The following is a 57,671-nucleotide window of genomic DNA, read 5'->3' as shown; positions in this document are numbered from 1 at the left end:
CGCTGCTGCCCGCCGGCGTGGAGAGCCTGCCGGTCACGGTGTCGCACGAACTCGACGCCGAACTGCCCGCGCTCGACGCGGTCATGATGCTGCGGGTCCAGGCCGAACGCATGCACGGGGGCTTTTTCCCGAGCGCGCGCGAGTACTCGATCGCCTACGGCCTCAACGAACGGCGGATGAAGCTCCTGCCCGAGCACGCCGTCGTCCTGCACCCCGGCCCGATGCTGCGCGGGATGGAGATCGCCTCGGCGGTCGCCGACTCCCCGGCCTCGGCCATCACCGAACAGGTCCGCAACGGCGTCCACGTGCGCATGGCGGTCCTCTACCACCTGCTCGCCAGCGAAGGAGCCGCCGCGTGACCACCGTCCTGATCAAGGGCGCCCGCCCCTACGGCGAGGGCGATCCGGTCGACGTGCTCGTCGAGGACGGGGTCATCACCGACATCGGTTCCCTCGACGTTCCTGACGACGCCGAAGTGATCGAAGCGGGCGGCCAGGTGCTGCTCCCCGGTTTCGTCGACCTGCACACCCACCTGCGCGAACCCGGCCGTGAGGACACCGAGACCATCGCCACCGGTTCGGCCGCGGCCGCGCTCGGCGGCTACACCGCGGTGTTCGCCATGGCCAACACCGATCCGGTGGCCGACAACGCGGTGATCGTCGACCACGTGTGGCGGCGCGGCCAGGAGGCCGGGCTGGTCGACGTGCACCCGGTCGGCGCGGTCACCGTGGGTCTCAAGGGCGAGAAACTCGCCGAACTGGGCACCATGGCGAAGTCCGAGGCCCGGGTGAAGGTCTTCTCCGACGACGGCCTCTGCGTCGCGGACCCGCTGCTCATGCGCCGCGCGCTGGAGTACTCGACGGCGCTCGGCGTGGTCATCGCCCAGCACGCCGAGGAACCGCGGCTGACCGTCGGCGCGCAGGCGCACGAAGGCGAGCAGGCCGCGCGCCTGGGCTACACCGGCTGGCCCGCCTCGGCCGAGGAGTCGATCGTCGCCCGCGACTGCCTGCTCGCCGAGCACGCGAACGCGCGGCTGCACGTCTGCCACGTCTCGACCTCGGGCACCGCGGACATCCTGAAGTGGGCCAAGGACCGCGGTACCAAGGTCTCGGCCGAGGTCACCCCGCACCATCTGCTGCTGACCGACGAGCGACTCGCCACCTACGACCCGGTCAACAAGGTCAACCCGCCGCTGCGCACGGAATCCGACGCCGAGAAGCTGCGCGCCGCATTGGCCGAGGGCGTCATCGACTGCGTCGCGACCGACCACGCGCCGCACGCGGTCCAGGACAAGGACTGCGAGTGGAGTTCGGCCCGCCCCGGCATGCTCGGGCTGCAGACCGCGCTGTCGATCGTGGTCGAGACCATGGTCCGCACCGGCCTGCTGGACTGGCGGGGCGTCGCCAGGGTGATGAGCGAGCGGCCCGCCGAGATCGGGAACCTGACCGACCACGGCCGCCCGATCGAGGTCGGCGAACCCGCCAACCTGACGCTGGTGGACCCGGACGCCGAGTGGACCGTGCGAGGCGCCGAGTTCGCGAGTATCGCGGCCAACACCCCGTACGAAGGAATGCGGCTCCCCGGCGTGGTGACGGCGACGTTGCTGCGCGGGCGGATCACCGCGCGGGAAGGGAAGATCGCGCAATGAGTGACCGGATCCTGCTGACCCTGGCGGTCTTCGCCTTCTTCCTCTTCTGCGTGTTCCTGATGTGGCGCGGCTGGCGGCGGAAGTCCCGGGCGCAGAGCGTCCAGGTCCCGCCGTTCGCCGAGATCCCCGCCGAACCCGGCGAGGTGTCGCTCGAATCGACCGGCCTCTACGTCAGCACGACCACCGCCGGGCACTGGCAGGACCGCGTCGTCACGCGCGGCGCCGGTCTGCGCACCGGCGCGGTCTGGCGCCTGCACGAAGACGGGATCGCCATCGAACGCGGCGGTGCCCCGGACTTCTGGATCCCGCGCGCCTCGGTCACCGGCGTCCGCAAGGACAAGGGGATGGCCGGGAAGGTGATGGGCATCGACGCCCTGCTCGTCATCACCTGGCTGGCCGGCGACGTCGAGCTGGACACCGGCTTCCGCGGCGACGACGTCGACGACTATCCACAGTGGATCGAAGCTTTGCAAGACATTCCCAACGACATCAAGGGAGGTGCCTGATGAGCACCGCGAACGGCATTAGGACCCCCGCGGCACTGGTCCTCGAAGACGGCAGGGTGTTCCGCGGTTCCGCGTACGGCGCCCGCGGCCGCAGCCTGGGTGAGGCGGTGTTCTGCACCGGGATGACCGGCTACCAGGAGACGCTGACCGACCCCTCCTACCACCGGCAGATCGTGGTCCAGACCGCGCCGCAGATCGGCAACACCGGCTGGAACGACGAGGACGACGAGTCCTCGCGCATCTGGGTCTCCGGCTACGTCGTCCGCGACCCCGCGCGCACCCCGTCCAACTGGCGCTCGAAGCGCACTCTGGACGAGGAACTGGAACGCCAGGGCGTCGTCGGGATCTCCGAAGTGGACACCCGCACGCTGACCCGGCACCTGCGCGAGCAGGGCGCCATGCGGTCCGGCGTCTTTTCGGGCGACGCGCTGGGCTCCGACGAGGAGATGCTCGCGCAGGTGCAGGCGAGCCCGCAGATGAAGGGTGCCGACCTCGCCGGTGAGGTCACCACCAAGCAGGCGTACGTCGTCGAAGCGCAGGGCGAGCGTAAGTTCCGCGTGGCCGCGCTGGACCTGGGCATCAAGTCCAACACCCCGCGCCTGATGGCCGCGCGCGGCATCGAGGTGCACGTGCTGCCCTCGTCGTCCACTGTGGACGATCTGCTCGCGGTCGAGGCGGACGGCGTGTTCCTGTCCAACGGTCCCGGCGACCCGGCGACCACCGCGCACGCCACCGAGCTGACGAAATCGGTGCTGCAGCGGGAGATCCCGCTGTTCGGCATCTGCTTCGGCAACCAGATCCTCGGCCGTGCGCTGGGGCTGGGCACGTACAAGATGCGCTACGGCCACCGCGGGATCAACATCCCGGTGATCGACGTGGCCACCAAACGGGTCGCGATCACCGCGCAGAACCATGGTTTCGCCCTCGAAGGCGAGCCGGGCCAGCGGTTCGAGACGCCGTTCGGCGCCGCGCAGATCTCGCACTACTGCCCGAACGACGACACCGTCGAAGGTGTCCGCGCGTTCGACGTCCCCGCGTTCTCGGTGCAGTACCACCCCGAGGCCGCCGCCGGCCCGCACGACGCGGCCCCCCTGTTCGATGAGTTCGTGAGCTTGATGGAGAAGGCCAAGTAATGCCGAAGAGGACAGACATCCAGCACGTGCTGGTGATCGGCTCCGGGCCGATCGTGATCGGCCAGGCGGCGGAGTTCGACTACTCCGGCACCCAGGCCTGCCGCGTACTCCGCGAAGAGGGACTGCGCGTCTCGCTGGTGAACTCGAACCCGGCGACCATCATGACCGACCCCGAGTTCGCCGACTCGACCTACATCGAGCCGGTCACCCCGGAATTCGTCGAGAAGGTCATCGCCGAGGAGCGCCCCGACGCGATCCTCGCGACCCTCGGCGGGCAGACGGCGCTGAACTGCGCCGTCGCCCTGCACGACCGGGGTGTCCTGGAGAAGTACGGCGTCGAGCTGATCGGCGCCGACGTCGATGCCATCCAGCGCGGCGAGGACCGGCAGAAGTTCAAGGACATCGTCCGCACGATCGGCGCCGAGGTGCCGCGTTCGCGGGTCTGCCACGACATGGACGAGGTCCGCGCGACCGTCGCCGAGGTCGGCCTCCCGGTGGTCATCCGGCCGTCGTTCACCATGGGCGGGCTCGGCTCGGGCATGGCGCACACCGACGAGGAGCTGGAGCGGCTCGCCTCCACCGGCCTCGACGAGTCGCCGGTCACCGAGGTGCTCATCGAGGAGAGCGTCCTCGGCTGGAAGGAGTTCGAACTCGAGCTCATGCGCGACCGGCACGACAACGTGGTGGTCGTCTGCTCGATCGAGAACATCGACGCGATGGGCGTGCACACCGGCGACTCGGTCACCGTGGCGCCCGCGATGACCCTGACCGACCGCGAGTACCAGCACATGCGTGACGTCGGCATCGCGGTGCTGCGCGAGGTCGGCGTCGACACCGGCGGCTGCAACATCCAGTTCGCGATCAACCCCGAGGACGGCCGCATGGTCGTCATCGAGATGAACCCGCGCGTGTCCCGCTCCAGCGCGCTGGCGTCGAAGGCGACCGGGTTCCCGATCGCCAAGATCGCCGCGAAACTGGCCATCGGCTACACGCTCGACGAGATCCGCAACGACATCACCGGCGAGACCCCGGCGGCCTTCGAGCCGACGCTGGACTACGTCGTGGTGAAGGTGCCGCGGTTCGCCTTCGAGAAGTTCCCGGGCGCCGACCCGACGCTGACCACGACGATGAAGAGCGTCGGCGAGGCGATGTCGTTCGGCCGCAGCTTCCCCGAGGCGCTCGGCAAGGCGCTGCGGTCCATCGACACCAAGGCCACCGGCTTCTGGACCCGCCCCGACCCCGAGGGCGCGACGCTGGAATCCGTGCTGGAGGCACTGCGCACCCCGCACGACGGGCGTCTCTACGAGGTGGAGCGCGCGCTGCGGTTCGGCGCCACCGTCCAGCAGGTGCACGAGGCATCGGGCATCGACCCTTGGTTCATCGACCAGATCGCCCTCATCGGCGAGGTCGGCGCCGAGGTCCGCGACGCCCAGGTGCTCGACGAGCCGCTGCTGCGCCGCGCCAAGCGGATCGGCCTCTCCGACCGCCAGATCGCCTCGCTGCGGCCGGAACTGGCCGGGGAGGACGGCGTCCGCGCGCTGCGCCGCCGTCTCGGGGTGCGGCCGGTGTACAAGACCGTCGACACCTGCGCGGCCGAGTTCGCGGCCAAGACGCCGTACCACTACTCGGCCTACGAGACCGACCCCGCGGCGCAGTCGGAGATCACCGCGCAGACCGAGAAGCCGAAGGTGCTGATCCTCGGCTCCGGGCCGAACCGCATCGGGCAGGGCATCGAGTTCGACTACTCGTGCGTGCACGCCGCGATCGCCTTGCGCGAGGCCGGTTTCGAGGCCGTCATGGTCAACTGCAACCCCGAGACCGTCTCCACCGACTACGACACCTCGGACCGGCTCTACTTCGAGCCGCTGTCGTTCGAGGACGTCCTCGAGGTCGTCAACGCCGAGCAGGAGTCGGGCACCGTCGCCGGCGTCATCGTGCAGCTGGGCGGCCAGACGCCGCTCTCGCTCGCGAAGCGTCTCGCCGACGCCGGTGTGCCGGTGATCGGCACCTCCCCGGACGCGATCCACCTCGCCGAGGACCGCGGCGCGTTCGGCGAGGTCCTCACCGACGCCGGGCTGCCCGCGCCGAAGTACGGCACGGCGACCTCGTTCGAGGGCGCGAAGCGGATCGCCGACCAGATCGGCTACCCGGTCCTCGTGCGGCCGTCCTACGTGCTCGGCGGGCGCGGCATGGAGATCGTCTACGACGAGGAGTCCCTCGCCGGCTACATCCACCGCGCCACCGAGGTCACCCCGGAACACCCGGTGCTGGTGGACCGGTTCCTCGACGACGCCATCGAGATCGACGTCGACGCGCTGTTCGACGGCGACGAGCTCTTCCTCGGCGGCGTCATGGAGCACATCGAGGAGGCCGGGATCCACTCCGGCGACTCCTCGTGCGCGCTGCCGCCGATCACGCTGGGCCGGACCGACATCGAGACGGTGCGCCGTTCGACCGAGGCCATCGCACGCGGCGTCGGCGTCCGCGGGCTTCTGAACGTCCAGTACGCGCTCAAGGACGACGTCCTGTACGTCCTGGAGGCCAACCCGCGCGCGTCGCGGACGGTGCCGTTCGTGTCGAAGGCGACCGCGGTGCCGCTGGCGAAGGCCGCGGCGCTGATCATGACCGGCTCGTCGATCAAGGATCTGCGCGAGTCCGGCGTCCTCCCGGCCGAGGGTGACGGCGGCCACATGCCCGCCGATTCGCCGGTCGCGGTCAAGGAGGCGGTCCTGCCGTTCCACCGCTTCCGCACCCCCGAGGGCCACGGCGTCGACTCGCTGCTCGGCCCGGAGATGAAGTCCACCGGCGAGGTCATGGGCGTGGACGTCTCCTTCGGCAAGGCGTTCGCCAAGTCGCAGGCCGGTGCCTACGGTTCGCTGCCGACTTCCGGCAAGGTGTTCGTCTCCGTCGCCAACCGCGACAAGCGTTCGCTGGTCTTCCCGGTGAAGCGGCTGGCGGATCTCGGGTTCGAGATCCTCGCCACCTCGGGTACCGCGGAAGTGTTGCGGCGCAACGGGATCGGCTGCACCGTCGTGCGCAAGCACTACGAAGGTTCGGCCGAGGGGGAGCAGAACGTCGTCGACGTCATCCTCAGCGGCGAGGTACAGATGGTGATCAACACCCCGTACGGCAACAGCGGTCCGCGTATCGACGGCTACGAGATCCGCACCGCCGCGGTGTCGCGTGATATCCCCTGCATCACCACGGTGCAGGGCGCGGCGGCGGCCGTGCACGGGATAGAGGCCGTCATCAAGGGCGACATCGGCGTGCGGTCGCTGCAGAGCCTGCAGGCGGCGCTGAAGGCCAAGGCATGAGCGAGCGGTTCGGGGCGAGGCTGGCGCGGGCGGTCGCGGAAAAGGGGCCGCTGTGCGCCGGTATCGACCCCCATCCCGGGTTGCTCGAAGCGTGGGGTCTCCCGGCGGACGCGGGCGGACTGGAGAAGTTCGCCCTCACGGCCGCTGAGACGCTCGCGCCCGAGGTCGCGGTGATCAAGCCCCAGTCGGCCTTTTTCGAGGCCTACGGGCCTCCTGGGGTCGCCGTTCTGGCCAAGACGATGAAGGTGTGCCGGGAAGCGGGTGCGCTCGTCCTGCTGGACGTCAAACGCGGCGACATCGGTTCGACGATGGCGGCGTACACGGCGGCGTTCCTGCCCGGCGGCGCGGAACTCGAGGCGGACGCCATCACGGTGTCGCCGTACCTCGGTTTCGGTTCGCTGGCGCCCGCGCTGGAGGTCGCGCAGGCGCAGGGCAAGGGCCTGTTCGTCCTCGCGCGCACCTCCAACCCGGAGGCGCAGGGATTGCAGAACGCCTTGCTTCCCAACGGAAAGACCGTCGCGCAGGACATCGTCGACACGGCGGCCGGGTACAACGCGGGCGTCGGCCCCCTGGGGGACATCGGTGTCGTCGTCGGCGCCACCATCGCGCCGGGACAGCTCGATCTGAGCGGGTTGAACGGTCCCGTCCTGGCACCCGGTTTCGGGGCCCAGGGGGCCACTCCGGCCGATCTGCGGGCCCTTTTCGGCCCGGGACTGCCGGGTGTGCTCCCGGCGTCGTCCCGCGACGTCCTCAGGCACGGGCCGGACCCCGAAGCGTTGCGTGCGGCCGTTCGGCGGACCCGGGATTCCCTCGGTCCCCTGGAAAAAGGCCAATAGCAGGCCCGGGAATCCGTCATGACCGGCCACCCCCGCATTGTGGGCCGAGGTAACGGGTGGGTACCGTCGCCACACCCACCCAGATTTGAGAACTACCGGAGGAAAACGTGGCACTTCCCCAGCTGACAGAGGAACAGCGCGCTGCGGCGCTGGAGAAGGCCGCCGCCGCCCGCCGCATCCGTGCTGAGCTGAAGGAGCGGCTGAAGCGGGGCGGTACCACTCTGGTCGACGTGTTGAAGCAGGCCGAGGAGAACGAAGTCCTCGGCAAGATGAAGGTCTCGGCTCTGCTCGAGGCTCTTCCGGGCGTCGGCAAGGTCCGTGCCCAGCAGACCATGGAACGACTGGAGATCGCACCCAGCCGTCGTCTTCGCGGCCTCGGCGACCGGCAGCGCAAGGCGCTGCTGGCCGAATTCAGCGGCGAGTGAGCGGCACCGGTCAGGACCACCCGGTGAACCCGGGCGCTGACCGCGGCGGTGAGCCGGTGGCGGGAGTCGAATCCCGGCACCGGCTCACGGTCGTCTCAGGGCCTTCGGGGGTCGGGAAGTCGAGCGTGGCGGGGGAGCTGCGCAAGCTGGATCCGAAGATCTATTTCAGCGTCTCGGTGACCACCAGGAAGCCGAGGCCGGGTGAGGTGGACGGCGAGCACTACCACTTCATCGACCGGGCCGAGTTCGACCGCATGGTCGCCGAGGGCGAACTGCTCGAACACGCCGAGTTCGCGGGCAACTGCTACGGCACTCCGCGCGGGCCCGTGGAGCGGGTGCTGGCCGAGGGCCGCAACGCGATCCTGGAGATCGAACTCCAGGGCGCGCGGCAGGTCCGCAAGGCGATGCCGGAAGCCCGGCTGGTGATGCTGATGCCGCCGTCATGGGACGAACTGGTCGGCAGGCTGACCGGCCGCGGCACCGAGAACGAGGCCGCCGTGAAGGCCAGGCTGGCCGAGGCGGAACGCGAACTCGCCGCCGCCGGGGAGTTCGACGAGCGCGTCGTCAACGCCGACGTGCGAGAGGCCGCCGAGCAGTTGCTAAACTTGATAACCGGCGACAAGTAAACCGAAGATTCGGAGCACCACGAGTGACGACTCAGGCCACGCTGCACGAAGAGCTCGAAGGCATCACCAACCCGCCCATCGACGACCTCCTCGAGAAGGTCAGCTCGAAGTACGCGCTGGTGATCTACTCGGCCAAGCGCGCTCGCCAGATCAACGACTACTACGCCCAGCTGGGCGAGGGTCTCCTGGAGTACGTCGGCCCGCTGGTCGAGCCGGGCCCGCGCGAGAAGCCGCTGTCCATCGCCCTGCGCGAGATCCACGGCGGTCTGCTCGAGCACACCGAGGGTGAGTAAACCCAAGGTCGTTCTGGGCGTGGGTGGCGGGATCGCCGCCTACAAGGCCTGTGAGGTCCTGCGCGGGCTGACCGAATCCGGTCACGACGTCCGCGTGGTCCCCACCGAAGCCGCGCTGAACTTCGTCGGCGCGGCCACCTTCGAGGCACTTTCCGGGAACCCGGTGCACACCGGCGTGTTCACCGAAGTGCCCGAGGTCCAGCACGTCCGCGTCGGCAAGGAAGCCGACCTGGTGATCGTCGTCCCCGCTACGGCGAACCTGCTCGCCAAGGCCGCGCACGGCATCGCGGACGATCTGCTGACGAACACCCTGCTCACCGCCCGGTGCCCGGTCGCCTTCTTCCCGGCGATGCACACCGAGATGTGGGAGCACCCGGCCACCCGCGACAACGTGGCGCTGCTGCGGTCGCGTGGCCTGGGCGTCGCCGAACCCGCCGCCGGCAGGCTGACCGGCAAGGACACCGGCAAGGGACGGCTCGCCGACCCGGCCGAGATCGTCGACCTCGCCCGGCTCCTGCTCGCCGTGCCGAAGGCCCTCACGCGTGACCTCGAAGGCGTGCGCGTGGCCATTTCGGCGGGCGGCACCCGTGAGCCGCTGGACCCGGTCCGGTATCTGGGCAACCGTTCGTCGGGCAAGCAGGGTTACGCGCTGGCCCGCGTCGCCGCCCAGCGTGGCGCCGAGGTCACCCTGGTCACCGCGCACACCGTCGCGCTGCCGGAGCCCGCGGGCGCGAAGGTCGTCCACGTGTCGACCGCCGAGGAGATGCGCCGGGCCATGCACGCCGAGGCCGCCTCCGCCGACGTCCTCGTGATGGCCGCCGCCGTCGCCGACTTCCGGCCTTCGAACCGGGCCGATCACAAGATCAAGAAGTCCGACGACGCGCCGGATCCCGTCGTCGAACTCGCGCGCAACGCGGACATCCTGGCCGAACTGGTGCGGAATCGGACCCCTGGCCAGGTGGTCGTCGGGTTCGCCGCCGAAACAGGGGACGATAAGGGTGGCGTCCTCGACCACGCCAGGGTCAAACTCAAGCGCAAGGGCGCGGATCTGCTGGTGGTGAACGCCGTCGGTGAAGGGAAGGCCTTCGGCACCGAGGACAACTCGGGCTGGCTGCTCGGGGCCGACGGCACCGAAATCCCGATCCCGCTCGGCGCCAAGGCCGAACTCGCGTCCACATTGTGGGATGCTGTTGTGACCTTGATGAAGCGTTGAGAGCCCCCAAAGCGATAGTCAGTAGGCTTGAGTTCAAGCTGAGGGGTGCCTAACTTTCTAGGCATCAGACGTCTAGGTGAGGGAGTGACGGGCACCGTGACCGCGTCCACGAGCAGACTGTTCACATCGGAATCGGTGACTGAAGGTCATCCCGACAAAATTTGCGATGCCATCAGCGACTCGATCCTGGACGGCCTGCTGGCCAAGGACCCGCGCAGCCGGGTGGCGGTCGAAACCCTCATCACCACTGGGCAGGTGCACGTCGCCGGCGAGGTGACCACCGAGGCCTACGCGGACATCCCGACCATCGTCCGCGACGTGATCCTGAAGATCGGCTACGACTCTTCGGCCAAGGGCTTCGACGGCAACTCCTGCGGCGTCAACGTCGCGATCGGCTCCCAGTCGCCGGACATCGCGCAGGGTGTCGACACCGCGTACGAGTCCCGCGTGGAATCCGACGAGGACGAGATCAACCGCCAGGGCGCCGGCGACCAGGGCCTGATGTTCGGCTACGCCTGCTCGGACACCCCCGAGCTGATGCCGCTGCCGATCGCGCTGGCGCACCGGCTCTCGCAGCGGCTGACCCGGGTCCGCAAGGAAGGCGTGCTGCCGTACCTGCGCCCGGACGGCAAGACCCAGGTCACCATCGAGTACGCCGGCGACCAGCCGGTGCGGCTCGACACGGTGGTCGTGTCCACCCAGCACGCGGACGGCATCGACCTGGAGCAGATGCTCGGCGTCGACGTCCGTGAGCACGTGGTCGCCCCGGAGATCGCCGAGCTCGGGCTCGACACCTCCGACGTGCGGCTGCTGGTCAACCCGACCGGCCGCTTCGTCATCGGCGGCCCGATGGGTGACGCGGGCCTGACCGGCCGCAAGATCATCGTCGACACCTACGGCGGCATGGCCCGTCACGGTGGCGGCGCGTTCTCGGGCAAGGACCCCTCCAAGGTGGACCGCTCGGCCGCGTACGCGATGCGCTGGGTGGCGAAGAACGTCGTCGCGGCCGGGCTCGCTTCCCGCGCCGAGGTCCAGGTCGCGTACGCGATCGGCAAGGCGGCCCCGGTGGGCCTCTTCGTCGAGACCTTCGGCACCGAGACGGTCGACCCGTCGAAGATCCAGGCCGCCATCACGGAGGTCTTCGACCTGCGTCCGGCCGCGATCATCCGCGACCTCGACCTGCTTCGCCCGATCTACGCGCCGACGGCCGCGTACGGCCACTTCGGCCGTCCCGAGCTGGCGCTCCCGTGGGAGAACACGGCGCGGGCCGCGGACCTGAAGTCGGCCGCGGGCGCCTGATCCGTCGTTGCATTCCGTTCCGTGAAGGCCTCCTTGCCTACCTTGAGGGTAGGGAAGGAGGCCTTCACGGCGTTTGGGGTCGGAGCCTGGTTGCGCGTGTGTCGTCCATCCAGTCACGCGTGTCGTCCGCCGGATCACGCGTGTCGTCCGTTCGATCACGCGAGGCTGCCAGGTTGAGACCCCGGCCTGCGTGGTGCTGGCGCGTCGCTGCTTGCCGGAGGTACATGAAGGGGTCCTTCCTGTACCTAGGCGCAAGGAAGGGGGCCTTCATGTACTCGGGAGGCCTTCACAGCACTCCACCGCGAGATGGCTCCAGCAGCCGTGCAATGAAAGGTCCTTTCCTTGCAAATTTCGCAAGCAACGGACCGTTCATTGCACGCGGTGGCGGGCACTGGCGACAGTGTCTGGTAGAGATCACCGGGTGAGCAGCAGTCCCGAACCGACCCCTCTGTGGGACCTTCCGGAGCCGAAGGCCGAGCCGGCGCGGAAGGCCAAGCCGTCGCGCGCGAAAACGGCCAGCCGTCGCGGGGCGCAGAACCCCGCGCCCGAGAACCCGGTCGCGCGGATCGTCGTGGACATCCCGCTCACCCATCTCGACCGCACCTTCGACTACCGGATCCCCGAGAAACTGCACGAAACCGCCGTCCCCGGCTGCCGGGTGCGGGTCCGGTTCGCGGGTCAGCTCGTCGACGGGTACCTGGTCGAGCGCGCCGACACCACGGAGTTCACCGGGAAGCTCGCCTACATCGACAGGGTGACCTCCAGCGAGCCCGTGCTGCCCCCGGCGCTGCTCACGCTCTGCCGGTCCGTCGCGGACCGCTACGGCGGCACACTCAGCGACGTCCTGCGGCTCGCGATCCCGTCCCGGCACGCGAAGGCCGAGGGTGAACCGCCCGCCGAACCCGCGCCGACGCCGGAGCCGCCCGAAACCACCGCCTGGGAGAAGTACCAGAGCGGTCCGGCGTTCCTGGAGGCCGTCGCGGAACGGCGTCCGGCCAACGCGGTCTGGCAGGCGCTGCCGGGGGAGGACTGGCCGCGTCGCCTCGCCGAAGCGGCCGCCGTCGCGGCTTCCGCGGGCCGGGGTGTGGTCATGGTCGTACCCGACCATCGTGACCTGACCCGGCTGCACGACGCGTGCGTTTCCTTGCTGGGCGCCGATTCCGTGGTCGCGTTGATCGCGGGGCTCGGCCCCGCCGAGCGGTATCGCCGTTGGCTCGCGGTGCTGCGCGGCGCGGTGCGCGTCGTCGTCGGCACGCGCGCGGCGATGTTCGCGCCGGTCGCCGATCCCGGCCTGTTCGTGGTGTGGGACGACGGCGACGACGTCCACCTCGACCAGCACGCGCCGTATCCACACGTCCGTGACGTGCTGATGGACCGCGCGCACGCCGCGAAGGGCTCCATGCTCGTCGCCGGTTTCGCGCGCACCGCCGAAGCGCAGTTCCTGGTGGAATCTGGCTGGGCGCAGCCTCTCGTGGCCGCCCGGCCGGAACTTCGGGCGGCGGCGCCGAGGGTCACGCCGGTCGGCGAGGACTTCGACGTCGCGCGGGACGAAGCGGCCAAGGCCGCGCGGCTCCCGTCGGTCGCCTTCGAGGCGGCGCGGCAGTCGCTGGCGGGCGGATTCCCCGTGCTGGTGCAGGTTCCACGTCGCGGGTACGTCCCGGGGCTCGCGTGCGGCAACTGCCGGACGTCAGCGCACTGCCGTCGGTGCGCCGGCCCGCTTTCCTTGCCGGGCGGGCTGATCGACGGCGCGCCGAGGCCGCCGGCCTGCCGGTGGTGCGGCGTCCCCGAGACGAACTTCCATTGCGCCGCATGCGGTTCGGTGCGGCTGCGGGCGGTCGTCGTCGGGTCGAAGCGCACCGCGGAGGAACTGGGCCGCGCGTTCTCCGGATTCCCCGTGCGGACCTCGGGCGCGACGGAGGTTTTGGCTTCGGTGCCCGGAAAACCGGCGCTGGTCGTGTGCACGCCGGGCGCCGAGCCGGTCGCGGAAGGCGGTTACGGCGCGGCGCTGCTGCTGGACGGCTGGGCGCTGCTGGGGCGGCAGGACCTGCGCGCGGGGGAGGAGACCCTGCGGCGCTGGATGGCGGCGGCGGCCCTGGTGCGGCCGGGAACCGAAGGCGGTCGCGTGTTCGTCGGCGCGGAAGCGGGCCTTTCCGTGGTGCAGGCGCTGGTGCGCTGGGACCCGGGCTGGCACGCGAGCCTCGAACTGGCCGAGCGGCGCGAACTCGGTTTCCCGCCCGCGATGCGGATGGCGAGTATCGAAGGCACGCCGGACGCGGTCGCCGGACTGCTCGACGACCTCGCCCTCCCGGAGAGCGGCGAGGTGCTGGGCCCGGTGCCGCTCGGCGAGGTCGACGAGGACGGCAACGCCGAACGGGAGCGGGCCCTGGTGCGCGTCGCGCGTCCGGACGGGAAGGCGCTCGCCGCCGCCGTCCACGCCGCGGCCGCGCGCCGGGACGCGCGCAAGGCGTCCGAGCCCATCCGGATCCAGCTGGACCCGCTGGAACTCATCTAACGCCCCCGCGTTTCGTCCTCTGAATGCGGTAGTTCGACAGCGAACCATCGCATCCAGAGGACGAAATGCGTGGGGTCAGAGGGTCGTGCCGGGGGTCGCGAGGACGTCGGCGCGGGCCGAGGCGCCCGGAGCGGGCGAAGCGGCCTTCGTGGCGGAGCCGCCCAGAGCGGCGGTGAGCAGCGTGACGATCTGCGATGAGATCGCCGCCCGCCGCGCCTCGAAATCGGCGTCGGTCAGGGCCGAAGGATCGGTGGGCGTGCCGAGGACGGGGGTGTGCAGGTGCCCGCCCGCGATCCCGGTCAGACCGAGGCCCGTCCGGAGCCGGTTGCTGCGATACATGGACTCGTTGCTCAGGTAGTTGCCGCCGCCACCGGAAGCGGCGACCTCACCGGGCTTCGGCGCGTCCGTCCGGCACACCGCGGTCCCCGTCCCCGGTTTCGTGCTGTCCGGCCAGACGCAGAACGCCTCGTTGTACAGCACCTGATACGCCCCGGCGGGCGCGGCGAGCATCTTTTCGTACGGCAGCGTGGTTTCGATGAACTGGACGTCCGGCTGCGGCCAGCCGTCGGCGGGCGGGACCTGGCCGCGGACGGGCTCGTCGAGGTTGTCCGGCGAACCGCCGCGCCACGCGCCGGCCCACCGCTCGATGTCAAAGCGGCCGGGACGACCCTGACTGATCGTCATGATCAGCTCCGGACGGCGGAACCGGTCCTTGAACGCCTGGCCGTAGGCGGCCTCGACGATTCCGGCGTCGAAGTAGCGCCACACCACCGGGAACGACACGGCCTGCACCAGCGCGGGCCCGGTCGGCGTCTGGATGGTCTTGCCGTCGAGATGCAGCGCCGCCGCGCCCGACGGGTTCGCGATGCGGACGCCCGCGCCGTTGAGGGTGAACGGATCGAACCCGCTCACCAGCACCCGCCGCAGCTTCGGACCGGCGGGGAAGCGGGAATCGTCGAGTCCCCGCGCGCCGAAGTCGAACGTCTTCAGCAGCTCCGCCCGGGCGGGCGCGGACAGCGGGAAACGCGGCGTCCACTGCCGCAACGCCTTGCTCATCTGGAGGCGGGCCCAGTAGAGCGGCCGGTCGTCGGCCTTGTCGATGCTGCCGAGATCCGGACGGCGGCCCTGCGCGCGGTCGACCGCGGTGCGCCAGAGCCCCTCACCGGCGGTCTCGGCGAGCTTCTCGGCCCGCAAAGCGGTCTTCGTGGCGCAGAGGCGCGCCGTGAAGTCGGAGACGAGCTTGTCGAATCCGGCGAGCCGGACGAGTTCCGGGCCGACCGCCGGACCACCCGAAGGCATGGTCGCGGTGAGCCGCTTCTCCTCGACGGTGATCGCGGCGGAGTCGTCGAAGCAGGCGCTCGCGCCTTCTGCCTGCGCGACACCGGGGACAGCGAGGACGGGAAGTGCGATGAGCAGCGGGAGGAAGGCGCCCCACCGCCTGCCGGGAGTCTTCATGGCCCGCATTCTGCTCATCCCGCCACGGCCGCACCACCGACGAACGCAGGTCTCGGCGGGTCTTGTCCGGGGTGGACAGGCGGGGCAGACTCGCGCCATGGCCGCGCACAGAAGCACTCCGGTACGCATCACCGCAGTCACCGCGATCGCCGTCCTGGTCGGCGCCGCCGCGCCGGGGATGGCGGCGGCAGCGCCACCGACACCCAAATCGCCCACCGCCGTCGGCTATCTGGGCGCGGTGTCGAGTATCGACGCGGACGCGACCGCGATCGGCACGAAGATCCTGCGCGAGGGTGGCAACGCCGTCGACGCCGCCGTCGCGACCGCCGCCGCCCTCGGCGTCACCGACCCGTTTTCCGCCGGATTCGGCGGTGGCGGCTTCTTCGTCTACTACGACGCGCGCTCCGGCAAGGTGCACACCCTCGACGGCCGCGAGACCGCCCCGTCGACCGCGAACGAGAACCTCTTCGTCGAGAACGGCAAGGCGATCCCGTTCGCCGAGGCCGTCACCAGCGGACTGGGCGTCGGCGTCCCCGGTACGCCCGCCACCTGGCAGGAAGCCCTGCGCAAGTGGGGGACCAAGTCGCTGGCGAAGGCGGTCAAACCCGCCGAAGACCTCGCCCGCAAGGGTTTCACCGTCGACCAGACCTTCAACACCCAGATCGCGAACAACGCCGCCCGGTTCTCGGCGTTCCCGTCCACCCGGTCGCTGTACCTGCCCGGCGGCGCGCCGCCCGCGGTCGGCACGACGTTCAAGAACCCGGACCTCGCGGGCACGTACGCGCAGCTCGCCGCGAAGGGCACCGACGTGCTCTACCGCGGCCCGATCGGCGCGGACGTCGTCGACACCGTGCGGAAGCCGCCGGTCGACCCCGCGTCGACGCTGAAGGTGCGCCCCGGTGACATGACCGCGGCCGACCTCGCGAAGTACCGCGTCGTCGAGCGGAAGCCGACGAAGACCCAGTACCGCGGTCTCGACGTCTACGGCATGCCCGCGCCCTCGTCCGGCGGGCTGACCGTCGGCGAGGCACTGAACATCCTCGAGAACACGAAGCTCTCGAAGCTGGAGAAGGCCGACTACCTGCACTACTTCCTGGAGTCGACCCGGTACGCCTTCGCCGACCGCAACCGGTGGATCGGCGACCCGGCCTTCGTCGACGTCCCGGCGAAGGAGCTGATCAGCCAGAAGTTCGCCGACAGCCGCGCGTGCCTGATCGACGCCGCGAAGGCCGGGACCAGTCCGGTCGCGCCGGCGGACCCGCGCAAGCCCACCCCGTGCGTGGCCGGGGCGAACCCCGCGCCGACCCCGTACGAGGGCGAGAACACCACGCATCTCACGGTCGCCGACCGGTGGGGCAACGTCGTCGCCTACACGCTGACCATCGAGCAGGAGGGCGGGAGCGGCATCGTCGTCCCGGGCCGCGGCTTCCTGCTCAACAACGAACTGACCGACTTCTCCTTCACCCCGGTGACGCCGGGCGTGCCCGACCCGAACCTGCCGGGCCCGGCGAAGCGGCCGCGTTCGTCGATGGCGCCGACCATCGTGCTCGACCATGGCAAGCCGTTCCTCGCCGTCGGCTCGCCCGGTGGCGCGTCGATCATCACCACGGTGCTGCAGATCCTCACCGGCCGGATCGATCGCGGGCTGAAACTGGTCGACGCGATCGCCGAACCGCGCGCCTCGCAGCGGAACTCCGCGGCCGCGCAGGTCGAGCAGGCGTTCCTGGATCAGACCGAGGTGCTCAAGGTGCTGAAGGCCAAGGGGCAGGGCTTCTCGACGACGCCCGCGGAGATCGGGGCGGCGACCGGCGTCGAACGGCTGCGGGACGGCCGGTGGCTCGCCGCGGCCGAACCCACGCGCCGGGGAGGCGGCTCGGCGGCCGTCGTGCTGCCCTGGCCGCCGCGTTAGGACGCCTCGCTCGCGAAGGCCTCTTCGGCCCTTTCGCGCGCTAGGAACGGTCCTTTCCTTGCAAATTTCGCAAGGAAAGGACCGTTCCTAGCATCCGCCGCATCGCAGAGGGAGAGCGAGCGCGCCGGGGTGGTGAGCTCCTTCTAGACTGAGCGGCGATGTTCGCCCAGTCAGAGGTACCCGTCCCCCCGGCGGAGGTGCGTTGATGCGCCTCGTCTTCGCCGGCACCCCCGAACCCGCGGTCCCGTCGCTGCGCGCGTTCCTCGCGTCCGAGCAGCACGAGGTCGTCGCCGTCGTGACCCGTCCGGACGCCCAGGCAGGCCGCGGCCGCCGCGTCGTCCGATCGCCGATCGGCGCGCTGGCCGACGAGCACGGGATCGAGGTGCTGACCCCGCCGAAGGCGAGCGACCCCGCGTTCCTCGCCCGGCTCGCGGAGATCGCGCCCGACGCGTGCCCCGTGGTCGCGTACGGGGCGTTGCTGCCTCAGGCCGCGCTGGACATCCCGGCGCACGGCTGGGTCAACCTGCACTTCTCGCTGCTGCCCGCGTGGCGCGGCGCCGCGCCGGTCCAGGCCGCGATCCGCGCCGGGGACGAGATCACCGGCGCCTCGACGTTCCGCATCGTCAAGGAACTCGACGCGGGCCCGGTCTACGGCGTGGTCACCGAGCAGATCGCCGCCACCGACACCGCGGGCGAACTGCTCGGCAGGCTGGCGGAGTCCGGGGCGAAACTGCTCGTGTCCACGATGGACGGAATCGCCGACGGTTCGCTGCGCGCGGTCGAGCAGACCGGCGACGGCGTGAGCTACGCGCCCAAGGTGACCGTCGAGGACGCGCGCGTGTCGTTCGCCGACCCGGCCGCCGCGGTCGACCGGCAGATCCGCGCGGTCACGCCGGAGCCGGGCGCGTGGGCGGAGTTCCGGGGCGAGCGGCTGAAACTCGGCCCGGTGACGGTCGTGGACGAGCCGGGGCCCCCGCCCGGCGAACTCGTCGTGGAGCGCAAGCGGGTGCTGGTCGGCACGGCGTCGAAGCCGGTGCGGCTGGGCGAGGTGCAGGCGCAGGGGAAGAAGCGGATGGCGGCCACCGACTGGGCGCGCGGTACGAGGATCGAACAAGGAGAGCGCCTGCAGTGAACGAGCGTAGGGAACGCCGGCCGTCGAGGCCGCAGCGAGGCCGCCCGGCCCCGCGCAAGGAAGGGCCCAGCCGCCCGCCGCAGATCGACCCGGCCCGGCAGGTCGCCTTCGACGTCCTGCGCGCGGTCCGCGAAGACGACGCGTACGCGAACCTGGTGCTGCCGCAACTGCTGCGCAACCGCCGGATCTCCGGCCGCGACGCGGCGCTGGCCACCGAACTGACCTACGGCACCTGCCGCGCGGTCGGCATGCTGGACGCCGTCATCGCGGCCTGCCTGGACCGTCCGCTGGAGAAGGTCGACGCCATCGTGCTGGACGGCCTCCGGCTCGGCGCGTACCAGCTGCTGCGCACTCGCATCCCCCAGCACGCCGCTGTCGGGTCCACTGTGGACCTCGTCCGCGCCGAAGTCGGTTCCTGGATCGCGGGTTTCGTGAACGCCGTGCTGCGCTCGGTGTCCGAAAAGGACGAAGAGACCTGGCTGAACGAGCTGGCCCCCGACGAGGCCGCCGACCCGATCGGCGCCTACGCCCTGCGGACGGCGCATCCGCGCTGGGTAGCGCGGTCGTTCGCGGAAGCCTTGGGGGACAAGGGCGCGGAGCTGAAGGCGGCACTGGAGGCCGACGACGACCGCCCCGACGTCCACCTGGTCGCCCGGCCCGGCGAGATCAGCGCCGAGGAGCTGGCCGCCATCACCGGTGGCGACGTCGCGCCGTACTCGCCCTATGGCGTCCGGCTGCCCGCGGGCTCCGGTGACCCCGGCGACCTCGAGCCGATCAAGGAAAAGCTGGCCGCGGTCCAGGACGAGGGCAGCCAGCTGTGCGCCTACGCCGTCACGAGGGTCCCGGTCTCCGGCACCGACGTGCGGTGGCTGGACCTGTGCGCCGGTCCGGGCGGCAAGGCGGCGCTGCTCGGCGCGCTCGCGGTGGCCGCGGGCGCGACCGTCGACGCCGTCGAAAAGGCCCCGCACCGCGCGAAGCTGATCGAGAAGGCCGTCCAGGACCTGCCGGTGACCGTGCACGTCGCCGACGGCCGCGAGACCGGTCTCGAACCGGGCTACGACCGCGTCCTCGTCGACGCGCCGTGCAGCGGTCTCGGCTCACTGCGGCGCCGCCCCGAGGCACGCTGGCGCCGCCAGCCCAGCGACATCGCGGACCTGACGAAACTGCAGGGCCAGCTGATCACCGCGGCACTGGACCTGGTCCGGCCCGGCGGCATCGTCACCTACGTCGTCTGCTCGCCGCATCTGGCCGAGACCGAAGGCGTCGTGGGGGAGACCGCGCGCCGCGCCGGTGCCCAGATCGTCGACGCGCGGGAGTTCTTCCCCGGCGTCCCGCAGCTCGGCAACGGCCCGTACGTCCAGCTGTGGCCGCACCGCCACGGCACGGACGCGATGTTCTGCGCCGTGCTGCGGAAGCCGGACACCGCCGGGTGAGCAGGGTCCTCGGCCTGGTCGCGAGCTCGTGCGGCGGACTGGACACCCGGTTCGCCGCGCAGCTCGCGAAACCGGCCGCGGACCGCGGCTGGGAGCTCGCGATCACGCTGACCCCCACCGCGGCCCGCTGGCTGGAGACGACCGGCGGGCTCGGTGACCTGGAAAAGTGCACCGAGCTGCCGGTCCGCAGCACCTCCCGGCTACCGGGCGAACCCCGCCCGCATCCGGATCCGGAGGTGTTCCTGTTCGCGCCCGCCTCCGCCAACTCCGTGGCGAAACTGGCGCTGGGCATCGCCGACAACCAGGCGCTGACCCTGCTCGGCGACGTCCTCGGCACGCCGGGCATCACGATCGTGCTGGGCTACCAGATCCAGGACACCCGGGTGCACCATCCGGCGTGGCGGCGCCATCTCGACACGCTCGCCTCCGCCGGGGTCACGACCACGAGGCTCACCCCGGAAACCGCGTGGACCTCGGTGCTGGACCTGCTCCCGGCGATCTAGCGGGCGCAGAACGCCGTGTCGACCGCGGCCACGAGATGCGCCGACGCCCCGTCCGGCAGCGGGTCCTGGTTGACCACGACGTTCACCTTCTTCCCGTGCGGGACCGCCCCCGAGATGTTCGCGAAGCCGCGGAGGTTGCCGCCGTGGCCCCAGAACCTCCCGCCGCAGGACAGCGGCACCGACGCGATCCCGAGCCCGTATTCCGCGCCGGGGATGCCCAGACCCGCCGGCACGGTCCGCTGCATCTCCGCCAGCTGTGCCCGGTGCAGGAGACGGCCGTCGACGAGCTCCCCGTAGAAGCGGTTCAGCTCCGCGCCGGTCGAAACGATCCCGCCGGAGGCTCCGGCGAGCGAGGGATCCAGTTCGGTGTAGTCGACGAGACCCGGCGCGTAGCCCCTGGCGTGCGGAAGCGGCAGGCGCTCGTCGCCGCGCGACGGCAGGTAGGTGTGGCGCAGGCCGAGCGGCTCGGCGATCCTCTTCCGGATCTCGGTGGAGACCGAGCGGCCGGTGAGCTTCTCGATGAGCATGCCCGCGATGACGTAGTTCGTGTTGGAGTACTTCCAGTTCGTGCCCGGCGCGAAGTCCGGCGGATGCGCCAGACCGACCGCCAGCAGCTCCCCGGGTTCGGCGCCGCGATGCCGCCACTCGTCGATGTCGAGATCGCGGACGTAGTTGTACAGCCCGCTCGTGTGCTGCAGCAGCTGCCGGACGGTGATCTTGGTGCCGTCGTTGCCGTTCCCGTGGACGAGACCGGGCAGGTAGCGGTCGATCGGCGCGTCCAGCCGCACCTTCCCCTCGGCGACCAGCTGCAGGACCACGACCGCGACGAAGGTCTTGGTGATGCTGGCCGCCCGGAACTTCGAGTCGTGCGGGAACGGTGTCCCGGTCTCGGCGTTCCCGACGCCCTCACGCTCCGACCACGACCGCCCGGAAGGGCTCGTCACGGTCGCCTGCGCGCCGGGGACGCCGTCCTGCACCAGTGTTTTCAGCGCTTTGTCGACTTCGTCCCGCGGGTGGGTCACGGCCAAAGCCGGGGTGGCGGTCGTCGCGGCGAGCAGCGCGACCAGTGAACCGACGGCGACGATCTTCTTGCCTGGCAAGGATTTTCGCATGGGTTCCACGCTAGGGAGGCTCGGACGCGGTGGCCATGGGGTGAACCCCCACGCCTTACTGGGGTTTGCCCCACCATGCCGCTCAGCGCAGGCTGTGCCCCGGCGCGACGACGCCGGTCTCGTAGGCGAACACCACGGCCTGGCTCCGGTTGGCCGCGCCCAGTTTCCCGAAGATGTTGCCCACATGGGTCTTGACGGTTTCGAGGCTGATGACCAGCTCGGCCGCGATGTCCACATTGGACTTCCCGGTGGCGATGAGCCGCAGCACCTCGGTCTCCCGTTTCGTCAGCGACGACGGGCGGGGAGCGAGGCCGGACGGCGCCGGGCGCGCGGTGACCATCCGGCGGATCGCGTCGGGGAACAGCAGCGTCTCCCCGGCGGCGATCGTCCGGATGGCGTGCGCGAACTCCTCCTTGCGCGCCCGCTTCAGCAGGAATCCGCTGGCCCCGGCCAGCAGGGCGTCGTAGACGTAGTCGTCGTTGTCGAACGTCGTGATCACGAGGACCTTCGGCGGGTCCGGGATTTCGGCGAGCACCCGCCGGGTCGCCTCGATCCCGTCCACCCCGGGCATGCGCACGTCCATCAGGACCACGTCGGGATGTGTCCGCCGCACCAGATCGACCACCTCGCCGCCGTCGCCCGCCTCGCCGACCACGGTCAGATCCGGCTGGTTGTCCAGCAGGGAACGCAAACCGGCTCGCAGCAAGGGTTCGTCGTCGACGATCAGGACGCGCAGTGTCATGAGCGCGACCGTAGCGGGATCGTGGTCACCAGCCGCCACAACGGTTCCCCGTCGACGGCGGGGCCCGCGACGAGCTCCCCGCGCAGGGCCTCGACGCGTTCGGTGAGCCCCGGCAGCCCGTTGCCGCCGCGGCCGGAGGCGGCCGCGTGCTCCATGAGCGGGTTCACGATCTCGATCCGCAGCGCGTCGGCGAGTACCGCGACCCGCACGCTCACCGGGCCGGGATGGGCGTGCCGCAACGCGTTCGTCAGTCCTTCTTGGACGATCCGGTACGCCTCCCGCGAAAGGGTCGCGGGCAGTTCGGCGGCGGGGCCGGTGAGCTCGTAGTCGATCTCAGCGCCGCCCGCGCGGGCCCGTTCGGCCAGTGTCCCGGCCTCGATGAGCCGCCGTTCGGGCTCTCGGGACGACCGGTCGTCCCGCAGCAGGCCGAGTACGTGGTCGAGGTCTTCGAGCGCCGCCCTCGAAGACTCCTCGATGGTGCCCAGTGCCCGGCGCACCAGCTGTGGTTCGGAATCGACCAGTTCGGCGGCCGCGGCGGCCTGGATGGTCGACGTCGTCAGCGTGTGGCCGATCGAGTCGTGCAGTTCGCGGGCCAGCCGGTTGCGCTGCTCGAAGTGGTTCGCCCGGACTTCCGCCGCGGCGACGCGTTCGGCGGCGGACGGGCCAAGCAGGGCGACCGCGGCGTACTGGAACAGCTTGCTGAAACCGGCGAGGACGTAGGCGATGACGACGAGCGTGACCAGCGCGATCGGCAGCGTCCACAGCCCGCCGGTGCCCGATTCGATCGTCACCCGTTCCCCGAAGAACTCGATGGGGCTGCCGCCGCCTCCCGCCCACACGATGGCGAACACGAAGCCGAGCATCAGGAAACAGCCGAGGCCGAACAGCACCCAGCCGAGCGCGGTGTGCACGAGCAGCCAGGCCGCCGAGCGCCAGCGCTCCGACCAGGCGACCTTCGTGTGCTGCGGAGGCTGCGCGATCCGGGCGTCCAGCATCTGGTTGGAGAACCAGATACCGACCCGGCGCATCGGTCCGGGCAAACCGGCCAGCACGACCAGCACGCCCATGGCGAGCACGCCGTAGGCCATCTTCGCCCACACGTCGCCCGGGAGGAGGACGGCGGGAATGAGCGCGATGGGGAACGGGATCGCCGTCATCGCCATGCCGAGGAGTCCGAACGGGACGCTGCGGTAGCTGCCGATCCGCACGAGGGGCTTGAGTGGGTTGACCATGAGGGGAACGCTATTCGGCGGCGCGTGCGCGCACCTCCCACTGCGGTGCCATTTCGCGTCATACTCCAGACCGGGTCGACGGTCACAGCCGGTTAGCGGGCGTTAGCGGCGTCCTCCTACACTCGGGCGCGTGGCTCACCGACCTTTGATCGCACCCAGCATCCTCTCCGCGGACTTCGCCCGGCTCGGCGACGAGATCCGTGCCGTCGCGGGGGAGGGCGACACCCGCGCGGACTGGGTCCACGTCGACGTCATGGACGCGCACTTCGTGCCGAACCTGACCCTGGGCCTGCCCGTGGTGCAGTCGCTGCTCAAGGCCACCGACGTCCCCATCGACTGCCACCTGATGATCGAGAACCCCGACAAGTGGGCCATCGGGTACGCCGAAGCGGGCGCTTACAACGTCACCGTGCACGTCGAGGCCGCGCACGACCCGATCGCGCTGGCGAAGAACCTGCGCGCCGCCGGGGCGAAGGCCGGCCTGTCGATCAAGCCGAACACGCCGATCGAGGACCACCTCGAGACCCTCAAGCACTACGACACGCTCCTGGTGATGTCGGTCGAGCCCGGTTTCGGCGGTCAGTCGTTCATCGAGGGCGTCCTCGACAAGGTCCGCACCGCGCGGCGCCTGGTCGACACCGGCCACCTCAAACTCGTCGTCGAGATCGACGGCGGGATCAACGCCGACACCATCGAGCAGGCCGCCGAAGCCGGAGTGGACTGCTTCGTCGCCGGTTCCGCCGTCTACGGCGCCGAAGACCCTGGTAAGGCCGTCGCGGCGCTTCGTGAGCAGGCGGCCCGCGTCCGCGGCTGATCCCGCCTCGTGATCCGCCGTCGGGTCAGGAGAAGGAATCGGCCGCGAGGGGTGTTGGATGAGGGGAGCACCGTTCCCAGCGGCGGTGCGAGCCAGGAGGAGGGCAGCAGGAGTGTTCACCGGCATTGTCGAGGAACTCGGCGAGGTCACCGCGGTCGAGCAGGTCCCGAACGCCGCGAGACTGACCGTTCGGGGGCCGCTGGTGACCAGCGACGCCGGGCACGGCGACTCCATCGCGGTGAGTGGCGTGTGCCTCACCGTGGTCGCGGTGGCGGGCGGTGAGTTTACCGTCGATGTCGTGCACGAGACCCTGCAGCGCTCCAGCCTCGCGAAGGTGCAGGTCGGCGACGTCGTCAACCTCGAACGCGCGACGCCGGCGGGCGGCAGGCTCGGCGGGCACATCATGCAAGGCCATGTCGACGGCACCGGCGTCTTCCTCAAACGCGACGAGCAGGGACTCACCACGTTCGCGCTGCCGAAGAAGCTGTCCCGGTACGTCGTCGAGAAGGGGTCGATCGCGGTCGACGGCGTCTCCCTCACGGTCGCTTCGGTGACCGACGAGGAGTTCTCCGTCGCCCTGATCCCGACCACGCTCGAACTCACCACGCTCGGCCGGAACACCCCGGGTGACCTGGTGAATCTCGAGGTGGACGTGGTCGCCAAGTACGTCGAGAAGCTGGCCATGCCGCACCTGCGCGCGCAGGGGGACAATGGCGGTACGGAGGAGCGGGCGTGAGCGAGACGAGTGCGATTCCGGGGTCGGCCGATCTGACCCCCTGTGCGGGCGGGGTGGTGGCAGTGAACGCCGATGCCATCGAGGCGGCGATCGCCGACATCAAGGCGGGCCGTCCGGTCGTCGTGGTGGACGACGAGGACCGCGAGAACGAGGGCGACCTGATCTTCGCGGCGGAGAAGGCCACGCCGGAACTGATGGCCTTCATGGTGCGCTACACCTCGGGTTACGTCTGCGTGGCGCTGACCGAGGCCGAGGCGGACCGGCTCGACCTGCCGCCGATGTACCACACGAACCAGGACCAGCGCGGCACCGCGTACAGCGTCACGGTCGACGCCGCCGAGGGCATCACCACCGGCATCTCCGCGGCCGACCGGTCGCATACCGTCCGGCTGCTCGCCGACCCGGCGTCCAAGGCGTCGGACTTCCGGCGGCCCGGCCACGTGGTCCCGCTGCGCGCCAAGCAGGGCGGCGTCCTGCGGCGCCCGGGGCACACCGAAGCCTCCGTCGACCTGGCCCGGCTGGCCGGCCTTTCGCCGTCCGGGGTGCTCTGCGAGATCGTGTCGCAGAAGGACGAGGGCGACATGGCCCGCCGCGACGAACTCGAGGTCTTCGCCGCGGACCACGACCTCAAGATGATCACCATCGCCGACCTGATCGCGTACCGGCGGCGCACCGAGAAGCAGGTCGAGCGGGTGGCCGAGGCGCGGATCCCGCTTTCGGCGGGCACGTTCCGCGCGGTCGGGTACGACAGCCTGCTGGACGGCATCGAGCACATCGCGTTCGTCTACGGCGAGATCGGCGACGGCGAGGACATCCTGGTCCGCGTGCACTCCGAGTGCCTGACCGGTGACGTCTTCGGCTCGCTGCGCTGCGACTGCGGCCCGCAGCTGGAGGCCGCGCTGGAAGCGGTGGCCAAGGAAGGCCGCGGCGTCGTGCTCTACATCCGCGGCCACGAGGGCCGCGGCATCGGGCTGCTGCACAAACTGCAGGCCTACCAGCTGCAGGACGCCGGCGCGGACACCGTCGACGCGAACCTGCAGCTCGGCGTCCCCGCCGACGCGCGGGACTACGGCACCGGCGCGCAGATCCTGTGCGACCTCGGCGTCCGCTCGATGCGGCTGCTGACGAACAACCCGGCCAAACGTGTCGGGCTGGAGGGCTACGGCCTGCGGGTCACCGGGCGGGTCGCGCTGCCGATCTCGCCGAACCCGGAGAACCTGCGCTACCTCAAGACCAAACGGGACCGGATGGGGCACGACCTGTCCCAGCTGGAGCATTTCGACCAGGTCGGCGCCGAGGTCGACCAGGGCAACGGAGGTGGCACGCGGTGAGCGGCGAAGGCCGTCCGGACGTCGAACTCGACCTGTCCGACTGTAAGAACATCCGGCTCGGGATCGTGGCCACACGCTGGCACACGAAGATCACGAGCGCCCTGCTGGACCGCGCCCTCGAGGCGGCCAAGGCCGCCGACCTGGAAGAGGAGCCGACGGTCGTGCGCGTCGCGGGCGCCGTCGAACTGCCCGTCGCCGCGCAGGCGCTGGCCCGCACCCACGACGCGGTGGTCGCGCTGGGCGTGGTCATCCGGGGCGGGACGCCGCATTTCGAGTACGTCTGCGACGCGGTCACCGCGGGCCTGACCAGGGTCGCGCTCGACGAGAGCACCCCGGTCGGCAACGGCGTCCTCACCTGCGACACCGAGCAGCAGGCCCTCGACCGGTCGGGTCTGCCCGGCTCCGTCGAGGACAAGGGCTACGAAGCGACGGTCGCCGCGCTGGACGCCGCGCACGCGCTGCGGAACCTGCGCCAGCCGTGGACCGAGCGGGGATTCGTGTGAGCGTCGAGGCGGATGTGATGACGGAGTCCGAGGTCGTGGTGGTGCGGCCCCGCCGCGCCCTGGTGATGTGCTCCGTGCTGGCGGTGATCCTGCTGGCGACGTTCGTGGTCGTCGCGGTGCTGCTGCGCGGCTCGGACACCGGCGTGATCTTCCAGCCGTCCGACCAGGCGGCGATGATCGGCATCGGCGTCCTGCTCGCCGCGGGCACGATGCTGTTCGCGACCGCGCGCGTGAAGGCCGACGCGGACGGCATCGAGGTCCGGAACGTGCTGATGACCAAGAAGTTCGCGTGGAGCGAGGTGCTCTCGGTGAGCTTCCCGGACGGCGCCTCATGGGCCCGGCTGGAGCTGCCGGAGGACGAGTACTACTCGGTCATGGCCGTGCAGGCCGTTGATCGGGAACGCGCGGTGGCGGCGGTGCGGGCGTTGCGGCGGCTGCACAAGGCGGCCTGGGAGGGCTGACGCTCGCCTTTTCCCGACCGACCGCGTTTCGTCCTCTGAATGCGATCCTTAGGTGTGGCAAGTACGTGAAGGCCCCCTTCCTTGCGTCTAGCGCAAGGAAGGGGGCCTTCATGTACTTGGGAAGGTGTGAAGGACTCCTTTCCTCGGCTGAGCCGAGGGAAGGGCCCCTTCACGCGCGGCCGCTGTGACTGCTGGTGCAGGTGGGGCGCATGTGGCGCCTCCCAAGTCCGTGAAGGCCTCCTTGAGGGACCCAGAGTCCCTCAAGGAGGCCTTCACGGACTTGGGCCAAGGGAGGCTGACGCCGCTCTCCGGCTCCTTCAGGTGCTAGGAACGGTCCTTTCCTGGCAAAATTTGCCAGGAAAGGACCGTTCCTGGCATCCGGGGCAGGCGGCGTTCGCCGGGCTCACTCAAGTGTCATGAAAGGGTCGTTCGGGACGAAAAACGTCCTGAACGACCCTTTCATGACATCCGGCACCCGAAAACGCGCGTTCAGAGCGAAAGATCCACCACGATCGGCGCGTGGTCCGAAGGCCCCTTCCCCTTCCGCGCCTCACGGTCCACATAGGAATCCGTCACCGCGCCGGCCACGACGGCGTCGGCGTACACGAGGTCGATCCGCATTCCCTTGTTGTTCGGGAAGTTCCCGGCCCGGTAGTCCCAGTACGTGAACGGGTGGTCGTACTTCAGCGGCCGAGGGAACACGTCGGACAGTCCGAGGTCCCGCAGCGCGGCGAGCGCCTTCCGCTCCGGTTCGGTCACGTGCGTCGATTCGGCGAACACGCCGATGTCCCAGACGTCCGCGTCGGTCGGCGCGATGTTGAAGTCACCGAGCACCGCGAACGGCAGGCCGCGCGCCTGCTCCTCCCGCACCGTCGCCTCCAGCGCGGAGAGCCAGGCGAGTTTGTAGCCGTAGTGCGGGTTCTCCAGGTCGCGCCCGTTGGGCACGTACACCGACCACAGCCGCAGCCCGCCGCAGGTGGCGCCGATGGCCCGCGCGTCGGTCTTGTCCTCGAAGGTGGGCTCGCCGGTCAGCCCGCGTGTCACGTCTTCCAGCCCGACGCGCGACAGGATCGCGACGCCGTTCCAGCGTCCGATGCCGTACGCCGCCGTCTCATAGCCCAGTTCCTTCACCGCGTCGAAGGGGAAGGCGTCGGTGCCGCATTTGAGTTCCTGCAGGCACAGCACGTCCGGCTGGGCCGAACCGAGCCACTCCAGCACCCTCGGCAGCCGGGGCCCGATCGAGTTCACGTTCCAGGTCGCGATCCGCATGCCCGCGAGCGTCCCACACCCCACCGACACTCCGACGTGAAAGGGGCCCCTGCCGCGACGGGTCACGTCGCGGCAGGGGCCCCGGCCGGGGTGGAGGTCAGACCCCGGTGGTCGAGCGGATCCAGGAGCGGGCCGAAGCGACGCTGCCGTAGTTGTTGGTGCCGCGGATGTTCGAGCCGCTCTGGTTCTGCACGGTCGAAGCGACACCGACCTGGACGCCGTTGGAGACCTGGGGGCCGCCCGAGTCGCCCTTCCACGCGGAGCCGTTGATGCCGACGCTCTGGATGGCCGGGCCACCGTAGGCGTCGGTCGAGCTGCCGCTGACGCGCACGTTGGCGACCTTCAGCGCCGAGGCGGGCGGGCCGGTCGGGGTCTCGCGGCCCCAGCCGTAGAGCTGGTTGGTGCTGCCGACCGACGGGTTCGAGCTCGCCAGGGTGATCGGCGTGACGCCGGCGTCGGAGGCCAGGTGCAGCAGCGAGATGTCGGAGCCGGCGGGCGAGGACACCTTGCGGTCGACGGCGATCTCACGGCCGCCCTGGAGCTGGTTGCTGCCGACGCGGACCCGCATGCCGGTGCCGTCGGAGTCGAGGCAGTGCTTGGCGGTCAGGACCCAGCGCTGGGCGATGACGCTGCCGGAGCAGTTGAACCCGTCCCACTGACGGCCCGGGGTGTTGACGTAGACCTGGGCGCCCCAGCTCACGGTGGGGGCGGTGCCGCCGCCCACGATGTTGGGCTGGACACCGGTGGGGGTGCCCGCGGAGGCGACGGCGCCCGCGGTCATGGTGAGGGCTGCGGCGGCGAGGGTGGCGGCGCCCAGCGTACGAAGACGGCTCACGGTGCAGGAGTCCTTTCGAGCGTCATCTGACGAAGAACCGAATGAAGTGGAACTGGGACGGAAAGTAATCAACCGATTCACCCGCTAGGAACCAACGAACGTCGGTTACGGCGGAAGACCCGACTTAGGTCGGTATGCGTGGTGAAAGATGGACCGGATGGTGGGAATGGCCACTCGAAGGGTTGACCGGACCGCGCGTAAGGACGGGGCCTCGTAAGACTGTCGGTGGTGCCCCATAGGCTTGTCGACGTGGCTGACCCGACCACCTACCGTCCCTCGCCGGGGAGCATCCCGGACGCCCCTGGCGTGTACAAATTTCGTGACGCCACGAAGAGGGTCATCTATGTCGGCAAGGCGAAAAGCCTCCGAAGCAGGCTGAACTCGTACTTCGCCGACATCACGGGCTTGCACCCGCGCACCCGCCAGATGGTGACGACGGCGGCGAGCGTCGAGTGGACCGTCGTGGGCACCGAGGTCGAGGCGCTCCAGCTCGAATACAACTGGATCAAGGAGTTCGACCCGCGGTTCAACGTCCGGTACCGCGACGACAAGAGCTACCCGGTCCTCGCCGTCACGATGAACGAGGAGTACCCGCGCCTGCACGTCTATCGCGGCGCGCGCAAGAAGGGCGTGCGGTACTTCGGGCCGTACGCGCACGCCTGGGCCATCCGCGAAACGCTCGATCTGCTGCTCCGGGTCTTCCCGGCGCGCACCTGCTCGGCGGGCGTCTTCAAACGGCACGGCCAGATCGGCAGGCCGTGCCTGCTCGGCTACATCGGGAAATGCTCCGCGCCGTGCGTCGGCAAGGTCTCCGCCGACGAGCACCGCGAGATCGTCGAGGACTTCTGCGACTTCCTCGCCGGCCGCACCGACGCGCTGATCCGCCGTCTGGAACAGGAAATGGCGGCAGCGTCCGAAGAGCTGGAGTTCGAGCGAGCCGCGCGGCTGCGTGACGATCTCGGCGCGCTGCGGCGCGCGATGGAGAAGCAGGCGGTCGTGCTCGGCGACGGCACCGACGCGGACGTCGTCGCCTTCGCCCACGACGAGCTCGAAGCCGCCGTCCAGGTCTTCCACGTGCGCGGCGGACGGGTCCGCGGGCAGCGCGGCTGGGTGATCGACAAGGCCGAAGAGATGGACGTCAAGGATCTCGTCGACCACTTCATCACGCAGTTCTACGGCGAACAGGCCGAACGCGCGGACGATCCCGACGGCGGCTCGCCGGTGCCGCGCGAGGTGCTCGTCCCCGAGTTGCCCGCCGACGCGGAAGCCCTGGGCGAATGGCTTTCCGGGCTGCGAGGGTCTCGGGTGAGCCTGCGGGTGCCGCAGCGCGGCGACAAACGCGCGCTCGCCGAAACCGTGACACGCAACGCAGGAGAGGCGTTCACCCAGCACAAACTGCGCCGCGCGGGCGACCTCACCGCGCGCTCGGCCGCGTTGGCGGAACTGCAGGACTACCTGGCGCTGGAAACCGCGCCGCTGCGTATCGAATGCGTCGACATCAGCCATATCCAGGGCAGCGACGTGGTCGCCTCGCTCGTGGTGTTCGAGGACGGTATCCCGCGCAAGTCCGAGTACCGGCGCTTCGCCTTGCGTGAGGCCGCGGAGGAAGGCGACGTCGCGTCGATCGCCGAAGTCGTCCGCCGCCGGTTTTCCCGGTATCTCAAGGAAAACGCCGAAGGAGTCGATCCGGACCGGCCGGGCATCGACCCGGAGACCGGCAAACCGCGCAAGTTCGCCTACGCGCCGAACCTGCTCGTCGTCGACGGCGCGGGCCCGCAGGCCACCGCCGCCGCGGACGTGCTCTCCGAACTGGGCGTCACCGACATCGCCGTGGTCGGCTTGGCGAAGCGGCTGGAGGAGGTGTGGCTCCCGGGCGATCCCGATCCGGTGATCCTGCCGCGCACCTCCGACGCGTTGTATCTGTTGCAGCGGCTGCGCGACGAGGCGCACCGCTTCGCCATCCGGTACCACCGCGAGAAGCGCTCCAAGCGGATGCAGGTGTCCGCATTGGACGGTGTGCCGGGGCTGGGGCAGGCTCGTCGTACCGCGCTGATCAAGCATTTCGGCTCGGTGAAGAAACTCCGCGAAGCGCGGATAGAGGAGATCGAGGCGGTGCCCGGCTTCGGCAGGCGCACCGCCGAAGCGGTCGTCGCGGCACTCGCAGGGGAGACAGCCGCGGCGGCGGGGGAGTCCAGTACGTGATCGGTGAAGGGACCATTGTGAGTGCGCAAGAAGAAGGCCGCGGTTCCGGGATGGAGGTCGCGGTCGTTTCCGGTCTGTCCGGCGCCGGCCGCAGCACCGCCGCGAAATGCCTGGAGGACCTGGGCTGGTTCGTGGTGGACAACCTGCCGCCCGAGCTGATCGCGACCATGGTCGAGCTCGGCGCGCAGGCGCGGGGCGCGATCACCAAGGTCGCCGTGGTGATGGACGTGCGTTCGCGCGCGTTCACCGACGACCTGGCTTCGGTCATCAAGGACCTCGACGCCCGCGGGTACAAGCCGCGTGTCCTGTTCCTGGAGGCCACCGACGCGGTGCTGGTGCGCCGGTTCGAGGCCGTCCGCCGCGGCCACCCGATGCAGGGCGACGGCAGGCTCGCCGACGGCATCACCGCCGAGCGCACGCTGCTGGAGCCGCTGCGGGAAGAGGCCGACCTCGTGCTCGACACGTCGTCGCTTTCGGTGCACGATCTGCGCGCCAAGATCGAGGACGCCTTCGGTTCCGAGGCGAGCACGCAGACCAGGGTCACCGTGCTGTCGTTCGGCTACAAGTACGGCCTGCCGATGGACGCCGACCTGGTGATGGACGTCCGCTTCCTGCCGAACCCGTTCTGGATCCCGGAACTGCGCGACCACACCGGTCTCGAGGGCGAGGTCCGCAACTACGTGCTCAGCCAGGAAGGCGCGGACGAGTTCCTCGACCGCTACCACCAGTTGCTGCGCCTGATCGGCGCGGGCTACAAACGCGAGGGCAAGCGGTATCTGACGCTGGCCGTCGGCTGCACCGGCGGGAAGCACCGCAGCGTCGCCATCTCCGAGGAGCTCGCCCAGCGTCTGTCCAATGAGGACGGTATGGCCGTGAAGGTGGTGCACCGCGACCTTGGCCGCGAGTAGCGCACCGCGCGCGGTGGCACTGGGCGGCGGGCACGGCCTGCACGCCACCCTCACCGCCTTGCGCCGGGTGACCTCGCAGGTCACCGCCGTGGTCACCGTCGCGGACGACGGGGGCTCGTCCGGCAGGCTGCGCCGGGAACTGGGGCTGCTGCCGCCGGGCGACCTGCGGCAGGCCTTCGCCGCGTTCGCCGCCGAAGACGGCGGGACGTTGTGGGCGGAGGTGTTCCAGCACCGCTTCGGCGGTGACGGCGCGCTCGCCGGGCACGCGGTCGGGAACCTGTTGCTGGCCGGGTTGTTCGAGGTGCTCGGCGACCCGGTCGCCGCGCTCGACGAGGCGAGCAGGCTCATGGGCATCTCCGGCCGGGTTCTGCCGATGTCACCCGAACCGCTGGAGATCCAGGGCGAGGTTTCGGGGCTGGACGCCGAGAATCCCGAGGCGTTGCGGCGGATCCGCGGCCAGGTGGCGGTGGCGACGACCCCGGGGCAGGTGCACCGGATCAGTCTTCACCCGACCGGGCAGGCCGACCGCCCACCGCGTGGCTGTGCCGAGGCGATCGAGGCCGTGCTCGACGCGGACGTGGTGTTCCTCGGTCCGGGTTCGTGGTTCACGAGTGTGCTGCCGCATCTGCTGGTGCCGGATCTGCACGACGCGTTGCTCCGAACGGACGCCACGAAGGTTGTGATCCTCAACCTGATCCCCCAACCGGGGGAGACGGCGGGGTTCTCGCCGGAGAAGCATTTGGACGTACTCTTCGAACACGCCCCGGAATTACGGGTGGACGCGGTCATCGCGGACCGGGACTCGGTGCCCTCACCAGCCCGGTTGCGGGACGCGGCCGGGAGACTGGGCGCGCGGGCGTTGCTGGGGGCGGTGGCTGACCCGGTCGTGACGGGGCGGCATGATCCTGATGCGCTCGCGGGCTGTATGCGAGACGCTCTCGGTCTCACCGGGGGAGGAGCTGAAGGTATGGAGGGGCAGCGATGGCGATGACCGCCGCCGTGAAGGACGAGCTGAGCCGGCTGGAGATCACCAAGATCGGCCCGCGCCGCGCGGAGGTCGCGTCGATGCTGCGATTCGCGGGCGGGCTGCACATCGTGGCCGGCCGCGTCGTGGTGGAGGCCGAACTCGACACCGGTTCGGTGGCGAGGCGGCTGCGCAAGGAGATCCACGAACTGTACGGACACCAGTCCGACGTGCACGTCATTTCCTCCAGCGGCTTGCGCAAGGGCACGCGGTACGTCGTCCGGGTGGTCAAGGACGGCGAGGGGCTCGCCCGGCAGACCGGCCTGATCGACCAGCGCGGCCGCCCGGTGCGCGGGCTGCCCGCCGCCGTCGTGTCCGGTGGCGTCGCCGACGCGGAAGCCGCCTGGCGCGGCGCGTTCCTGGCGCACGGTTCACTCACCGAACCCGGTCGTTCGTCGTCGCTCGAGGTCACCTGTCCCGGTCCCGAGGCCGCGCTGGCGCTCGTCGGCGCCGCCCGGCGGATGGGCATCCAGGCCAAGTCGCGGGAGGTCCGCGGCGCGGACCGGGTCGTGGTGCGCGACGGTGACGCGATCGGTGCCCTGCTGACCCGGCTCGGCGCGCACACGAGCGTGCTCGCCTGGGAAGAGCGGCGGATGCGCCGCGAGGTGCGAGCCACCGCGAACCGGCTCGCGAACTTCGACGACGCCAACCTGCGGCGTTCGGCCCGCGCGGCCGTCGCGGCGGCGGCCAGGGTGGAGCGCGCGCTGGACATCCTCGGCGAATCCGCCCCGGAGCACCTGCTCGCCGCGGGCAAGCTGCGGCTGTCGAACCGGCAGGCCTCGCTGGAGGAACTGGGCCAGCTGTCCGATCCGCAGATGACCAAGGACGCCGTCGCCGGCCGGATCCGCCGCCTGCTGGCGATGGCCGACAAAAAGGCGAAGGAACAAGGCATTCCGGACACCGAATCGGCCGTCACCCCGGACATGCTGGAAGAAGACGAGGCCTGACCCACCCGCGTTTAGTCCTCTGAATGCGGTAATTGCGTGTGCAAGGACCGCATCCAGAGGACTAAACGCGGTGTTCGCCGAAGACGTCGCAGGTGGCCGGGTCGCCGTCGAGGGCGGCGGTCGCCAGAAGGACCGCGCCCGAGGTCCACGTGGTGCGTTCGTCCGGCCAGAATTCCTCGTCCGCGAACTGATAGCCGGTCCAGTACGAGCCGTCATCGTGGCGTAGCCGGGCGAGGCACGCGAGGAGTTCAGTCGCGCGGGCACGGTCACCGCGAGTGGCGAGGGTGAGCGCCAGTTCGGCCGTCTCGCCGCCGGTGGCCCACGGCTCGTGGTGCACGCACCGCACCCCGAGCCCGGGCTCGACGAACCGGTCCCAGCCCGCCGCCAGCCGCTCCGCCGCGTCGGCGCCGGTGACGACGGAGCCCAGAACCGGGTAGTACCAATCCATCGCGTGCGGTTTCGCGGCGAACAGCCCCGGCTCGCCGAGCAGGGCGGTACGCAGCCGGTGCGCCGCGACTCGCCATTGTGGACGGTCCAGCCCCCGCACGGAGGCGATCGCCAGCGCCTGCGTCAGCGCGTGGTGGATGCTGGCGCAGCCCGCGACCAGCCGGACCTCGGGACCGTCGCGCCAGGAGATGGCGCCCGACGGCTGCTGCCGCCGCAGGACGGCGTCGACGGCCTTGTCCACGACCGGCCACATCCGGTCCAGCCAGGCGTGATCCCCGGTCCGCAGGAAGTGGTGCCTGGTCCCGACCGCGACGTACGCGGTGAAGTTCGTGTCCATAGTGGACAAGTCGACGCGGCCGTCGCGGTACCGGGCCGCCCAGGATCCGTCAGGGCGCTGGTTGCGGAGCAGCCATTCGTACGCGGCTTCGGCCTCGGACCCCAGCCCGGCGACGTCCAGTCCCATCGCGGCTTCGAGGTGATTCCACGGATCGAGGTGCCCGCCGGGCTCCCAGGGGATCCCGCCGTCCCGCCACTGCACGGCCGCGATGGTGGCGGCGGTGGCCTTCACGGTTTGCGCGCGTAGACGACGAGGCTCTTGCCTAGCACCGGATTCAGCGCCCATTCGGCGAACCGCACCGGCCGGGGGCTCCGCATGATGTCCCAGACCAGGAACCGGTGGTACAGCGCGCAAAGGGGGTGCTCCTCGTCGGGGCCGACCGCGCATTTCAGCCACCAGTACGGCGAATGCAGGGCGTGCGCGTGATGGCCGCCGGTTGTCCGCAGCCCGGCCTCGGTGAGCTTGCCGAGCAGCTCGCGGCGCCGGTAGATCCGGATGTGCCCGCCTTCGACCTCGTGATACGCGTCCGAGAGCAGCCAGCAGATCCGCTCCGGCCACCAGCGCGGCACGGTCGCCACCAACCGTCCGCCCGGCGCCAGCACACGGCTCGCCTCCGCGAGCACCGCGCGGTCGGCATGGATGTGTTCCAGGGTCTCGGCGACGATCACCCGGGTGAAGGAGCCGCTCGGGAACGGCAACCGGAGAGCGTCCGCGCGGACGGCCAGCGCCGAAGCCGTGCCGGGTGCCTCGCCCGCCTCTGCCAGGTTGGCGAACATGTCCCGCACGTGTTTGAGCGCGGTGTCGTCGAGGTCGGCGGCGACCACGTCCGCGCCGCGTTTGTAAGCCTCGTACGCGTGACGGCCGTCCCCGCAGCCGAGGTCGAGCACCCGGTCGCCGGGGCCGACGGGGAACCGGTCGAAATCGACGGTCAGCATTCCGCACGCTCCCGGCCGAGGACGCGCCGGTAGTGCGCGGCGGTCTCCTCGGCGGTGCGTCGCCAGCTCAGCCCGCCCGACGTCGCCAGGCCACGGGCCGCGAGGTCGGCGCGCAGGTGTTCGTCGCCGAGGACCTTGGTGAGCGCTTCCGCGAGGGCGGGGACGTCGCCCGGCGGCACCAGGATCCCCGCGTCCCCCACGACTTCGGGCAGCGCCCCGCCGGTCGTCGCGACGACCGGTGTCCCGCAGGCCATGGCCTCGGCCGCCGGCAGCGAGAACCCTTCGAACAACGAAGGTATGCAAGCGATTTCGGCCGAACACAGCAGCCGCGCGAGTTCGTCGTCGGTCAGCCCGCTGACGAAACGGACGTCGGCGCCGGGACCGAGCCGGGCGAGTGCCCGCGCCGCCGGCCCGTCGGGCTTCGGTTTGCCGACGATCACCAGTTCGCCTTCGATCCGGTCCCACGCCGCCAGCAGATGTTCGAGCCCCTTCAACGGTTCGTCCGCGCTCGCGGTGGCCACGACCCGGCCGGGGACGCGCGGGATCTCGGGCCGCGGCCGGAAGATCCGGGTGTCCGCGGCGAGCGGGACGACGTGGATCCGGTCCTCCGGAACACCCATCTCCCGGCCGATGGCCGCACGCGATGCCCGCGACACGGTCAGCGCGGGCAGCCTCCGTGCGACGCGGTGCTGCATCTCCACGAAGCCGTACCACCGCGCGACCCGCGCCGCCTCCCGTCCGCTGACGGTCGCGAGTTTCAGCGCCCGGTCCACGGCGATGGGATGGTGGATCGTGGCGAGCGTCGGCAGTCCACAGTGGAGCATCCCGTAGCCGAGTCCCTGGTTGTCGTGGACGATGTCGAACTCGCCCCGGCGCTTCGCGAGATGGCGCGCGGCACGCAGGGAGAACGCGAGGGGTTCGGGGAATCCGCCGCGGCGCATGCCGAGGAACTCCACCCACGACGGCAGGTCGCGCAGCTCGCGCGGCCGCGGGGTCCGGAAGGGGTTCGGCTCCGCGAACAGGTCGAGGCCCGGGATCTTCGTCAGCCGCACGCCCTCATCGACCTCCGGGTAGGGAGGCCCGGACAGCACCTCGACGCGATGTCCCAGCGCGGCGAGTTCGCGGCTCAGATGCCGGACGTACACGCCCTGACCGCCGCTGCGCGGGTTTCCGCGGTAGGTCAGGAGCGCGATGCGCAGGGCGCTCACCGCTCACTCCCGCGTGCCCCAGTGATCGAGCTGCTCGCGGATCTTCCGGGTTTCGCCGTGCCGTTCGCCGCGGACCTCGACGGAATCGCCGAGCAGCAGGGTCCAGGTCGAGAGCGCCTCGGTGACCCGGCCCGCCTTGGCGAGGGCCAGCGCGAGGCCGAACCGGAGATCGAGAACGTCGGGATGCCGCTCATTCAGCCGCCCCGTCGCTTCGGCGAGGAGCCGCCGGTAGTCCGAAACGACGGGGGGGGTGCTCGATTTCGGCGCTCCAGAACGCGATGTTGTGCCGCACGTGGCTGACGATCTCGTCGTCGCCCAGCGCCTGTTTCGCCTGCGGCAGCAGCTCCTGGGAGAGGCGCAGGGACTCCTCCCCGTTCCCGGTCTTGCCCGTCGCCACCGCGAGTAGGTGCCGGGCGTGCAGCGTCTCGCGATGATCGGCTCCGAGAGCGTGGGTGGCGTCCCGGACCAGGGCTTCGAACGCCGCCCGGGACTCTTCGAAGCGGCCGAGATCCATGAGGAGGTAGCCGATGTTGTGGCGAATGCTCAAGACCTCTTCGTCGCCACTCGACAGGGCGGCCGTGGCGATCGGCAGCAGCTCCTCGAACCGGGCGAGCGCTCCGGCCGCGTCGCCCGCCTTGCCGGTCCAGGTCGCGTGCCGTGCCTTGCAGCGCAAGGTGATCCGGTCGGTGTCGCCGAGCTCCCGGGCCGCGCGGTTCGCCCAGGCCGCCCAGCGTTCCCGGTTCTCGACGGGGATGTGGGACGCCCGTCGCTCCAATGCGGCGAAGGCGTCTTCGTGGAGCCCGGCGAGCCAGAAGTGCTCGGCCTCGTTGGCCGCCGCGTAGCTCTGTTCTAGCGTCGGCTCGTCGTCTCCGGCCACGAGTGGCACCTCCGAGGTCGTCGCCGCCAGCCGGGCGCGCAGCCGGGCCGCCGCGTCGGGGGAGAGAACGGGCGGCTCCCCGGTCCACAGGACGGTTTCGTCGTCGAGACCCGCCCGCGTCCGGCTGACCGAGTCGCCGAGTCCGGCCAGGAAATCGCGGACGCGCACCCGCCGGTCCGGGCCGCCCGCCGCCGCGCTCACCGCGGTGAGGATCGAGATCGGGATGGGCCCGCGGGAGGCGGCGAGACCCAGCAGTTCCAGCAGGACGGCGTGGCCGGGCCGCGGCGAGGCCACCGCACCGGTGCCCTGCTCGACGTCGGCGTCCTCCTGCGCGACGCTGATGAAGGTGACCGTCGAATCGCCGAGCCGGAGCATGTCACCGTGCGCCAGCCGGGCGCTCGGCACCCGCTGTCCGTTGACGAAGGTCCCGTTGGCGGAGTCGAGGTCCGTCAGCCACGCGTCCGTGCCGTCCCAGCGGATCTTGCAGTGGAGCCGGGACACCCGCGAGTCCCCGAGCCGGACCGCGGCGTTCCTGCTGCGGCCGAGCGTCGTGAGCCCGAAGGACAGTTCGTGGTGGGCGGGCGGCTGTCCGGGGACGTCGATGATCAGGGTGGCGGGGGTGATCCTCGGCGAGGTGGGCGACCCCGTGTCGTAGCCGGGCTCGCTGCCCCAGTCCCCGCTGTCCTCCGGTTCCCGCACCACGGGAGCCGGGTCGACGGCAGGCCGTCCCCAGCCGTCGGGCGGCTCGAAACCGCCCGCCATCACCAGGCAGACCTCGACCGCGGGCGGAAGCCGCGCCGGATCCCGCGTGGTCGCGACCGTCTTGATCAGCGCCAGCTCCGGTGCCGTCGACAGGCTCCGGAGAAGACCGCACAGCCGGTCCCGGACATCGGGATCGAGGTCGTCGAGCCCGTCGATCGCGATCCGCACGGGGGCTCCGGTCCATTGTGGAGCGAGAGTTCGCAGCGGACCGAGCAGCGCCAGATCGAAAGCGCTCGCACCGCTCCGGCCCGCGTCGTCGAGACCGGCCCGGTGCGCCTGCTCGGCTTCGGCGAAACCGGGAACGGTGCGCCGCAACTGACGGGCGAGTTCGCTCGCGAGCCGCTCGGCCGTGTCGCCACGGCTCGCGAACAGCACGGCGTGCAGGAAGTCGGGCGGCACATAGGATCCGGCCACCGACGGCCGGGCGAGCGCGGCGAGCATGGTCGACTTCCCCGCCCCCTCCTCGCCGGTGATCGCGACCAGCCGGGCGCCGGTGAGCAGCTGCCCGACGATCTCGCCGAGTTTCGGATCCGGCTGGTAATGCGCGGTCAGCCGTTCGATCGTGGGCGCGGCCGGGTTGCCCGCCAGCGGCGAACGCCGCCAGGCGGGGGAGGAGTTCAGCGCGAGCCACAGCCCCTGGTCGGCCTCGGCGACCTCGCGGGTGCCGTCGAAACCCAGGTGGACGGCCGTCTGCGCCGGGCACAGGCCGGTGATCACGCGTTTGAGATCCGCGCACCGGACGCGTTCGCCGAACTCCGCGTGCCCCGTCCTCAGCACCGAGACCAGCGACCGGCTGAAACACCCGTTCGCGGCGACCCGGTCGTCCGAGGCGGTGAGCAGGTCGAACCGTTTGCCCGCCTCGCCGACGATCCGCAGCCAGCGCTGACCCGCCTGCCTCGCCCCGATACCGGCGTGGCAGGTGTCGAGCAGGATCACCAGCCCGTCGAGCATCGAGTAGCGGCCGAGGAGTTCCTTGATCCGCTGCGCGAACAGGAAGGAGCGGCGGCTGTCCACCGGCAACCCGGTGTCCTTGGTGAGGAAGTAGAAGTCGTCGTCGGCGTATTCGCCGTGCCCGACGAGTGAGAGGAAGAGCGTCGCCTCGTCTTCCGACGCGCGCTCGAAGGCTTCCACCAGCGCGTCGTCCAGCTCGACCATCGTCGGGTCGACGAGCAGGCCGCGACCGTCTTCGAGGGCGGGGACGCAGCCGCCGATCTCGGGGTCGAGCAGGGCCGTCGAGACCTGATGGCCCGCGTCGGGGAGGAACGAGAGAAGGTTCAGTGAGTCGCATTGCGACGCGACCACCAACGACCTCCGCTCTCCCACGGAGATCACTTTGTCTCATCGGGCGGCCACCGGCAAGGGCGGCCCGCGATACTGTGCGCCATGGCTCGGATCGTTCTGGTGCACGGCATCGCCCAGGAACAGAAGTCCGCGGACACGCTCGAGGCGGAATGGCTGCCGAGCCTGGCGGGCGGTATCCGGCTCGCCGGTGACGCCGCGCTGGCCGACACCCTGTGGCGCGACGCCCGGCCCGGCGACGCGCGGATGGCCTTCTACGGTGACCTTTTCCTCAAGGACGGCCAGCAGGGCGGCGCGGACGAACTCACCCCGGACGAGTGGGCGCTCGCCGAAGCGCTGGCGGCGGAATGGCTCCGGAACGCGGCTTCTTCGGCGTCGAGCGAGGCGGACCGGAACCGGGCGAAGACCGAACTGGACCTGCTCGGCGGTCCGGCGGGGGAGACCCAGGGCGTGCGCGCGGCCGCCCGCCCGGTGCTGAACGCGCTGGTGCGGCTGAAGCCGTTCGCGCGGCTCGGGGTGGCGTTCGCCGAACGCGTGGTGGTCAAGGCACTCAAGCAGGTGACGCTGTACCTCACCGACGAGACGATCCGGGAACGCGTGCAGGCCCGCGTCGCCGAGCACATCGGGCCGGAGACCGAGGCGATCATCGGGCATTCCCTCGGTTCCGTCGTCGCTTATGAGGCCGCCCATCTGCACGGCCGTCCGTTGCCGCTGCTGCTCACCCTCGGCTCGCCGCTGGGCCTGCGCACGGTCGTCTACGAACGGACCCGCCCGCAGCCGCCGTCCGTCCCGCCCGGCGTCGCGAGCTGGGTCAACCTGGCCGACCGGGACGACCTCGTCGCCGCCCGGCCCGACCTCAGCGGGCTGTTCCCCGGCGCCGACGGGGTCCTGGACAGCGGCTACACGGTCGACAACGGGGCGAAGCCGCACGAGGCGGCGTTCTATCTCGCCAAGCGACGGACGGGTGAGGCCCTCTCCCGGGCGTTAACCTCCGGCGGGCAGGCGTAACGCGGCGGTTTCCGCGGCGACGACGGATGGAAACAGCTCCCCTCGAAGCTCACCGGTGAGGTGATCTTCGAGGGAAGGGGAAGCCATGCGGGTATCGGCGGAGGTCGGCACGTGGCTCGCGCGGCGCAGCAGCCGGGCGGGTGACTGGTGGGCGGCGGAGCTGGTCGCCGCCAAACGCGGGACGCGGGTTTCGGTGGTGATCCCGGCTCGCGACGAGGCGGAGACGGTGGGCGCGATCGTCGGCACCATCCGGCGCGAACTCGTCGAACGCTTCCCCTTGGTGGACGAGATCCTGGTGGTGGACAGCCATTCCACGGACGCGACCGCCGAGGTCGCCGCGGCGGCCGGGGCGGACGTCGTCGCGCAGGACGCGGTGTTCCCGGAACTGGAAAGCCTGACGGGCAAGGGGGAAGCGCTCTGGAAGGGGGTCGCCGAAACCAGCGGGGACCTCGTCGTCTTCGTCGACGGCGACCTCCGCGATTTCACCGCGGACTACGTGACCGGACTGCTCGGGCCGTTGCTGACCGACCCGGCGATCGCCTACGTCAAAGGGTTCTACCACCGTCCGCTCGCCGGGGCGGCGGGTGTCGAACCCGACGGCGGCGGCCGGGTCACCGAACTCGTCGCCCGTCCGCTGCTCAACATGTACTGGCCGGAACTGGCCGGTTTCGTCCAGCCGCTGGCCGGCGAGTACGCGGGACGGCGCGAAGTGCTCGAAGGCATCCCGTTCGTCACGCATTACGGCGTCGAGGTCGGCCACCTGATCGACCTGCTCGAACTGCACGGGCTCGACGCGCTCGCGCAGGTCGACCTCGGCCATCGGACCCATCGGCATCAGAGCACCCAGGCACTCGGCCGGATGGCCGCGCAGATCATGCTGACCCTGATGGACCGGCTGGAGCGCGGCGGCCGGGTGATCTCCGCGGCGCCGCCGTCGACATCGCTCGCCCAGTTCCGGCGTGGCGCGGGGGAGGCCGTCGAGCGGGAACTCGTGCTCACCGACGTGACCCTCACCCAGCGGCCGCCGCTGGAGAGCCTCCCTCCGGAGATCCGCCCGGAGAACTCACCCGCGTTGCGCAGGAGCGCTTAGCGCCTCCTTGGGCCGCCAGCCCGGCGGGCCGAACACGTAACCGAGTTTGTCCCGCCACGAGCCGGCCGCGCGGACGTCGCGCAGGATCGAGCCGTATTCGTGGAAGCCGACCTTGAGCAGGTTGTAGGACTCGACGTTCTTGGTCAGCCCGTAGGTCGGGCGTTTGCCCTCCGGCACGAAACTGCCGAACATCCGGTCCCAGATGATCAGGATGCCGCCGTAGTTCGCGTCCAGGTATTCCTGGTCGCTGCCGTGGTGCACCCGATGGTGTGAAGGCGTGTTGAACACGTACTCGAACCAGCGCGGCAGCTTCCGGATCTTCTCGGTGTGCACGAAGAACTGGTAGACGAGGTCGATCGACAGTCCGGTCAGGATCATCCACGGTGGGATGCCCGCCAGGGCGAGGATCGACCAGAACGGCAGCTGGAAGTACGGGGTCCACTTCTGCCGCAACGCCGTCGAGAAGTTGTAGTGCTCGCTCGAATGGTGCACCTGGTGACCCGCCCACATGAGCCGGACGCGGTGGCTCGCGCGGTGGTAGGCGTAGAAGACGATCTCCTGGCCCAGCAGCATCAGGACCCAGGTCCACCAGTCGTGCGGGCTGAACTTCACCGGCGCGAGTTCGTAGAGCGCGGCGAAGACGAACAGCATGGCGATGCGGAAGACGCCGTTGATCACCACCGCCACCGCGCCCATGGACATGCTGGTGCGGGTGTCCTTGACGCTGTAGCCGATGACGTTGTCGTCGTGTCCCAGCACGTGCAGCGCGAGGATCTCGATCGCGACGAACAGCAGGAACACCGGCGTCGCCATCAGCACCGGGTCACTCAGATGGGCAAGAAAATCCGCCACCGCACCTCTCCCTGTCTCGCCCCCGGTTATCTGACCATCAGGTAACTTACCCTAGGGTCATTTACCTCAGGGTAAGATAACCGCCGTGACAGAAGCAAGGGCCGTCGGCACGAAGGGGGTGCCCCGCGAGGAGCGGGAGTCCCAGATCGTGCGCGCCGGGACGGAGGAGTTCGGCAAGAACGGGTACGCCGGGGCGTCGATGGTGGAGATCGCCCGCCGGGTCGGTGTCACGAAACCCTTGCTGTACCAGTACTTCGGCTCGAAGGACGGGCTGTACCTCGCCTGCCTGCACCGGGCGGGCGACAGACTGACCGAAGGCGTCGCCGAGACGATGGCGGAGGAGGGCGAGCCGCCGGAACGGATGCCGCTCGCGGTGCTCGCGGCCATCTTCGAGACGTTCGACAACGACCGGTACGCCTGGAAGCTGCTACGCGACCCGACGGTGCCCTCGACCGGTGAGATCGCCGGTGTCGCGGTCGACTACCGCTACCGGCTCGACGGCTTCGCGCTGGTCGGCGCCGCCCAGCTGATGCACTCGCGCGGGCTGGACGACGATCGCGACATCGAGGCGATCGCCCAGGTGTGGACCGGCGTGGTCGACTCGCTGATCAGCTGGTGGATCGACCAGCCGGATCAGGACGCCGCGGCGATGACCGAGCGCTGCTCGCGGATCATGCGGAACCTGTTCGGCTGGTGAACGATCGCGGTCTCGACTGTCCACAAGGGACGTTGATCCGGGTGCGGTCGTGTCGCGAAAGCCACTTTCGGGACATCACACGTCGCGAAAGTGGCTTTCGCGACACGCGCCGGACCGCCGACGGTGTCCCGAGTGCCCTGGTGAAGCCGCATGCGGGCGCCGAAGCCTGCCGGCCGCACGAAAACGCCACCCCGCCGGGAAATCCCGGACGGGGTGGCGTTCCTCCAGTCACACTGGATACGGTCGGGGTGCCCGGCGCCGCTCCGGACACCCCGGCCGTGCTCAGGACGCGGCGCTGGATTTGCCGCGTAGCTTGACGTTGGCCGTCGAAGCGTTCTTGATGGCCGTTTCGATCTGCGCCATCGTCGAGGACGAGGACAAGCCCGGCACCGTCGCCGACTTCAGCGCGTAGAGCGTGAACGTGTAGGGATGGCTGGAGCCGCCGGGGCAGGGGCCGAAGTACTTCTGCGAGTTCGCCCCGCTGCCCATGGCCTTCTGCTTGGCGCCGTTCTGGTTCGGGACCGTGAAGCCTGAGCCCAGTCCTTCCGGCAGCGAAGCCGCCGACGCCGGGATGTCCCAGATCGCCCAGTGCAGTTTGTTGCCGTTGTTGGCCACGTCGGCGAAGACGATCGCGTACCCCTTGGCGCCCGTGGTCCCGGCGCTCCACGCCAGCGGCGGCGAGGTGTCCTGCCCCGCGGTGCCGTCACCGGCGCAGGTGAACTTGTCCGGGATGGACGCGTTGTCGGCGAACGCGGAACTGGTCAGCTTGAACGCCCCCGGCTGCGAGCCGCCGGGGAACTTCAGCCGCACCACCACGTTGTCGATCACGCTCGGTGTGCCGCCGTTCTTGTCCGCGTTGGTCGAGGTGACCCACAGCCCGCCGTCCGGTGTCTTGGTGACCGAGCGGAGCCTGCCCCAGCGGCCGGAGAACAGCGACTGCACCGGACCGACGCCGTTGCCCGCCGCGTTGATCTGCGTGGCGAAGAGCTGCGCGCTGGTGACCGCCGCGACGTAGATCCAGTCGTTGACGATCTCGATCCCGCTCGGCCCGCCGGAACTGGTCGGCCACGTCTTCTTCGGCGCGACCGTGCCGCCGCAGGATCCTTCGGTGCCTTCGCACTGGGGCCAGCCGAAGTTGCCGCCCTTCTGGATCAGGTTGAGCTCGTCGAGCTTGCCGTCGCCGAACTCCGAAGCCCACAGCTGACCACGCGAATCCCAGGCCAGGCCCTGCGGGTTGCGGTGCCCGAAGCTCCAGACGTAGCGGGCGTTGCCACCGGTGGAGAAGAACGGATTGTCACTCGGCGCGGAACCGTCGGGGTCGACCCGCAGGATCTTCCCGTTGAGCGAGCCCTTGTTCTGCGCGGTGTCCTTGTTCTGCCCGTCGCCGACGGTGGCGTAGAGCTTGCCGTCCGGGCCGAACCGCAGCCTTCCGCCGTTGTGGTAACGGTTCTTGGCGATCCCGGTGAGCACCGGCGTCGACGACGAAGACAGCTTTCCGTTGTCGTAGGTCATCTTCACGATCCGGTTGTCGCCGGACGCGGTGTGGTACAGGTAGATCGCGTGATCGGCCGCGTAGTTCGGCGAGATCGCGATACCGAGCAGGCCGCCCTCGCCGTTGGTGCCGACCGCGCCGGGGACCTTGCCGACCGTCGTCTTCTCGCCCGACGGCGTGATCCGCAGGATCTCGAACCGGTCCCGTTCGGTCGCCAGCGCCGTGCCGTCCGGCAGGAAGTCGACGGACCAGGCGAGGTCCGCCTTCGTGATGTCCTTGTCGTACTCGGGAATCCCGCCGCCCGCGGCGCCGCTCGTCTTCGCGGTCAGCGCGTTGCTCGCGGCCGAAGCGTTGCCGTCGAGGTCACGGGCCTTCACCGTGAACGTGTACGACGTGTTCGCCGTCAGGCCGGTGACCGTGGCTTCGAGGGACGGCGTCGTCGCGACCTTCGTGGTGCCCTGGTACACGTCGTAACCGGCGATGGTGCCGCTGTCGTCCGTGGAAGCGTTCCACGCCAAGGAAACGCTGTTCGCGGTCACCGACGTCGAGCGCAGGTTCCCCGGCACCGTCGGGGGTGTGGTGTCCCCGCTGGACGGCGTGGTGAACTGGACGACATTGCTTTGCTGCGAAGGGTTCCCGGCCGCGTCGAAGGCGCCGACCGAGATGTCGTAGGCCGTGTTCGGCTGCAGGTTGTCGACGGTCGTGGTGAGCGTGTTCCCGTCGACGGACTTGAGGACGTTGCCGCCGCGCATGACGTCGTAGCGGACCACGCCGACGTTGTCGGTCGCGGCTTCCCAGGTGAACGTGGCACTGCGGGCCTTGATGTCCTTGGCGGCCAGGTTCTTCGGCGGCGTCGGCGCTTCGGCGTCGGTCACTCCGCTCGCGGTGAGCTTGTCCGCGTTGGGGCCGCCGTTCGCGGTGGTGGCGGTGGTGCGGATCTTGTTGGCCCCGGCCGCCAGTGCGACGTCCTTCGTGACGGTCTTCCAGGTGGTCCACGCGCCGGTGCCGGGGAACGACAGCGTCCCGGCCGCGGTGCCGTTGACGCTGAGGGAAACCGGCCGGTCGATCGTGGTTCCGTTGGCGTAGCGGAAGGTCAGCGTCTGGGTTCCGGCCTGCGCGGCGTTCACCGTGTACTCGACATAGCTGCCGACGACGTTGTCGAAGTTCACGAACCCGGTGCCGGAGAAGCCCGCGTGGTTCTTTTCGACGGCGCCTTGGGAGATCGTGGCGGCTTCGGACTCGTGATCGGTCGGTGCCGCGCCGGCGGGCGTAGCCGGCAGGACGGCGACGGTCATCGCCGTCGCGGCGGCACACGTGAGCAGCGCGCGCCACGGTGGTCGGGGTGCCACTGGAGCCTCCATACGTGAAGTTCGGGGGTCGGGAGGTACAACGGCGGACCGGGCGGGGCCCGGCGGGGAAGGTGGAGTTTTAGTTAGGAAACTTTCCTATCTATGGTTCAGATCACACACCAGTGGGTGCTTCGTGTCAATACTTGACCAACATCAACACGGAGAGTCACCCCCTTGAATGCATTTAGTCCTCTGGATGCGGTACTTGCGTGTGCAAGGACCGCATCCAGAGGACTAAATGCGAGAGAGGGGGGAAGGGGTCAGCCGGCGATGTCGGCGCGGGCGATCACCTTCGTGATCCGCGCGCGTACCAAGGACTCCTCCGGTACGGCGTTGCGCTTGCCGTAGGCCTCGGCCTTGTCCTCACCCATGTACCGGCCACCGAGCCTGGTCGCCCATTCGAGCATCTCGCCGAGGTCGTCGTGCAACACGGCTTCGGCGGTGAACTGCACATACGAGTACGGCGGCTTCTGGTCATCGACGGCCAGGGAAAGCCGAGGGTCGCGCCGCAGCGCCTTGCCCTTGAGCGTGTCCGTGCCGGTGGTGAAGATCAGTTCGTCCCCGTCCGGCCCCTCGTTCAGCAGGAACCACACCGGCGTCACGATCGCCGCCCCGTTGGCGCGGACCAGGCCGAGCATGCCCGTCCGCGTGCCCTCGCTCGCGAAGGCCCACCATTCGTCCCGGCTCATTTCACGCATGATCCCGACGCTACCGGGACACCCCGGCGGTGAGCAGCCCCGGTCACCCGGGGGTGGTGCTGCCCGGACCCCCGGTCGCCGGGCAGCACCCGCCCCGGCTACCGGCAGGCGAGCCGGGTGATCTTGACGACCTCGTCGTCGTGGATGCGGTGCCAGGTGCCCGACGCGTACGCGGCGCCACCGTCGTAGTCCTCGCCACCCCACCGGTTGACGATCGTGCGCAGATGCGCGGTGCAGCCGACCGGGATCCGCACGCCGTCGATGTCCCGGTTCGGCCCGGTCCGCCCGCCGGCACTGAGCGGCAGGAGATCGGTGTAGTTCCGGCCGTCGAAGTTCCCGGCCACCGTGACGACGCGCGGGGTGTCGTTGAAGACCCCGCCACACCAGTGCACGACCGGAGTGCAGTTGCCCTCTTCCGCCGCGGAAGCCGGTGTGCAGGCCACCCCCGAGATGAGCAAGGCGGCGGCCGCGGCCACCGGAACGAGTGAACGTTTCATGATGAATTCCTCCCTGATCGCTTGTCCGACACGTCCACGACAGCAGCATCACGTGGCGCTGACCAGGGAAAACGATGTCGCGGTGTGTCGCGGTTCGTCCCGCGACACCGTGACCGGGTCCGACACAATGGCGATGGGGAGGGGGTGGACCATGTCCACTGCGAAGGACTTCGGCGCGCAGTTGCGCGAGGTGCGCGGAAGGCTCACTCAGGAATGCGTCGCCAAGCGCTCCTTGCTCGGCCAGGACGCGCTGACCCGGCAACGGGTGTCCAACATCGAGAACGGTCTGCTGCCGACGGCGGGGCAGCTGCGCTGCTATCTGCACGGCTGCGGGAAGCCCGAACTGCTCGAGCGCTTCGACCGGATCCGGGGCGAAGTGAAAGCGAGCCTGGCCGCCAGACCGTGGCGAAGACGCGTGCTCCGGGTGGGCTCGGCGGTGGCCGCCGGGCTCGCCGCCACCGCCGTGGTGCTCGTGTTGGCTTCGGATCGCTCCGGCTCCGCTCCTGCGGCCACGGTCGTCCCGGACTGCGCGGAAGGTTTCCTGTGTTTCTGGCCCGAACCCGGCTACGGCGGCGCCAAGGTGCAACTGCCGCCGGATTGGGCGAGTGACGGACGGCAGTGCGCCGCGTTGCCGTTCCCGGCGAGGTCGATGGTGAACCGCAGCGCGGAGCGGCATTGGGGCTACGCCGGACGGGACTGCGCGGGCGGGGACCGGACGATTCTGCAGCACCGAGGCGGCGCCGAAACCTCGATCCTGATCCAGTCCTACGTCCACACCTGAGCTCGACCCGGTCACCCGTGCGGGGTGAAGGGGACGGCGACTAGCCTGGCCTGCTGTGCGAGACGACGAGCTGACCGGGATGGGGCTGGCCGACGAGGGGCTGACGCGCCGCCTCAAGGCGCTGGCCTGCACAGCGCCCTTGCACGACCTCGACGCGCGCAAGTCGAAGCTGGACTGGGCGGACGCCACGATCTACCAGATGGCCGAGATCGCCCTGCACACGATCGACCAGGTCACCGTGTCGATGGACTTCGACACCGGCGCCGACCACGATCAGGTGATCGCGCGCCTGCTGCCGTTCGTCGCGCTCCAGGCGCCGGGCCGGACGCCGGACGAACACGCCAAGGTCGCCCGGTGGGTGCTCGACAACCTGATCAACGTCGGCACCACCGATCGCGGGTTCCGCCGCGTCTACGGCTCCATCGGCCCCGGCGGCGGCTACCAGCGCCGCCAGTTCGACTTCAAGCTGCTCGTCGAGCTGGCCGCGCCCGACGGCGAGGTCTACCTGCGCGCCACCGACGAGGCGATCAACGTGCTCGTCGGCGCGCTGGACACCGACGTCGAGTCCGCCCAGATCGCGGCCGAGGTCAAACTGGAGAACCTGATCAACCGTGGCCGCCTCGCCGACGCGAAGCTCGCCGCCGAACAGGCCCGCTACCGGACGGTCCAGTACGGCGAGACGCTGCGCGCCAAACTCGACGCCACCCGCCGCGACGTGCGCGCGGTCGACTGGGAGCGCGAGGTCCCGGATCTGCTGGATCAGGCGTTGTCCCATATCGAGTCCCGGTTCCGCGCCGAGAACGCGATCCTCAAGAACATCACCGCGTCACGGGACGAGACCGAGGACCTCGACCGCAAACGCCGTGCCGCGGAGCTCGTCGACATCGTCGGCGACTGCATCCGCCGCCACACCCGGCTCCAGTCCCGGCTCGCCGACGCCGGTGCGGTGTTCCGCGCCGAGCAGGACCGCCAGCAGTTCTCCGGACCGCCGCAGCGCGCCACGATCGATCTGTTCGGCCAGCTCCTGATGCCGACGCTGAGCCTGCCGATCGCCCAGGCCGTCGCGCCGGCCGAGTCGTTCTTCCACGCCGGTGCCGGGATCTCGCCGCCGACCGTGCCGTCGCTGTCCTCGCTGGTGTCGCTGCTGTTGCGGCCCGCCCCCGAACGCGATCAGCTCGTCGGCGAGATCCCCGAGCCCGAGCTGATGCCCGCCGACGTCACCGACAAGTTCGGCGACGAGCAGTGGCGTCTCGCCGACGACCTGCTCGACCTGCCGGAGGTGCCGCGACGGCTGTCCGGGCTGCTCGAAGAAGCCCGGCGGATCGATCCCGCGTTACCCGCCCTGGTCGCCCTGCGGGCGGTGCACGCCTACAGTCCCGAGGTCGGCGCGGCGCTCCGGCTGGGGGAGCGTCAAGTGCTGCTGGCCGTGGACGACGGCACGCTGCTCGAAGATCCCGAGTTCGGCGGAGCGGATCTGCTGCTCTCGTCGGCCACGGTCGATCGACACGAAGAAGAGGAGGAGGTCGCGTGACGACCAACGGGGACGTCGAATCCGCGGCCCGGCTCGTCTCGTTCGGCATGCGCCCGAAGCAGCTGCCGTCGCGGGACGTCGTGTACGGCGACCTGGTCCGGCGCTACGGCGAGGACAGGGCGTTCAAACAGCTCACGCACGCGGTCGCGGCCGGGCTGGGGCTGATGGTGCTGGAGGTCAACCTCCAGGCCGGCGCCGTGCTGGCGGCGACCGACGAGTCCGTCTTCGAGATCAAGATGGACAGCTACGCCCGGCAGAGCAAGATCCGCGAACGCCGGGAGACCGAGAAGGTCCTGCACGGGCTCGTCCACCTGGCCACCGCCGCGCTCGGCTACCCGCGCCCGGACGATCTCGCCAACGACACCTACATCGGCCGCGTCAGCGTCGAGCAGGTGGACGCGATGGTGCGCGAGGCCTGCCGGATCCTCGACGAACGCGCGGCGGAGGCCGAAGCGAACAACGACCCGCTGGCCGACGCGCCCGAACTCGAACAGGCGTGGCGCGCCTACGCCCGGCGCCCGGCGGCCGCCGCGACCAAGGACGGCAGGCTGTCGTCGGACACCACACGCGGCATGGTCGCGCGGGCCCTGCGGTTCCTCGCCGATCAGGGCTTTCTCGTCCAGGTCAGCGGGGAACAGGGCGGGACCTACCGGACGACACCGCGCTATCAGGTGCAGGTGCGGGAACTCGCCGCCGACGCTGCCTTCGACGATCTGCTGGAGCTGAACGTGGTCTCGGTCGCCAACGGCGGCGGGACCCTGCGTGCGGCCGCTTCGGACACGCTTTAACAAGGGGAGTCGATGTACGAGCTTTCGCGGGTTCGCCTGCACTCGGTGGGCCCGGCGGGCGCGCGGTACCAGGACGTCGTGCTGGACTTCAGCGGCGTCGGCGCCGCCATCACCGCGCCCAAACAGGACGCGTTGTTCAGCGCGGGCATCCATCTGGCGGGGGAGGGGCCGCCGCGGCGCCCGTCGCCGGCGAGCGTGCTGTTCCTGGAGAACGGCGGCGGGAAATCCGTCCTGATCAAGCTGATCTTCTCGGTCATGCTGCCCGGCCGCCGCCAGGTCGTCGGCACGACGAACACCAAGGTGCTGGAGAAGTTCGTCGCCGCCAAGGACGTTTCGCACGTCGTGCTGGAGTGGCTGCAGGTCGAGACCGGCCATCGGGTGATCACCGGCAAGGTGTCGGAATGGCGCGGGCACGTGGTGTCGGCGGACTCGGAGAACCTCGTCGATTCCTGGTACTGCTTCCGGCCGACGCCCTCGCTCGATCTGGACTCGCTGCCGCTGACGTCGGACGGCAGGCTGCTGACGATGTCCGGTTTCCACGACCAGCTCGACAAGGTGCACGGCGGCGAGCCGGAACTGGAGCTGTTCTGGACCCGGCGGCACCACGAATGGACGTCGCGGCTCGACGGTCTCGGCCTCGACACCGAACTCTTCCGGTACCAGCGCGCGATGAACGCCGGTGAGGGCGAGGCGGCCGACGCCTTCGCCTTCAGCACCGACGAGGCGTTCGTCGAGTTCCTGTTGCGCGCGGTGCTTTCGGAGGAAGAGCCGAAGGACCTCGCCGAGGTCGTCGCGACCTACGCGCACAATCTCGCCCAGCGCGGGGATCTGTTGTCGGAGCGGGACTTCGTCGCGGGCGCGCTGGACCTGCTCACGCCGTTGGCGGAGGAGGAAGGCGTCGCCGCCGCGTCGCGGAAGCTCGCCGACGCGGCCCGCGCCGAGATGCGGACGCTGGCCGGTCAGGTCGCCGCCCGCGACAAGCTGGAGAACGAGCGGCTGAGCGGGCTCGAACAGCACGTCGACGAGGTGAAGTCCGCGGAGAAACTGGCCGAGGGCGACCACCGCCGTCTCACCGCCGGCGTCACCGAACTCCGCCGCCTGGTCGGCAAACTGCGGCTCGACGAGGCGCAGGAGAGCAAGAAGCGGATCGACGGCGAACTGGCCGAGGCCAAGACCGCGGCCGAGGCCTGGCGTGAATGCGCCACCGTGCTCAACCACCTCAACGCCGCCCGCAAGGCCCGCGATTTCCGGGAACTGGTGGGGAATCGCGAGCAGAAGGCGCAGCCCGCGCTTCAGGCGCGTAACGCCGCCGCGGGCGCACTCGCCAGGGGATTGCTGGGACTGGCCAGGAACGCCACCGAGCAGGCGGCGAAGGCCGAAGCCCATGTCGGCGCTCTGCGGGCCGAAGCGGAGAAGGCGCAGGCGGAACGCGACGAGTCGGCGAACCTGGCGGCCTCGCGCCGGGCGGAGGCTCGCGGGCTGGGTGCGCGGATCGCCGAAATCCGGGAGGAGATCGCGGAAACCGTTCGCTCCGGTGCGCTCAAGGCGGGGGCCGACGTCGCCGAAGCGGCACGCGCGGCCAGGGCCGAGGCCGAGGCGACCGCCGCGGAACTCGTCCGCCGGGAACAGGAACTCGAACGCGTCGCCGAAGACCTTCGTGCCGCGCAGGCCACGGTCAACGACGCGCACCGGCTCGCTGGGTCCACAAAGGACCGATTGGAACGCGCGGCCGACGAACTCGACCGCGCCAACCGGCGCACCGACGCGCTCGCCGTCGAACCCCGGCTGAGCGAACTCCTCGGCGCGGACGACGTCGCGCTGGAGACGGATCTCCCGGTGCTGCTGGAACGCCTGCGCGAGGCGGGTTCGGCCGCGGAGAAGGAACAGACGGCGTTGCGGATGGAGGAATCCGTCGACGAGCGCGCGCTGAACGCGCTCGGTTCGGGCGGCCTCCTGCCCGCTCCGGAAGAGGTCCAGGCCGCGCTCGACGCGCTGGAGGCCGCCGGGATGAACGCGTGGTCCGGCTGGCGCTACCTGTCCACTTTGGACAAGAAGCGGCGGGCGGCCGTGCTGGCCCGTGCTCCGCAGCTGGTCTCGGGGATCCTGCTGAACGAACCGGAACAGGTACGGCTCGCCGAGAAGGTCCTGGCGGAGCGGCGGCTGCTGCCCAGCACGATCATCCCGGTCGCCACGACCGAGGCCACCACGACCGACCGGCTGCCGGGCGAGGCCGGGATCGAGTTCCTCGTGCCGCCCAATCCGGCGATGTACGACGAGGAGGCCGCCGACGCTGAGCGTGAGGCCATCGCGCTCCGGCACGCGGAACGCCAGCGCCGGCTGGAGGCCTTGGCGACGTCGCTGGCCGACGACAGCGCGCTGTCGTGGAAGCTCAAGACCTGGCGCGAGGACTACCCGCCCGGCAGCATCGCGACGCTCGCCGAGCAGCTCCAGAACGCGCGCACCGCGCACGAGACCGCTCGGACCGCCTTGGAGCAGGCCGAAAAGGAGTTCCAGCGGCTCGGTGAGAAGGCGGCCGGGCTGCGGGAGCGGATCCCCGAGCTGCGCACCGCATCGGCCGAGGCGGGGGAGCGCGTTCGCGGGCTGGAAGCACTCGCCACGCGTGCCGCGAAGATCCCGGAGTGGACCGACGACGTCGAACGCGCCACCGAGATCGCCGAGCGGGCCGAGGCCACGGCGTCCGAAGCCGCGGTGAAGGCCTCCCGGCTGCGCGAGCAGGCGGGCGAGGAACAACGCACCGCCGACGGACACCGGCGCACGGCGACGACCGCGAAGGCGGAACTGGCCGAAGTGCCGGGATCGAGCGACGTCACCGAGGACGACTCCGTGCCCGCCGAACCGGTGGACGCGTTGCGGCGCACCTTCGCGTCGGCTTCGGAGGCGTACGCGAAGGTGGAGGTCGGCAGCGATCTCCGTGCCGAACTCGACCAGGCCGAGAGCGTCGAGGCGTCCGCGCGGGCGGCACTGGAGGCGTTGGACGACGCCGTCCGCGAGCGGGCTTCGGCGCTGCTGGAGACGCCGGACGGCTCCGACGCTTCGGCGCGGGCCGCGGCGCAGGCGCGGGCGAACCGGGCCGTCGCGGTGCTGGAGGAGGAGCGCACCGAGATCGTCGGGCTCGTCGCGACCCGCAAGGCGGAACTGGGCCAGCTGCCGGAACAGCCGTCAGCGCTCGCCCTCGACGCGCGGCCGAAGGACATCGAGCACGGCCTGGAGCTGATCGACGAAGCCGGCCTCGAAGTGTCCGCCGCCGCGAGGAAATGGGAGGAACTGCAGGAGCGCCGCGCCGCGGCCGAAGCGACGTTGGAGTCCGCGAAGACGTCCGCGTCCGGCTTCGGCCTGCTGGCCGAATCCATGGCACACCTGTTGTCCAAAGAGGACGACGAGGTGGCCTTCGACGGCGACGTCGAATCCGCGCGCACCAAGCACTCCCGGCTCAACACGGCGCTCACCGAGGCGCAGGACGCGGCCGACGCGGGTGACCGCCGGGTGCGCGCCGCGGCCGACCAGCTGGCGCAGTACGCCACGGACAAGCGGTTCGAGAAGCTCAGCACACCGGTGCGGCAGCAGGTGATCTCGGTCCGCCGCGACCAGCTGCCCGCCCACGCGGCGGAATGGGCGGAGGCGCTGCGGCCCCGGTTGCGCACGCTCACCGACGATCTCGCGCAGATCGACCGGCACCGCGGCGGCATCATCACCCGCCTGCAGGGCATGGTCGACGGCGCGCTGCGCACCCTCCGTGCGGCGCAACGGGTCTCACGGCTGCCCGACGGTCTCGGCGACTGGTCTGGTCAGGAGTTCCTGCGGATCCGCTTCACCGAACTCGAAGAGAACGTGCTCGCCGAGAAGCTGGGCGAGGTCGTCGACGAGGCCGCGGTGGGGAAGACCTCCGATGGCCGGGACGTCAAACGGGACGGGCTTTCGCTCGTGCTGCGCGGCGTGCAAGCCGCCGCTCCCAAGGGTTTCCGGGTCGACATGCTGAAGCCGGACTCGGTGCTGCGGACCGAACGGCAGCGCGTCTCCGAGATCCGGGACGTGTTCTCCGGCGGGCAGCAGCTGACCGCGGCGATCATCCTCTACTGCACCCTGGCGGCGCTGCGGGCGAACAACCGCGGCAAGGCCCGCAACCGGCATTCCGGCGTGCTGTTCCTCGACAACCCGATCGGCCGCGCGTCGGCGGGCTACCTGCTGGAACTGCAGCGCGCGGTCGCGGAGGCGCTGGGTGTCCAGCTGATCTACACCACGGGCCTGTTCGACGCCGGCGCGCTGAGCGAGTTCCCGCTGATCGTGCGGCTGCGCAACGACGCGGACCTGCGGGCGGGGCGCAAGTACCTGTCCGTCGACGCGACGATCCGGAACGCGACCGACGAACTCGGCGAGCCGGACGGTGTGGCGCGGCTGTCGGCGACACGCCTGTTCACGCGGCCGTCGGAGGAGCCTGAGCAGGAGGAGACGGCGTGAGCCACAGGGTGGCACGATCTTCGGAACCGGTCCGGCGAGATCATGACGCGGTCGAGCACAGCGAAACCTTCACCCTGACCCGTGACCGGTTCGCCGCCGGCTCGGCGAACGCTCCGCTGATCGACCTGGACAGGTTCCGTGCGGATCTCGACGACGCTTTCGCCGGGGAAGCGGACGATCGACCGGTCCGGTAGCCCGTGAGTGATTCGGCGCACTCGCTCGCGTGTACATGAAGGCCCCCTTCCTGTACCTAGGCGCAAGGAAGGGAGCCTTCATGTACTGGGGACTCACGCGACAGGCGCGGCCGGTCTGAGACTTTTCCGCGTCGACGTCCGGTACTGCCCGGGCGCTTGGTCGCGGGCGCGCCGGAAAGCCCGGCTGAACGCGTACACCGACGTGTAGCCGACCGAGCGCGCGATGGTGTCCACCGTGTCGTCGGTGTCGCGCAGCCGGACCGCGGCCAGGTCCATCCGCCACAGGGTCAGGTAGTCGCCGGGCGTCCGGCCGGTGGTTTCGCGGAACCGGCGGGTCAGCGTGCTGCGTGAGGTCGCCAGTTCCGCCGCGAGCAGATCGGTGGTCCAGGGTTTCGCCGGGTCCTCGTGGATCTTGGCCAGCGCCACGCCGATCAGCGGATCGCCGAGGATGCCGAGCCAGGTTCCCCGCGTCTCGGCCGGTTTCTCGGTCCGCCAAGCGCGGAGCAGCTGGACCAGGAGGATGTCGACGAGCCGGTTGAGGACGAAGTCGGTGGCGATCTGCGGGCTCGCCAGTTCCCGCGACAGCAGCCGCACGGTGTCGTCCAGCCCGTCGCGGCCGCGGTTCGCGCGGATGTGCACCAGTTCCGGCAGGGTGGCGAGCACCTGGGTGGACACCGCCGGGTCGTAGTCGTAGGACGTGCCGAGGACATGGGTCTCGACTTCCCCGGAGCCCAGGCGCAGCACGCCACCGCAGTCCCGTGCCTTTTCCGCCGCGGTGCACAGATTGGGAATGATCGCGACGTCCGGGGCGCTGCGCAGGGTGTGCTCCGGCCCGTTCGGCAGCAGGACGACGTCGCCGGGCATGAGCTGCCGCGGCGGGTGCCCGGCCAGTTCCAGCCAGGCCGTCCCGCAGGTGATCGCGTAGAAGGCGGCGCGGGAGATGCCATGCCAGAGGATGCCCCACGGCCCCGACGCCTCGATACGTGCTCCGGCGGTGCCCCGGACGCCGCCCACGGCGAGCACTTCGGCCAAGAGGTCCATAGCGGCGATGGTAATGCGACAGACGGATATGTTCATGGCCTTTTCGAGCATCGATACGGTCACTCGGTGCGCCATACGATCGAGGCATGACAGACACCTTCGACTTCGACAAGATCAACCGAAGCGTGATCGCCGAGTTCCGCGAAACGGGCGGCAAGGCGGGCGGCATGTTCGAGGGCTACCCGCTCGTCCTCGTCCACCACACCGGCGCGAAGTCCGGTACCGAGCGGATCGCGCCGCTCGTCCCGCTCCTCGACGACGACCGGATCTACATCTTCGCGAGCAAGGGCGGCGCCGACGACAACCCGGCGTGGTTCCACAACCTGGTGGCCAATCCGGACACCAAGGTCGAGCTCGGCACCGAGACCTTCCCGGTCCGCGCGCGGGTGCTCGCCGGCTCCGAGCGCGACGAGGTCTACGCCAGGCAGTCGGCCCTCATGCCGCAGTTCGCCGAGTACCAGAGCAAGACCAGCCGGGTCATCCCGGTTTTCGAGCTGGAGCGCGTCTAACCCCGCGTGGGTGGCGCGGGTGGCTCCAACCGTCCTCGCCACTCACGAGCGCGGCTCAGTTCGAGGTGATGAGGTAACCGATCACCGCGGCCTCCAAGACGATCACCAGCATCACGATCACCACGAGGCCCAGGTTGCGTTCCCGGCGTGAACGATCCGACTCGGTCACTGTGGGTCGCTCCTTCCGCGCTCTTGGTGTTCCGGCATCGGTACTTTCTCACCAGAAGTATCGGTATCCCGCACGGACCCCGGCAAGGCCCCGGTAACCTCCCGCGCATGGCGGGCTCCGAAGACTCCCAGCGGTTGATCGGATGGACCGGCGAGCGGTGTGTGCCGTGGGCCGGGGATATCCAGATGATCTACGAGCACTACCACCGATACGCGCTCGCCGCCCGGTTCGTCGCGGGCAAGCGCGTCCTCGATCTCGCCAGTGGTGAAGGATACGGCGCG

General features: G+C 70.3%; 50 protein-coding genes (2 of these 50 cut by a window edge). 35 read left to right on the top strand and 15 right to left on the bottom strand.

All coding sequences use genetic code 11. The features are described from left to right. The 12 genes from AJAP_RS24795 to AJAP_RS24740 all read left to right on the top strand — a co-directional run. On the top strand, window positions 1-359 hold the end of the coding sequence (locus AJAP_RS24795) for an aspartate carbamoyltransferase catalytic subunit (RefSeq protein ID WP_038515595.1). The gene continues 574 nt to the left of window position 1, outside the view; only the last 359 of its 933 coding nucleotides appear in the window; the start codon falls outside the window, past its left edge; it ends in the stop codon at window positions 357-359. Continuing rightward, a complete protein-coding gene (locus AJAP_RS24790) occupies window positions 356-1,648 on the top strand; it encodes a dihydroorotase (RefSeq protein ID WP_038515594.1) in 1,293 nt (430 codons plus the stop codon). Before AJAP_RS24795 ends, AJAP_RS24790 begins: the two co-directional genes overlap by 4 nt. Beyond that, window positions 1,645-2,154: a PH-like domain-containing protein gene (locus AJAP_RS24785; RefSeq protein ID WP_038515593.1), complete on the top strand. Its 510-nt coding sequence runs from the start codon at window positions 1,645-1,647 to the stop codon at window positions 2,152-2,154. The genes AJAP_RS24790 and AJAP_RS24785 overlap by 4 nt, the downstream gene beginning before the upstream one ends. Further along, window positions 2,154-3,287, top strand: coding sequence for a glutamine-hydrolyzing carbamoyl-phosphate synthase small subunit (carA, locus tag AJAP_RS24780; RefSeq protein WP_038515591.1), 1,134 nt, complete (start codon window positions 2,154-2,156; stop codon window positions 3,285-3,287). The genes AJAP_RS24785 and carA overlap by 1 nt, the downstream gene beginning before the upstream one ends. After that, the gene (carB, locus tag AJAP_RS24775) at window positions 3,287-6,601 is read left to right on the top strand and encodes a carbamoyl-phosphate synthase large subunit (protein WP_038515589.1); all 3,315 of its coding nucleotides are present in this window, start codon (window positions 3,287-3,289) and stop codon (window positions 6,599-6,601) included. The genes carA and carB overlap by 1 nt, the downstream gene beginning before the upstream one ends. Beyond that, window positions 6,598-7,437, top strand: a complete 840-nt coding sequence (gene pyrF, locus AJAP_RS24770; protein ID WP_038515588.1) for an orotidine-5'-phosphate decarboxylase — start codon at window positions 6,598-6,600, stop codon at window positions 7,435-7,437. The genes carB and pyrF overlap by 4 nt, the downstream gene beginning before the upstream one ends. A gap of 107 nt (window positions 7,438-7,544) precedes the next feature. Next, window positions 7,545-7,862 (top strand): integration host factor, actinobacterial type, encoded by a 318-nt coding sequence (gene mihF, locus AJAP_RS24765; protein ID WP_003096398.1) that lies wholly within the window; start codon window positions 7,545-7,547, stop codon window positions 7,860-7,862. Next, window positions 7,859-8,488 (top strand): guanylate kinase, encoded by a 630-nt coding sequence (gene gmk, locus AJAP_RS24760; RefSeq protein ID WP_084098332.1) that lies wholly within the window; start codon window positions 7,859-7,861, stop codon window positions 8,486-8,488. Before mihF ends, gmk begins: the two co-directional genes overlap by 4 nt. Before the next feature lie 23 nt (window positions 8,489-8,511). Then, window positions 8,512-8,781, top strand: a complete 270-nt coding sequence (rpoZ, locus tag AJAP_RS24755; RefSeq protein WP_005152353.1) for a DNA-directed RNA polymerase subunit omega — start codon at window positions 8,512-8,514, stop codon at window positions 8,779-8,781. Continuing rightward, window positions 8,774-9,994: a bifunctional phosphopantothenoylcysteine decarboxylase/phosphopantothenate--cysteine ligase CoaBC gene (gene coaBC, locus AJAP_RS24750; protein ID WP_084098330.1), complete on the top strand. Its 1,221-nt coding sequence runs from the start codon at window positions 8,774-8,776 to the stop codon at window positions 9,992-9,994. The genes rpoZ and coaBC overlap by 8 nt, the downstream gene beginning before the upstream one ends. 96 nt (window positions 9,995-10,090) lie before the next feature. Then, the gene (gene metK / locus AJAP_RS24745; protein ID WP_038523818.1) at window positions 10,091-11,293 is read left to right on the top strand and encodes a methionine adenosyltransferase; all 1,203 of its coding nucleotides are present in this window, start codon (window positions 10,091-10,093) and stop codon (window positions 11,291-11,293) included. 421 nt (window positions 11,294-11,714) lie between these two features. Beyond that, window positions 11,715-13,805, top strand: coding sequence for a primosomal protein N' (locus AJAP_RS24740; RefSeq protein WP_038515584.1), 2,091 nt, complete (start codon window positions 11,715-11,717; stop codon window positions 13,803-13,805). A gap of 75 nt (window positions 13,806-13,880) precedes the next feature. Here the strand turns inward: AJAP_RS24740 and AJAP_RS24735 are convergent, their stop codons facing one another. Next, on the bottom strand, window positions 13,881-15,260 hold the full coding sequence (locus tag AJAP_RS24735) for a hypothetical protein (RefSeq protein WP_038515582.1): 1,380 nt from the start codon (window positions 15,258-15,260) through the stop codon (window positions 13,881-13,883). 97 nt (window positions 15,261-15,357) lie between these two features. Between AJAP_RS24735 and ggt the strand changes: the two genes are divergently transcribed. The 4 genes from ggt to AJAP_RS24715 all read left to right on the top strand — a co-directional run bounded on the left by ggt (window position 15,358) and on the right by AJAP_RS24715 (window position 20,237). Next, complete coding sequence (gene ggt, locus AJAP_RS24730) at window positions 15,358-17,169, top strand: gamma-glutamyltransferase (protein WP_038515580.1); 1,812 nt, start codon at window positions 15,358-15,360, stop codon at window positions 17,167-17,169. A gap of 205 nt (window positions 17,170-17,374) precedes the next feature. Further along, on the top strand, window positions 17,375-18,301 hold the full coding sequence (fmt, locus tag AJAP_RS24725; RefSeq protein ID WP_038515579.1) for a methionyl-tRNA formyltransferase: 927 nt from the start codon (window positions 17,375-17,377) through the stop codon (window positions 18,299-18,301). Further along, window positions 18,298-19,734, top strand: a complete 1,437-nt coding sequence (locus AJAP_RS24720) for an RsmB/NOP family class I SAM-dependent RNA methyltransferase (protein WP_143202574.1) — start codon at window positions 18,298-18,300, stop codon at window positions 19,732-19,734. The genes fmt and AJAP_RS24720 overlap by 4 nt, the downstream gene beginning before the upstream one ends. Next, on the top strand, window positions 19,731-20,237 hold the full coding sequence (locus AJAP_RS24715) for a flavoprotein (RefSeq protein ID WP_038515577.1): 507 nt from the start codon (window positions 19,731-19,733) through the stop codon (window positions 20,235-20,237). The genes AJAP_RS24720 and AJAP_RS24715 overlap by 4 nt, the downstream gene beginning before the upstream one ends. On the opposite strand, the gene AJAP_RS24710 is transcribed toward AJAP_RS24715, so the two are convergent. From AJAP_RS24710 to AJAP_RS24700, 3 genes are all read right to left on the bottom strand, one after another. Beyond that, complete coding sequence (locus tag AJAP_RS24710; protein WP_038515575.1) at window positions 20,234-21,349, bottom strand: serine hydrolase domain-containing protein; 1,116 nt, start codon at window positions 21,347-21,349, stop codon at window positions 20,234-20,236. The two genes, AJAP_RS24715 and AJAP_RS24710, sit on opposite strands and share 4 nt — an antisense overlap. Window positions 21,350-21,431: 82 nt before the next feature. Then, window positions 21,432-22,091, bottom strand: coding sequence for a response regulator transcription factor (locus tag AJAP_RS24705; protein WP_038515574.1), 660 nt, complete (start codon window positions 22,089-22,091; stop codon window positions 21,432-21,434). Further along, complete coding sequence (locus tag AJAP_RS24700; protein WP_038515572.1) at window positions 22,088-23,323, bottom strand: sensor histidine kinase; 1,236 nt, start codon at window positions 23,321-23,323, stop codon at window positions 22,088-22,090. The genes AJAP_RS24705 and AJAP_RS24700 overlap by 4 nt, the downstream gene beginning before the upstream one ends. A gap of 145 nt (window positions 23,324-23,468) precedes the next feature. Here AJAP_RS24700 and rpe point away from each other — a divergent pair, with 145 nt between their 5' ends. From rpe to AJAP_RS24675, 5 genes are all read left to right on the top strand, one after another. Then, window positions 23,469-24,137, top strand: coding sequence for a ribulose-phosphate 3-epimerase (gene rpe, locus AJAP_RS24695; protein WP_007029650.1), 669 nt, complete (start codon window positions 23,469-23,471; stop codon window positions 24,135-24,137). 112 nt (window positions 24,138-24,249) lie between these two features. Continuing rightward, window positions 24,250-24,873, top strand: a complete 624-nt coding sequence (locus AJAP_RS24690; RefSeq protein WP_016333119.1) for a riboflavin synthase — start codon at window positions 24,250-24,252, stop codon at window positions 24,871-24,873. Between the two features lie 56 nt (window positions 24,874-24,929). Next, complete coding sequence (locus AJAP_RS24685; RefSeq protein WP_174492104.1) at window positions 24,930-26,204, top strand: bifunctional 3,4-dihydroxy-2-butanone-4-phosphate synthase/GTP cyclohydrolase II; 1,275 nt, start codon at window positions 24,930-24,932, stop codon at window positions 26,202-26,204. After that, entirely contained in the window at window positions 26,201-26,707 is a 507-nt protein-coding gene (ribH, locus tag AJAP_RS24680) for a 6,7-dimethyl-8-ribityllumazine synthase (RefSeq protein WP_037343973.1), read from the top strand. The genes AJAP_RS24685 and ribH overlap by 4 nt, the downstream gene beginning before the upstream one ends. 17 nt (window positions 26,708-26,724) lie before the next feature. Next, complete coding sequence (locus AJAP_RS24675; RefSeq protein ID WP_037344534.1) at window positions 26,725-27,168, top strand: PH domain-containing protein; 444 nt, start codon at window positions 26,725-26,727, stop codon at window positions 27,166-27,168. A 489-nt stretch (window positions 27,169-27,657) separates the two neighbouring features. Here the strand turns inward: AJAP_RS24675 and AJAP_RS24670 are convergent, their stop codons facing one another. Beyond that, window positions 27,658-28,437 carry an exodeoxyribonuclease III gene (locus AJAP_RS24670; RefSeq protein ID WP_038515568.1) on the bottom strand — a complete coding sequence of 260 codons (780 nt, stop codon included), beginning with the start codon at window positions 28,435-28,437 and terminating at the stop codon, window positions 27,658-27,660. A 97-nt stretch (window positions 28,438-28,534) separates the two neighbouring features. Next, window positions 28,535-29,272, bottom strand: coding sequence for a S1 family peptidase (locus AJAP_RS24665; protein WP_038515567.1), 738 nt, complete (start codon window positions 29,270-29,272; stop codon window positions 28,535-28,537). Between the two features lie 249 nt (window positions 29,273-29,521). On the opposite strand from AJAP_RS24665, the gene uvrC reads away from it, so the two are divergent. The 4 genes from uvrC to whiA are packed head-to-tail and all read left to right on the top strand — an operon-like array spanning window position 29,522 to window position 34,353. Next, window positions 29,522-31,474 carry an excinuclease ABC subunit UvrC gene (uvrC, locus tag AJAP_RS24660; RefSeq protein ID WP_073846985.1) on the top strand — a complete coding sequence of 651 codons (1,953 nt, stop codon included), beginning with the start codon at window positions 29,522-29,524 and terminating at the stop codon, window positions 31,472-31,474. A 50-nt stretch (window positions 31,475-31,524) separates the two neighbouring features. Next, entirely contained in the window at window positions 31,525-32,382 is an 858-nt protein-coding gene (gene rapZ / locus AJAP_RS24655) for an RNase adapter RapZ (protein WP_034311885.1), read from the top strand. Beyond that, on the top strand, window positions 32,369-33,373 hold the full coding sequence (locus AJAP_RS24650; protein WP_051972587.1) for a gluconeogenesis factor YvcK family protein: 1,005 nt from the start codon (window positions 32,369-32,371) through the stop codon (window positions 33,371-33,373). Before rapZ ends, AJAP_RS24650 begins: the two co-directional genes overlap by 14 nt. Continuing rightward, window positions 33,364-34,353 carry a DNA-binding protein WhiA gene (gene whiA / locus AJAP_RS24645; protein WP_005152315.1) on the top strand — a complete coding sequence of 330 codons (990 nt, stop codon included), beginning with the start codon at window positions 33,364-33,366 and terminating at the stop codon, window positions 34,351-34,353. The genes AJAP_RS24650 and whiA overlap by 10 nt, the downstream gene beginning before the upstream one ends. Window positions 34,354-34,414: 61 nt before the next feature. Here the strand turns inward: whiA and AJAP_RS24640 are convergent, their stop codons facing one another. The 4 genes from AJAP_RS24640 to AJAP_RS42560 form a co-directional block, all read right to left on the bottom strand. Continuing rightward, window positions 34,415-35,368 carry a prenyltransferase/squalene oxidase repeat-containing protein gene (locus AJAP_RS24640; RefSeq protein WP_038515562.1) on the bottom strand — a complete coding sequence of 318 codons (954 nt, stop codon included), beginning with the start codon at window positions 35,366-35,368 and terminating at the stop codon, window positions 34,415-34,417. Continuing rightward, a complete protein-coding gene (locus tag AJAP_RS24635) occupies window positions 35,365-36,072 on the bottom strand; it encodes a class I SAM-dependent methyltransferase (RefSeq protein WP_037343981.1) in 708 nt (235 codons plus the stop codon). Before AJAP_RS24635 ends, AJAP_RS24640 begins: the two co-directional genes overlap by 4 nt. Then, on the bottom strand, window positions 36,066-37,280 hold the full coding sequence (locus AJAP_RS24630; RefSeq protein ID WP_051972586.1) for a glycosyltransferase family 4 protein: 1,215 nt from the start codon (window positions 37,278-37,280) through the stop codon (window positions 36,066-36,068). Before AJAP_RS24630 ends, AJAP_RS24635 begins: the two co-directional genes overlap by 7 nt. Before the next feature lie 190 nt (window positions 37,281-37,470). After that, window positions 37,471-40,242: an FHA domain-containing protein gene (locus AJAP_RS42560; RefSeq protein ID WP_228694577.1), complete on the bottom strand. Its 2,772-nt coding sequence runs from the start codon at window positions 40,240-40,242 to the stop codon at window positions 37,471-37,473. A gap of 60 nt (window positions 40,243-40,302) precedes the next feature. Between AJAP_RS42560 and AJAP_RS24620 the strand changes: the two genes are divergently transcribed. Both AJAP_RS24620 and AJAP_RS24615 read left to right on the top strand, forming a co-directional pair. After that, window positions 40,303-41,226: a hypothetical protein gene (locus AJAP_RS24620; RefSeq protein WP_038515560.1), complete on the top strand. Its 924-nt coding sequence runs from the start codon at window positions 40,303-40,305 to the stop codon at window positions 41,224-41,226. Between the two features lie 85 nt (window positions 41,227-41,311). Further along, the gene (locus tag AJAP_RS24615; protein ID WP_038515559.1) at window positions 41,312-42,316 is read left to right on the top strand and encodes a glucosyl-3-phosphoglycerate synthase; all 1,005 of its coding nucleotides are present in this window, start codon (window positions 41,312-41,314) and stop codon (window positions 42,314-42,316) included. On the opposite strand, the gene AJAP_RS24610 is transcribed toward AJAP_RS24615, so the two are convergent. Next, the gene (locus AJAP_RS24610) at window positions 42,290-43,168 is read right to left on the bottom strand and encodes a sterol desaturase family protein (RefSeq protein WP_038515557.1); all 879 of its coding nucleotides are present in this window, start codon (window positions 43,166-43,168) and stop codon (window positions 42,290-42,292) included. The two genes, AJAP_RS24615 and AJAP_RS24610, sit on opposite strands and share 27 nt — an antisense overlap. Window positions 43,169-43,253: 85 nt before the next feature. Here AJAP_RS24610 and AJAP_RS24605 point away from each other — a divergent pair, with 85 nt between their 5' ends. Then, window positions 43,254-43,865 (top strand): TetR/AcrR family transcriptional regulator, encoded by a 612-nt coding sequence (locus AJAP_RS24605; RefSeq protein ID WP_228694576.1) that lies wholly within the window; start codon window positions 43,254-43,256, stop codon window positions 43,863-43,865. A 282-nt stretch (window positions 43,866-44,147) separates the two neighbouring features. Here AJAP_RS24605 and AJAP_RS24600 read toward each other — a convergent pair whose 3' ends face one another. The 3 genes from AJAP_RS24600 to AJAP_RS24590 form a co-directional block, all read right to left on the bottom strand. Next, on the bottom strand, window positions 44,148-46,652 hold the full coding sequence (locus tag AJAP_RS24600) for a PQQ-dependent sugar dehydrogenase (protein WP_148311713.1): 2,505 nt from the start codon (window positions 46,650-46,652) through the stop codon (window positions 44,148-44,150). Between the two features lie 314 nt (window positions 46,653-46,966). Further along, complete coding sequence (locus AJAP_RS24595; RefSeq protein WP_038515552.1) at window positions 46,967-47,404, bottom strand: PPOX class F420-dependent oxidoreductase; 438 nt, start codon at window positions 47,402-47,404, stop codon at window positions 46,967-46,969. A gap of 98 nt (window positions 47,405-47,502) precedes the next feature. Further along, window positions 47,503-47,901 (bottom strand): hypothetical protein, encoded by a 399-nt coding sequence (locus tag AJAP_RS24590; RefSeq protein ID WP_038515550.1) that lies wholly within the window; start codon window positions 47,899-47,901, stop codon window positions 47,503-47,505. 151 nt (window positions 47,902-48,052) lie between these two features. Here AJAP_RS24590 and AJAP_RS24585 point away from each other — a divergent pair, with 151 nt between their 5' ends. The 5 genes from AJAP_RS24585 to AJAP_RS44280 all read left to right on the top strand — a co-directional run bounded on the left by AJAP_RS24585 (window position 48,053) and on the right by AJAP_RS44280 (window position 55,671). Continuing rightward, complete coding sequence (locus AJAP_RS24585) at window positions 48,053-48,682, top strand: peptidase inhibitor family I36 protein (RefSeq protein ID WP_038515548.1); 630 nt, start codon at window positions 48,053-48,055, stop codon at window positions 48,680-48,682. A 79-nt stretch (window positions 48,683-48,761) separates the two neighbouring features. Further along, a complete protein-coding gene (locus tag AJAP_RS24580) occupies window positions 48,762-50,213 on the top strand; it encodes a hypothetical protein (protein ID WP_038515546.1) in 1,452 nt (483 codons plus the stop codon). Between the two features lie 47 nt (window positions 50,214-50,260). After that, window positions 50,261-51,001 carry a hypothetical protein gene (locus AJAP_RS24575; RefSeq protein WP_051071906.1) on the top strand — a complete coding sequence of 247 codons (741 nt, stop codon included), beginning with the start codon at window positions 50,261-50,263 and terminating at the stop codon, window positions 50,999-51,001. Between the two features lie 12 nt (window positions 51,002-51,013). Then, on the top strand, window positions 51,014-55,477 hold the full coding sequence (locus AJAP_RS24570; protein WP_038515543.1) for a hypothetical protein: 4,464 nt from the start codon (window positions 51,014-51,016) through the stop codon (window positions 55,475-55,477). Further along, window positions 55,474-55,671, top strand: coding sequence for a hypothetical protein (locus AJAP_RS44280; protein WP_162483761.1), 198 nt, complete (start codon window positions 55,474-55,476; stop codon window positions 55,669-55,671). The genes AJAP_RS24570 and AJAP_RS44280 overlap by 4 nt, the downstream gene beginning before the upstream one ends. Window positions 55,672-55,764: 93 nt before the next feature. On the opposite strand, the gene AJAP_RS24560 is transcribed toward AJAP_RS44280, so the two are convergent. Next, complete coding sequence (locus AJAP_RS24560; protein ID WP_038515541.1) at window positions 55,765-56,712, bottom strand: AraC family transcriptional regulator; 948 nt, start codon at window positions 56,710-56,712, stop codon at window positions 55,765-55,767. An 86-nt stretch (window positions 56,713-56,798) separates the two neighbouring features. On the opposite strand from AJAP_RS24560, the gene AJAP_RS24555 reads away from it, so the two are divergent. Continuing rightward, on the top strand, window positions 56,799-57,221 hold the full coding sequence (locus AJAP_RS24555) for a nitroreductase family deazaflavin-dependent oxidoreductase (protein ID WP_038515539.1): 423 nt from the start codon (window positions 56,799-56,801) through the stop codon (window positions 57,219-57,221). A gap of 276 nt (window positions 57,222-57,497) precedes the next feature. Continuing rightward, window positions 57,498-57,671, top strand: partial view of a glycosyltransferase gene (locus tag AJAP_RS24550; protein ID WP_038515537.1) — the beginning only. 2,925 nt of this gene lie beyond the right edge of the window; 174 of the gene's 3,099 nt are visible here — the first part of the coding sequence; the start codon lies at window positions 57,498-57,500; the stop codon falls past the right edge of the window.

Origin of the sequence: Amycolatopsis japonica (assembly GCF_000732925.1) — a bacterium.
Lineage (GTDB): Bacteria > Actinomycetota > Actinomycetes > Mycobacteriales > Pseudonocardiaceae > Amycolatopsis > Amycolatopsis japonica.
Note: the sequence above shows the minus strand (reverse complement) of the source record. Positions and strands in the feature narration are given on the sequence as shown.

Bases quoted from the DNA above. Each gene is read 5' to 3' on its own strand.
- AJAP_RS24600 (WP_148311713.1), bottom strand. From the start codon at position 46,652: ATGACCGTCGCCGTCCTGCCGGCTACGCCCGCCGGCGCGGCACCGACC.
- AJAP_RS24580 (WP_038515546.1), top strand. From the start codon at position 48,762: ATGGGGCTGGCCGACGAGGGGCTGACGCGCCGCCTCAAGGCGCTGGCC.
- pyrF (WP_038515588.1), top strand. From the start codon at position 6,598: ATGAGCGAGCGGTTCGGGGCGAGGCTGGCGCGGGCGGTCGCGGAAAAG.
- AJAP_RS24585 (WP_038515548.1), top strand. From the start codon at position 48,053: ATGTCCACTGCGAAGGACTTCGGCGCGCAGTTGCGCGAGGTGCGCGGA.
- carA (WP_038515591.1), top strand. From the start codon at position 2,154: ATGAGCACCGCGAACGGCATTAGGACCCCCGCGGCACTGGTCCTCGAA.
- AJAP_RS24705 (WP_038515574.1), bottom strand. From the start codon at position 22,091: ATGACACTGCGCGTCCTGATCGTCGACGACGAACCCTTGCTGCGAGCC.
- AJAP_RS24555 (WP_038515539.1), top strand. From the start codon at position 56,799: ATGACAGACACCTTCGACTTCGACAAGATCAACCGAAGCGTGATCGCC.
- AJAP_RS24575 (WP_051071906.1), top strand. From the start codon at position 50,261: ATGCGCCCGAAGCAGCTGCCGTCGCGGGACGTCGTGTACGGCGACCTG.
- AJAP_RS24735 (WP_038515582.1), bottom strand. From the start codon at position 15,260: ATGAAGACTCCCGGCAGGCGGTGGGGCGCCTTCCTCCCGCTGCTCATC.
- rapZ (WP_034311885.1), top strand. From the start codon at position 31,525: ATGGAGGTCGCGGTCGTTTCCGGTCTGTCCGGCGCCGGCCGCAGCACC.
- AJAP_RS24670 (WP_038515568.1), bottom strand. From the start codon at position 28,437: ATGCGGATCGCGACCTGGAACGTGAACTCGATCGGGCCCCGGCTGCCG.
- AJAP_RS24595 (WP_038515552.1), bottom strand. From the start codon at position 47,404: ATGCGTGAAATGAGCCGGGACGAATGGTGGGCCTTCGCGAGCGAGGGC.
- ggt (WP_038515580.1), top strand. From the start codon at position 15,358: ATGGCCGCGCACAGAAGCACTCCGGTACGCATCACCGCAGTCACCGCG.
- AJAP_RS24635 (WP_037343981.1), bottom strand. From the start codon at position 36,072: ATGCTGACCGTCGATTTCGACCGGTTCCCCGTCGGCCCCGGCGACCGG.
- carB (WP_038515589.1), top strand. From the start codon at position 3,287: ATGCCGAAGAGGACAGACATCCAGCACGTGCTGGTGATCGGCTCCGGG.
- fmt (WP_038515579.1), top strand. From the start codon at position 17,375: ATGCGCCTCGTCTTCGCCGGCACCCCCGAACCCGCGGTCCCGTCGCTG.
- AJAP_RS24675 (WP_037344534.1), top strand. From the start codon at position 26,725: ATGACGGAGTCCGAGGTCGTGGTGGTGCGGCCCCGCCGCGCCCTGGTG.
- AJAP_RS24560 (WP_038515541.1), bottom strand. From the start codon at position 56,712: ATGGACCTCTTGGCCGAAGTGCTCGCCGTGGGCGGCGTCCGGGGCACC.
- AJAP_RS24590 (WP_038515550.1), bottom strand. From the start codon at position 47,901: ATGAAACGTTCACTCGTTCCGGTGGCCGCGGCCGCCGCCTTGCTCATC.
- whiA (WP_005152315.1), top strand. From the start codon at position 33,364: ATGGCGATGACCGCCGCCGTGAAGGACGAGCTGAGCCGGCTGGAGATC.
- AJAP_RS24615 (WP_038515559.1), top strand. From the start codon at position 41,312: ATGCGGGTATCGGCGGAGGTCGGCACGTGGCTCGCGCGGCGCAGCAGC.
- AJAP_RS24570 (WP_038515543.1), top strand. From the start codon at position 51,014: ATGTACGAGCTTTCGCGGGTTCGCCTGCACTCGGTGGGCCCGGCGGGC.
- AJAP_RS24710 (WP_038515575.1), bottom strand. From the start codon at position 21,349: ATGCGAAAATCCTTGCCAGGCAAGAAGATCGTCGCCGTCGGTTCACTG.
- AJAP_RS24700 (WP_038515572.1), bottom strand. From the start codon at position 23,323: ATGGTCAACCCACTCAAGCCCCTCGTGCGGATCGGCAGCTACCGCAGC.
- AJAP_RS24785 (WP_038515593.1), top strand. From the start codon at position 1,645: ATGAGTGACCGGATCCTGCTGACCCTGGCGGTCTTCGCCTTCTTCCTC.
- AJAP_RS24620 (WP_038515560.1), top strand. From the start codon at position 40,303: ATGGCTCGGATCGTTCTGGTGCACGGCATCGCCCAGGAACAGAAGTCC.